The organism is Methylophilus sp., assembly GCF_052437885.1.
GTDB lineage: Bacteria > Pseudomonadota > Gammaproteobacteria > Burkholderiales > Methylophilaceae > Methylophilus.
Genome location: NZ_JBQVPB010000003.1, coordinates 171,873 through 229,543 on the forward strand (window position 1 = coordinate 171,873; position 57,671 = coordinate 229,543).

Annotated in this window: 46 protein-coding genes and 1 pseudogene (2 of these 47 cut by a window edge); 22 read left to right on the forward strand and 25 right to left on the reverse strand. The window is 54.4% G+C overall.

Annotated elements, in window-relative coordinates:
* The 3 genes in view from folP to ACT6RZ_RS04120 are tightly spaced (at most 38 nt apart) and all read left to right on the forward strand, a layout consistent with a single transcriptional unit that may run on beyond the window.
* Window positions 1–304, forward strand: partial view of a dihydropteroate synthase gene (gene folP, locus ACT6RZ_RS04110; RefSeq protein WP_444700920.1) — the 3' portion only. 521 nt of this gene lie to the left of the window's left edge; 304 of the gene's 825 nt are visible here — the last part of the coding sequence; the start codon falls outside the window, past its left edge; its stop codon occupies window positions 302–304.
* A gap of 38 nt (window positions 305–342) precedes the next feature.
* Window positions 343–1,695, forward strand: a complete 1,353-nt coding sequence (glmM, locus tag ACT6RZ_RS04115) for a phosphoglucosamine mutase (protein WP_444700921.1) — start codon at window positions 343–345, stop codon at window positions 1,693–1,695.
* A gap of 18 nt (window positions 1,696–1,713) precedes the next feature.
* Window positions 1,714–2,199, forward strand: coding sequence for a hypothetical protein (locus ACT6RZ_RS04120; protein WP_444700922.1), 486 nt, complete (start codon window positions 1,714–1,716; stop codon window positions 2,197–2,199).
* 24 nt (window positions 2,200–2,223) lie between these two features.
* Here the strand turns inward: ACT6RZ_RS04120 and ACT6RZ_RS04125 are convergent, their stop codons facing one another.
* From ACT6RZ_RS04125 to ACT6RZ_RS04160, 8 genes are all read right to left on the reverse strand, one after another.
* A complete protein-coding gene (locus ACT6RZ_RS04125; protein WP_444700923.1) occupies window positions 2,224–3,060 on the reverse strand; it encodes a mechanosensitive ion channel family protein in 837 nt (278 codons plus the stop codon).
* A 39-nt stretch (window positions 3,061–3,099) separates the two neighbouring features.
* Entirely contained in the window at window positions 3,100–5,052 is a 1,953-nt protein-coding gene (locus ACT6RZ_RS04130) for an alpha-amylase family protein (RefSeq protein WP_444700924.1), read from the reverse strand.
* An 11-nt stretch (window positions 5,053–5,063) separates the two neighbouring features.
* Window positions 5,064–7,304 (reverse strand): HAD-IIB family hydrolase, encoded by a 2,241-nt coding sequence (locus tag ACT6RZ_RS04135; RefSeq protein ID WP_444700925.1) that lies wholly within the window; start codon window positions 7,302–7,304, stop codon window positions 5,064–5,066.
* A gap of 312 nt (window positions 7,305–7,616) precedes the next feature.
* Entirely contained in the window at window positions 7,617–8,174 is a 558-nt protein-coding gene (locus ACT6RZ_RS04140; protein WP_444700926.1) for a flavin reductase family protein, read from the reverse strand.
* A gap of 53 nt (window positions 8,175–8,227) precedes the next feature.
* The gene (locus ACT6RZ_RS04145) at window positions 8,228–8,395 is read right to left on the reverse strand and encodes a hypothetical protein (protein ID WP_444700927.1); all 168 of its coding nucleotides are present in this window, start codon (window positions 8,393–8,395) and stop codon (window positions 8,228–8,230) included.
* A 106-nt stretch (window positions 8,396–8,501) separates the two neighbouring features.
* Window positions 8,502–8,792, reverse strand: coding sequence for a type II toxin-antitoxin system RelE/ParE family toxin (locus ACT6RZ_RS04150; RefSeq protein ID WP_444700928.1), 291 nt, complete (start codon window positions 8,790–8,792; stop codon window positions 8,502–8,504).
* Window positions 8,789–9,013, reverse strand: a complete 225-nt coding sequence (locus tag ACT6RZ_RS04155) for an addiction module protein (protein WP_444700929.1) — start codon at window positions 9,011–9,013, stop codon at window positions 8,789–8,791. Before ACT6RZ_RS04155 ends, ACT6RZ_RS04150 begins: the two co-directional genes overlap by 4 nt.
* A gap of 65 nt (window positions 9,014–9,078) precedes the next feature.
* Window positions 9,079–10,857 carry a glutamine--tRNA ligase/YqeY domain fusion protein gene (locus tag ACT6RZ_RS04160; protein WP_444700930.1) on the reverse strand — a complete coding sequence of 593 codons (1,779 nt, stop codon included), beginning with the start codon at window positions 10,855–10,857 and terminating at the stop codon, window positions 9,079–9,081.
* A gap of 180 nt (window positions 10,858–11,037) precedes the next feature.
* Between ACT6RZ_RS04160 and ACT6RZ_RS04165 the strand changes: the two genes are divergently transcribed.
* Genes ACT6RZ_RS04165 through ACT6RZ_RS04175 form a run of 3 tightly spaced genes read left to right on the forward strand, consistent with a single transcriptional unit; the run spans window position 11,038 to window position 13,612 of the window.
* Complete coding sequence (locus ACT6RZ_RS04165; protein ID WP_444700931.1) at window positions 11,038–12,027, forward strand: biotin--[acetyl-CoA-carboxylase] ligase; 990 nt, start codon at window positions 11,038–11,040, stop codon at window positions 12,025–12,027.
* Entirely contained in the window at window positions 12,024–12,848 is an 825-nt protein-coding gene (locus ACT6RZ_RS04170) for a type III pantothenate kinase (RefSeq protein WP_444700932.1), read from the forward strand. Before ACT6RZ_RS04165 ends, ACT6RZ_RS04170 begins: the two co-directional genes overlap by 4 nt.
* Window positions 12,849–12,850: 2 nt before the next feature.
* A complete protein-coding gene (locus tag ACT6RZ_RS04175; RefSeq protein WP_444700933.1) occupies window positions 12,851–13,612 on the forward strand; it encodes an SPOR domain-containing protein in 762 nt (253 codons plus the stop codon).
* A 93-nt stretch (window positions 13,613–13,705) separates the two neighbouring features.
* Here ACT6RZ_RS04175 and lpdA read toward each other — a convergent pair whose 3' ends face one another.
* Both lpdA and ACT6RZ_RS04185 read right to left on the reverse strand, forming a co-directional pair.
* Window positions 13,706–15,490 (reverse strand): dihydrolipoyl dehydrogenase, encoded by a 1,785-nt coding sequence (lpdA, locus tag ACT6RZ_RS04180; protein WP_444700934.1) that lies wholly within the window; start codon window positions 15,488–15,490, stop codon window positions 13,706–13,708.
* A gap of 111 nt (window positions 15,491–15,601) precedes the next feature.
* Window positions 15,602–15,937, reverse strand: coding sequence for a hypothetical protein (locus ACT6RZ_RS04185; RefSeq protein ID WP_444700935.1), 336 nt, complete (start codon window positions 15,935–15,937; stop codon window positions 15,602–15,604).
* A 361-nt stretch (window positions 15,938–16,298) separates the two neighbouring features.
* On the opposite strand from ACT6RZ_RS04185, the gene ACT6RZ_RS04190 reads away from it, so the two are divergent.
* From ACT6RZ_RS04190 to ACT6RZ_RS04205, 4 genes are all read left to right on the forward strand, one after another.
* Window positions 16,299–17,882 (forward strand): glycoside hydrolase family 17 protein, encoded by a 1,584-nt coding sequence (locus tag ACT6RZ_RS04190; protein WP_444700936.1) that lies wholly within the window; start codon window positions 16,299–16,301, stop codon window positions 17,880–17,882.
* 47 nt (window positions 17,883–17,929) lie between these two features.
* Entirely contained in the window at window positions 17,930–20,491 is a 2,562-nt protein-coding gene (locus ACT6RZ_RS04195; protein ID WP_444700937.1) for a glycosyltransferase, read from the forward strand.
* Window positions 20,492–20,638: 147 nt separating this feature from the next.
* Entirely contained in the window at window positions 20,639–21,727 is a 1,089-nt protein-coding gene (locus ACT6RZ_RS04200; protein WP_444700938.1) for a PA0069 family radical SAM protein, read from the forward strand.
* Window positions 21,728–21,736: 9 nt separating this feature from the next.
* Window positions 21,737–22,147, forward strand: a complete 411-nt coding sequence (locus ACT6RZ_RS04205; protein ID WP_444700939.1) for a gamma-glutamylcyclotransferase family protein — start codon at window positions 21,737–21,739, stop codon at window positions 22,145–22,147.
* Window positions 22,148–22,195: 48 nt separating this feature from the next.
* Here the strand turns inward: ACT6RZ_RS04205 and aceF are convergent, their stop codons facing one another.
* Window positions 22,196–23,539 carry a dihydrolipoyllysine-residue acetyltransferase gene (aceF, locus tag ACT6RZ_RS04210; RefSeq protein ID WP_444700940.1) on the reverse strand — a complete coding sequence of 448 codons (1,344 nt, stop codon included), beginning with the start codon at window positions 23,537–23,539 and terminating at the stop codon, window positions 22,196–22,198.
* A gap of 57 nt (window positions 23,540–23,596) precedes the next feature.
* A complete protein-coding gene (aceE, locus tag ACT6RZ_RS04215) occupies window positions 23,597–26,266 on the reverse strand; it encodes a pyruvate dehydrogenase (acetyl-transferring), homodimeric type (RefSeq protein ID WP_444700941.1) in 2,670 nt (889 codons plus the stop codon).
* A 304-nt stretch (window positions 26,267–26,570) separates the two neighbouring features.
* On the opposite strand from aceE, the gene ACT6RZ_RS04220 reads away from it, so the two are divergent.
* Window positions 26,571–28,076, forward strand: coding sequence for a M17 family metallopeptidase (locus ACT6RZ_RS04220; RefSeq protein WP_444700942.1), 1,506 nt, complete (start codon window positions 26,571–26,573; stop codon window positions 28,074–28,076).
* On the opposite strand, the gene ACT6RZ_RS04225 is transcribed toward ACT6RZ_RS04220, so the two are convergent.
* Genes ACT6RZ_RS04225 through ACT6RZ_RS04235 form a run of 3 tightly spaced genes read right to left on the reverse strand, consistent with a single transcriptional unit; the run spans window position 28,073 to window position 30,114 of the window.
* Window positions 28,073–29,299, reverse strand: a complete 1,227-nt coding sequence (locus ACT6RZ_RS04225; RefSeq protein WP_444700943.1) for an FAD-dependent oxidoreductase — start codon at window positions 29,297–29,299, stop codon at window positions 28,073–28,075. The genes ACT6RZ_RS04220 and ACT6RZ_RS04225 overlap by 4 nt on opposite strands.
* A gap of 38 nt (window positions 29,300–29,337) precedes the next feature.
* A complete protein-coding gene (locus tag ACT6RZ_RS04230; protein ID WP_444700944.1) occupies window positions 29,338–29,769 on the reverse strand; it encodes a TIGR01244 family sulfur transferase in 432 nt (143 codons plus the stop codon).
* Window positions 29,770–29,778: 9 nt separating this feature from the next.
* Window positions 29,779–30,114, reverse strand: a complete 336-nt coding sequence (locus ACT6RZ_RS04235; RefSeq protein ID WP_444700945.1) for a metalloregulator ArsR/SmtB family transcription factor — start codon at window positions 30,112–30,114, stop codon at window positions 29,779–29,781.
* A gap of 253 nt (window positions 30,115–30,367) precedes the next feature.
* Between ACT6RZ_RS04235 and ACT6RZ_RS04240 the strand changes: the two genes are divergently transcribed.
* Together ACT6RZ_RS04240 and ACT6RZ_RS04245 are read left to right on the forward strand one after the other, a co-directional pair.
* Window positions 30,368–31,012, forward strand: a complete 645-nt coding sequence (locus ACT6RZ_RS04240) for a Crp/Fnr family transcriptional regulator (protein ID WP_444700946.1) — start codon at window positions 30,368–30,370, stop codon at window positions 31,010–31,012.
* A 126-nt stretch (window positions 31,013–31,138) separates the two neighbouring features.
* On the forward strand, window positions 31,139–31,783 hold the full coding sequence (locus ACT6RZ_RS04245; protein ID WP_444700947.1) for a glycine zipper 2TM domain-containing protein: 645 nt from the start codon (window positions 31,139–31,141) through the stop codon (window positions 31,781–31,783).
* A 64-nt stretch (window positions 31,784–31,847) separates the two neighbouring features.
* Here the strand turns inward: ACT6RZ_RS04245 and ACT6RZ_RS04250 are convergent, their stop codons facing one another.
* The 3 genes from ACT6RZ_RS04250 to ACT6RZ_RS04260 form a co-directional block, all read right to left on the reverse strand.
* Window positions 31,848–32,396 (reverse strand): Smr/MutS family protein, encoded by a 549-nt coding sequence (locus ACT6RZ_RS04250; protein ID WP_444700948.1) that lies wholly within the window; start codon window positions 32,394–32,396, stop codon window positions 31,848–31,850.
* 92 nt (window positions 32,397–32,488) lie between these two features.
* On the reverse strand, window positions 32,489–33,439 hold the full coding sequence (trxB, locus tag ACT6RZ_RS04255; protein WP_444700949.1) for a thioredoxin-disulfide reductase: 951 nt from the start codon (window positions 33,437–33,439) through the stop codon (window positions 32,489–32,491).
* A gap of 212 nt (window positions 33,440–33,651) precedes the next feature.
* The gene (locus ACT6RZ_RS04260) at window positions 33,652–34,116 is read right to left on the reverse strand and encodes a Dps family protein (protein ID WP_444700950.1); all 465 of its coding nucleotides are present in this window, start codon (window positions 34,114–34,116) and stop codon (window positions 33,652–33,654) included.
* 109 nt (window positions 34,117–34,225) lie between these two features.
* Between ACT6RZ_RS04260 and ACT6RZ_RS04265 the strand changes: the two genes are divergently transcribed.
* From ACT6RZ_RS04265 to serS, 4 genes are all read left to right on the forward strand, one after another.
* A complete protein-coding gene (locus ACT6RZ_RS04265) occupies window positions 34,226–36,538 on the forward strand; it encodes a DNA translocase FtsK (protein WP_444700951.1) in 2,313 nt (770 codons plus the stop codon).
* The gene (gene lolA, locus ACT6RZ_RS04270; protein WP_444700952.1) at window positions 36,531–37,214 is read left to right on the forward strand and encodes an outer membrane lipoprotein chaperone LolA; all 684 of its coding nucleotides are present in this window, start codon (window positions 36,531–36,533) and stop codon (window positions 37,212–37,214) included. The genes ACT6RZ_RS04265 and lolA overlap by 8 nt, the downstream gene beginning before the upstream one ends.
* Before the next feature lie 23 nt (window positions 37,215–37,237).
* Window positions 37,238–38,548, forward strand: a complete 1,311-nt coding sequence (locus ACT6RZ_RS04275; RefSeq protein WP_444700953.1) for a replication-associated recombination protein A — start codon at window positions 37,238–37,240, stop codon at window positions 38,546–38,548.
* A gap of 113 nt (window positions 38,549–38,661) precedes the next feature.
* Window positions 38,662–39,936: a serine--tRNA ligase gene (gene serS, locus ACT6RZ_RS04280; protein WP_444700954.1), complete on the forward strand. Its 1,275-nt coding sequence runs from the start codon at window positions 38,662–38,664 to the stop codon at window positions 39,934–39,936.
* Window positions 39,937–39,957: 21 nt separating this feature from the next.
* Here the strand turns inward: serS and mltF are convergent, their stop codons facing one another.
* A complete protein-coding gene (gene mltF, locus ACT6RZ_RS04285) occupies window positions 39,958–41,427 on the reverse strand; it encodes a membrane-bound lytic murein transglycosylase MltF (RefSeq protein ID WP_444700955.1) in 1,470 nt (489 codons plus the stop codon).
* Between the two features lie 20 nt (window positions 41,428–41,447).
* Window positions 41,448–42,122, reverse strand: coding sequence for a ribose-5-phosphate isomerase RpiA (rpiA, locus tag ACT6RZ_RS04290; protein WP_444700956.1), 675 nt, complete (start codon window positions 42,120–42,122; stop codon window positions 41,448–41,450).
* Window positions 42,123–42,294: 172 nt separating this feature from the next.
* Here rpiA and mfd point away from each other — a divergent pair, with 172 nt between their 5' ends.
* Together mfd and ACT6RZ_RS04300 are read left to right on the forward strand one after the other, a co-directional pair.
* Complete coding sequence (gene mfd / locus ACT6RZ_RS04295) at window positions 42,295–45,687, forward strand: transcription-repair coupling factor (RefSeq protein WP_444700957.1); 3,393 nt, start codon at window positions 42,295–42,297, stop codon at window positions 45,685–45,687.
* A 209-nt stretch (window positions 45,688–45,896) separates the two neighbouring features.
* Window positions 45,897–46,517 carry a DedA family protein gene (locus ACT6RZ_RS04300; protein WP_444700958.1) on the forward strand — a complete coding sequence of 207 codons (621 nt, stop codon included), beginning with the start codon at window positions 45,897–45,899 and terminating at the stop codon, window positions 46,515–46,517.
* Between the two features lie 81 nt (window positions 46,518–46,598).
* Here the strand turns inward: ACT6RZ_RS04300 and ACT6RZ_RS04305 are convergent, their stop codons facing one another.
* The 4 genes from ACT6RZ_RS04305 to ACT6RZ_RS04320 are packed head-to-tail and all read right to left on the reverse strand — an operon-like array spanning window position 46,599 to window position 53,632.
* Window positions 46,599–47,258, reverse strand: a complete 660-nt coding sequence (locus ACT6RZ_RS04305) for an NAD(P)H-dependent oxidoreductase (protein WP_444700959.1) — start codon at window positions 47,256–47,258, stop codon at window positions 46,599–46,601.
* Window positions 47,255–50,686, reverse strand: a complete 3,432-nt coding sequence (locus tag ACT6RZ_RS04310) for a UvrD-helicase domain-containing protein (protein ID WP_444701053.1) — start codon at window positions 50,684–50,686, stop codon at window positions 47,255–47,257. Before ACT6RZ_RS04310 ends, ACT6RZ_RS04305 begins: the two co-directional genes overlap by 4 nt.
* 2 nt (window positions 50,687–50,688) lie before the next feature.
* On the reverse strand, window positions 50,689–53,448 hold the full coding sequence (locus ACT6RZ_RS04315) for a PD-(D/E)XK nuclease family protein (protein WP_444700960.1): 2,760 nt from the start codon (window positions 53,446–53,448) through the stop codon (window positions 50,689–50,691).
* Between the two features lie 58 nt (window positions 53,449–53,506).
* Complete coding sequence (locus ACT6RZ_RS04320) at window positions 53,507–53,632, reverse strand: hypothetical protein (RefSeq protein ID WP_444700961.1); 126 nt, start codon at window positions 53,630–53,632, stop codon at window positions 53,507–53,509.
* Window positions 53,633–53,713: 81 nt separating this feature from the next.
* Here ACT6RZ_RS04320 and ACT6RZ_RS04325 point away from each other — a divergent pair, with 81 nt between their 5' ends.
* Window positions 53,714–54,085, forward strand: a complete 372-nt coding sequence (locus ACT6RZ_RS04325; protein WP_444700962.1) for a hypothetical protein — start codon at window positions 53,714–53,716, stop codon at window positions 54,083–54,085.
* A gap of 83 nt (window positions 54,086–54,168) precedes the next feature.
* Here ACT6RZ_RS04325 and ACT6RZ_RS04330 read toward each other — a convergent pair whose 3' ends face one another.
* Complete coding sequence (locus tag ACT6RZ_RS04330) at window positions 54,169–56,694, reverse strand: methyl-accepting chemotaxis protein (protein ID WP_444700963.1); 2,526 nt, start codon at window positions 56,692–56,694, stop codon at window positions 54,169–54,171.
* Window positions 56,695–56,978: 284 nt separating this feature from the next.
* On the opposite strand from ACT6RZ_RS04330, the pseudogene ACT6RZ_RS04335 reads away from it, so the two are divergent.
* Together ACT6RZ_RS04335 and ACT6RZ_RS04340 are read left to right on the forward strand one after the other, a co-directional pair.
* Window positions 56,979–57,125 (forward strand): annotated as a pseudogene (locus tag ACT6RZ_RS04335) (transcription elongation factor GreB); the annotation flags it as partial.
* Between the two features lie 101 nt (window positions 57,126–57,226).
* Window positions 57,227–57,671, forward strand: partial view of a hypothetical protein gene (locus ACT6RZ_RS04340; protein ID WP_444700964.1) — the 5' portion only. Its footprint extends 458 nt past the window's final position; only the first 445 of its 903 coding nucleotides appear in the window; it begins with the start codon at window positions 57,227–57,229; its stop codon lies off the right edge, out of view.

Below are 57,671 nucleotides of genomic sequence, written 5' to 3' on the forward strand. Positions count from 1 at the left end.
GGCTGCAGGCATAGCCGCAGACCGCATCATGCTGGATCCGGGATTTGGTTTTGGCAAAACACGCGCGCATAATATCGCTTTGGCCAGATCACTGGCTGAGTTGCTAGACCTGGGCAGCCCGCTGTTAGTGGGGCTGTCGCGTAAATCGGTATTAGGGCAGGTAACAGGCAACGATGTCGCTGCCCGCTTGTATGCCAGTGTGGCTGCTGCCGTGGTGAGTGCCATGCAGGGTGCGCATCTGCTGCGGGTGCATGATGTCAAAGCTACCGTAGAAGCATTAAAAGTCGTCACCGCACTCAAATAAATCAGGCAAGTATAATAAATCAGGAAAGTATAATCAGTATGGGTAAACAATATTTTGGCACTGATGGCATCCGCGGACGTGTGGGTGAGTCAGTTATCAATCCCGAATTCGTCATGAAACTGGGCTACGCTGCCGGGCGTGTCCTGGCCAGCCAGGAGCAATTACCCAAAGGCCAGCGGCCTACGGTGTTGATCGGTAAAGACACGCGCATCTCCGGCTATATGCTGGAAGCCGCGCTGGAGGCAGGCCTGTCAGCCGCAGGTGTGGATGTGTTGCTGACCGGCCCCATGCCTACGCCGGCAGTCGCCTATCTGACCCGTGCGCTGCGTGCGCAGGCCGGCATCGTGATCTCGGCTTCACATAACCCGTATTACGACAACGGTATCAAATTCTTTTCTGCCCAGGGCACCAAACTGGCTGACGATGTCGAATTTGCCATTGAGGCAGCGATCGCCCAGCCTATGCAGGTGATGGAATCGGCCAGCCTGGGCAAAGCCAGGCGTGTGGATGATGCTGCCGGGCGCTATATCGAGTTCTGTAAAAGTACTTTCCCCAGCCATCTGGACTTGCGTGGCCTGAAGATCGTTCTCGATTGTGCGCATGGCGCCACCTATCATGTCGCCCCGGATGTGTTTCATGAACTGGGCGCTGAAGTGATCGCCATAGGCAACCAGCCTGACGGCCTCAATATCAATGAGCAGGTAGGCTCTACCCATCCTCAAGCCCTGCAAAAGGCCGTGCTGGCGCAGCAGGCTGACCTGGGGATCGCATTTGATGGCGATGGTGACCGTGTCATGATGGTCGATGGCAGCGGACAACTGCTGGATGGTGACCAGTTGCTGTATATCATCGCCATGGGCCTGTATGCCAAAGGCAAGCTCAAGGGTGGCGTAGCGGGTACGCTGATGACCAACCTGGCGCTGGAACATGCGCTGCAAAAACACCAGATCCCGTTTGGCCGTGCCAAAGTAGGTGACCGTTACGTGCTTGAATTATTGCAGAGCAAGAACTGGAAACTGGGCGGCGAAAACTCAGGCCATATCCTGACCCTGGATAAACATAGCAGCGGTGACGCCATTATTGCGGCGCTACAGGTGTTACATTCACTGCGCGAGAGCGGCAAGACCCTGCAGCAACTGGGTGCAGACCTGGCGCTGTATCCGCAGGTGCTGATCAATGTGACCACCAAACATAAGCTGGATCTGGAACAGGACGCGGTGCAACATGCTGTAAAACAGGCCGAGACTGCACTCAATGGTGAAGGCCGTGTCTTGCTGCGCGCATCCGGCACTGAACCAAAGATACGTGTCATGGTAGAAGGCCTGAACCAGTCGCTGGTGCAATCGCAGGCAGAAGCGCTGGCGGCGGTGATACGCCAGCTGGCCGCTTAATCAAACAGGGAGCACTGCATGGATACCTTTAGTCACGCACTGTGGGGGTATGGCCTGTTCGGCATACGCAAATACCCGAAATTTGCAGCCCTGATGGGTGCCATGCCAGACCTGATCTCGTTCGGCGCGCTCATGCTCGCGCGCGTGATCGATGGTACTTATCGCTGGGGTAAGCCGGCACTGGCTACCTTGCCAGACTGGATCTATCCGGCCTATACCGTGGGCCACAGTTTCGTGATCGCCTTTGCCGTGATCGGCCTGGTCGCCATCTGGCGTAAGGATATCGCCTTCGCCATGCTGGGCTGGCCGTTTCATATCACGCTGGATTTTCCGTTCCACAGCCTGCAATATTTCCCTACGCCCATGTTTTGGCCGGTCTCGGATTACAAGATCGACGGTATCCCGTGGTCAAACTGGTATATCTGGTTGCCGAATGTGGCAGGCATCATTCTGTTGCTGGCTTATCGGCAACGCCAAAAGAGAAAGCGCCAGCAAGGGCTTTAAATCAGGCAGGCATCAGCCAGCGGATCAGGCTTGCAGATGAAAAACGACCTTTTGCTGCGCGAATGCCTGTTTGATGCGTTTGAAGTATTCGCGCTTTACCGCAGCCTGTTCCAACGGCAATACCTTGAAACGGCAGCGTATGACCAATGAATCGTCGGTCAGCTTGCCGATATCAGTCACTTCGGCCGGCGCCAGTATCTTGTTCTTAAACGCAGCGTCTTGCGCCAGCTGGTCGGCTGTTTGCTGCACCACTGCAATCACTTTGCTGCTGTTCTCCTGATCGGGGAGGGTGATCTCTATGCCCGCATAAGAAAAATCGCGCGAGCGGTTGGTGACGGTGAGGATCTGGCCGTTAGGCACATAGTGCACATTGCCGTCATCGTCGCGCATTTTGATATAGCGTAGCGTGATCTCTTCCACCAGGCCGGATTTGCCGGCCACTTCTATCACATCGTCTTTGCGGATCTGGTTCTCCAGCAGCAGAAAGAAGCCGGTGAAGTAATCCTTGACCAGACTCTGTGCGCCAAAACCGATGGCCAGGCCGACCACACCGGCAGCAGCCAGTACCGGGGCGATAGAGATGCCCAGTTCATGCAGCACTTCAACGATGGTGATGGCAATGATGACGGTGGTGATAATGTAGCGCAGCACCATGGTCACGGTATTGATACGTTTGGTCTCTTCCAGATGACTGCTGGCTTGATTGCTCAGGCTGTCACGCAAGGCGTTCAGCGCCCGTTTGCTTAAACGGTTAAGCAGGTAGGCGATGACCACGATGACAAAAATACGCAGCAGGGTCTTGGTCAGCGCCAGTGCCTCGGCCGGGTTGGCGATGCCAAAATAGGTAAACCATTCAGTCATGCAGGGGTTCCTTTTGAAATATTAAGCGACCTTAAAAAGTTAAGCAGCTAGCCAGTAAGCGGTGAGTTTAGGCAGGATGATGGCATCATCTTCGATCTGCACGGTCTGGCCGCTGCACAGGTCTATCAGGGTGCCTTCGGCTTTTTGCAGATTTTTTTGTTTGAATAGATGCAGGGCCGCCCGCTGCGGGTGTACGTCAAAGTTGGCTATCACCACCACTTTTGGGTGCATGCCGGTTTGCACATAGCGATGGAAAGCAAACAGATGCGGATTGACCATATCTATCAATTCCCTATTATTCAGGTCGGCAAACGCTGAGATCTCCTTGCGGATGGCGATCATCTGCTTGATCTGGCTGAACAGGCGTTGCTGCACGGTGCCGGGCTCGTTCCTCAGCGCCATCTCATCCCAATCCAGGGTCGGCCTGTGCACCCAGCGGTTATCATGCATTTTGGAGGAATCCTGCAAATAACCGTCATTGTTCAGCGTGCCTACCGAATCACCGTAATAAAGCAGCGGGATGCCGCCAAACGACATGATCAGGTTATGCAGCAGCAGTATGGTGAGGATGGCATTATCGATGGCCGGCAGGTCATTGTTTGCCAGCGCGGTCTCCAGTCCGGCCAGCGAGGCCAGCGCCCCGGAGATGCGGGCATCGCCGGTTTTACGGTTGACACCAAAGGCAAAACCGCGGGCATTGGAATCAGGGTACTGGCCGGTGTAGTAATCGACCAGGAAACGCCTGTGCGAGACTGGCTCGAAGCCGGAAGCGATGATGGCCTGGTCACTAAAACCAAGGCCGATATCGTCGTGGCAACGCACATAATTCAGCCAGGTGGCGCGGTCTAGTTTTTCCGGCAGGTCTCTGACGCCATTGGTCAGCAACACCGTGTTCTTGGTGGCGACCGCATCCCATAACAGGGCCATAAAAGTGGCGTTATAGGCGATCTCGCATTCCTTGGCATTCACCGCATCTTCACCAAAATACTTAATGATCTCCAGCGGTGCGACGATCGCTTCGGCAATAAAGATCACGCCTGGCGCCGTCACCTGGCAACAGTCCTTGAGCAATTGCAGGATCAGGTGGGCTTCGCGCTCGTTCTGGCTGGCGCTGCCTATCTTTTTCCACAAAAAGGCCACCGCATCCAGCCGCAGGATATCCACGCCTTTATTGGCCCAGAACAGGATGATATCGACGATCTCTATCAATACCGCCGGGTTGCTGTAGTTCAGGTCCCACTGGTAGTTGTTGAAAACTGTCATCACCCATTTGCCGGTTTCAGCATTAAAGGTGAAACTACCTGGCGCATGCTCGGGAAACACTTCCGGCATAGAGGCTTCAAACATGTCAGGCACCGTGCGGTCAGGGTACATATAGTAATAGTCCTGGTAACGCTGCTCGCCATTTTTGGCATTGATGGCCCAGGCATGCTCGTCCGAGGTGTGATTGACAACCACATCCAGCGTCAACAGCAGGTCGCATTGCTGCATGGCGGCGATCAATTGCTCCAGGTCTTGCATAGAGCCATAGCGCGGATCGACTTTGCGAAAATCGCGTACCGCATAGCCGCCATCATTGGCCTGCTCCGGGCAGTCACAGATGGGCAGGATGTGCACCAGGTTGACCCCCAGCTCTTGCAGATAAGCCAGCTTGTCTTTCATATTGGCCAGGTTGCCGGCAAAACCCTCGCAATAGAGCGCCATGCCTACCAGCTTCTGTTGCATGAACCAGTCGTGGTTCTTTTCACGTTCCAGGTCTTTCAGCCTTAAATGCGGTGCCCGCTGCGCATATTGCCTGGAAAGCACAGACACCAGGCTGGCAAGCTGCGGCTTGAAGTCTTCACGCTGCCCGTACAAATGCTGGAACAGCGAATAGATCGCATAAAAATTGGCGCCCAGCCGGGTATAAAAATGCTGCCAGTCTTCACCCTTGGGTTGTTTAACTTCTGTCAGGATGTCATTCAATAAAGAATGCGAGATTTGTTCGTACATGGTCAGTGCTCCTAAATCACTTTTTCATCTGCAGTTTCGTGCGTTTTTTTCTTTGTTGCCCTGGCCGGCGGCTGGTCACTGGTTTTGCCGGTTTGCGCAGGCGCGCCGAATTTGTAATGCTGCATGCCTTCCAGAATGCCGTGCGCATAACTTGCCTCGGCAAAATAAATGCGGTTGACGCCTTTGAGGTGGCTGAGTTCTTCACTATGGTTACCCACCACTACCGCCATGGTATCGCCCATCAGCATCTCGATATCGTTGCCGGAATCGCCGGACACCAGGAAGTTAGCCAACGGCAGCCCCCATTTGTAAGACAGGTAGCGGATGGCGTGCCCTTTGGAGGCGCGCATGGGTAACAAATCCAGAAATTCGCCATGCGAATAAATCAATTGCGCATGCAGGTGCTCTTTACGCAGATGCGCATGGATCTCGTCCAGGGCCGGCATTTTTTTGGGGTCTACGATATAAGAGATCTTGAATTCGCGTTGATTCTCCGCCGACTGCAATTTGAGACCAGGGATCTTCTTCATGGCTTCAAGCAGGTATTCCCTGCGCCATAGATGCCGGATATGGTTGGCCCAGCCTACATCAGGGATGCTGCGCAAACCATAGTGGATCTCGGAGCCGACCGAGGTGATCAGCACATCCGGGATAGGAATACGGTTTTTACGCAAAATATCAATGGCACTTTCCAGCGGCCTGCCGGTGGCGATGCCGAAAATATTGTAGCCGGAGTTGTTTCGCAGCCAATCGACCAGAGCTTCGTGCCCCTCGCGGTTACCCAGTAAGGTGTTGTCGATATCGGTGATAAAAGCATGTTGTGCCAGCGGGATATGTGACTTGCCGTTATGAGAGGCGATCTGCTGCCTGCGCAGGTTCTTGCGCTGCTTGCGCAACAGGTTGCGCACTTCCTTGACATATTTATTCACATGGCCGGCCCAGGTGTAATGGCGTTTGACATTCAACACGCCACTCTTGGACCATTTGTGCCAGCGCGGGCTGTCAGTTAAAGCCGAGAGCAGGGTATCGCCGATTGCAGCACTATCCAGGGTATCTACCAGCAAGCCGTGGTGGCAGTTACCCAGGATATCGCGCGGGCCGCCATCGTCGGGTGCGATCACAGGCAGGCCGCAGGCTGCGGCTTCCAGCAGCGTCAGCCCGAACGGCTCGGTGAACGCCGCATTGATAAATACGCCACGGCTTTTAGCGGCCATGCGGTACATTTCAGGCACATCTTCCTGGGCATGGTTTTTAGGGATAGAGACTTTGCCCCACAGATCATAGCTATCAATATCCAGCAGCAAGTCTGTGAGTACTGTGGCCTGTGATTTTTCCAGATCACGGATATTCTCGCGGCTGCCGGCCACCAGCACCAGGTTGGCGCGCCGCTGCAAGGCCGGGTTATTGCCATAGGCGGTGATCAGGCCTTTGATATTCTTACGCAGCTCTGGCCTGCAGATGCATAAGATCATCGGCTTCTTCGGGTTATCCAGAAAGCGATTGATGCTTTGTTCAACCGTGGCCGAGATCGGCCGTCTGCCCGGCGGTAAAAAACGCGAGGTGTCGGTGCCCGGCGGGATCACGCGAAAACGCTTGGGGTCGGGGCGGGTATACATACCATATTGCAGTTCGACTTCCTGGCGGGTGCTGGTGACTATCAGCGAAGCATGTTGCACCAGAGCTTCTTCTTCGGTGATGCGGCGTTCAAAATTAAACTGCTTTTCGATTTTCTCTGCTTTACGGCCACTGGAAAGCAGGCGTTCCTGCTTGGGTTTGCCCAGAGAGTGCCCGGTATGTATCTGCGGAATGCCCAGCAACATTGAAAGCTGACGCCCTACATAACCGGCATCGGCATAGTGGGAATGGATCACATCCGGCAGCCGGCCCTGCTGGCGCAGATAATGCAGGCAGCGGTCCACCATCTGGTCCAGGTGCGGCCACAATACTTCCTTACGCAGGTAACGTTTAGGCCCGCAAGGCACGCGTATGATGCGTGCTTTATCACTGATCTTTTCTTCAGGTTGTGCATAGTCAGCGCCTACGTCGGGGTCCTGGATCAGGCGGGTGAGCAGGTCAACCTTGCTCACCTGCGGGTGGTCAGCCAGAGCCTTGGCCAGGTCGAGTACATAAGTGCACTGCCCGCCGGTATCCGCGTCTACGCCCAGCTCCAGCTCTTCGCCGCGGATCAAGCCATGAACACTGATGAGCAATACATATAAGGGGTCATTCTTTTGTTGATGTGGCGCACGCATACATTCCTAACAGCAATTTATAAAACTGGGCGGCATATCAGTCCATGTCTGGCTGATGTCTATGCCTATAGCTGGCTAGTGATGTATAGGGGAGAGGGCGATGCAAGTATATTTGCTTGTTTGAATGCATCGGCATCCGTTTCGTCGCTTTCCGTGGGAAAGCACGGTGTCACTAACCAGCAAAATTGATATATAAAGTGACACTAGCGTACAACAGAAGTTTAGTAGCGGTCTGTAGGAATCGTCTGAAAATAAAAAGCCCTGCGGGGATGCGCAGGGCTTGTGTACTAGTGATACGGGCCTATTCGGCCATCAACATTGCTGACCAGTTGCAAAAAATACGCCACCTGCAATGTGGTGTACGGTGCGTAAATCATCATGGCCGTCAAAATGCCAGCGGCCATCGCTGAATACCCGTTCATCGGCATAAGCGGCCACCACTTCAGCAATAAACAGATCGTAACTCTGCTGGTTATGCGGTTCAGGGATGATCCTGCATTCCAGCCATGCCACACAATCTTTGACCAGAGGCGCGCTGATCTCCTGTGCGGCAAACGTTTCTATGCCGTATTCAGCAAACTTGTCCGTCTCGGAAAAATCCCTGCCGCTGATACTGCCGACTTTCTTCACCATCTCGATCTGCTTTACACAAGGCAGGTTGATGGCAAACGTACCTTCCGCTTCCATCAGCTCACGCGTATAAGTTTTGCTATCGATGACCACAGTCACTTTTGGCGGTTTGAAATCCAGAGCGCATGCCCATGCCGCGGCCATGATATTGCGTTTGCCGGCATGCGCGGCCGTGATGATAGTGGTAGGGCCGTGGTTCAACAGGCGGGTGGCTTGAGAGAGTGGAATAGATTTAATCATGTCTGTACACATCTTCTTCTGTGAGACTGCAAATGCCCTTGGTGCGGACATTTTTACTTGATAGGTGACTGAGGGGCTTTAAGGTTTTGTTCGCTGGCCTGGCTAACTATGTATGGGGTGCCAAGCCTTTCGGCCTCTTGCTTGGCCTTTAATGCCGCTCGACGCAAAGCCTGATCTACATCTTGCAGTTCTTTATTAGCAGGTATTTTTTTGCTAACCATTACTTTTCCCCTGTTTCTAGCAAATTCGGTTGCGAAAATGAATTGTCATACAAGGACCAGGAGTCTGCCAGGGAAATGATATCTTAAAAATCATCTCCCTGATAACTCATATACGATTTTTCCAATAATTCGGCTCGCGATTCAAATGCATGACGGCGAGTATATAAATCTCATCATTCACGACGGAATACAGCACCCCATAAGGAAAACGGCGTACCAAGATACGCCGAATATTGTGCTCAATCATTGTCCACGCTTGTGAATGCGCTGTTATTAACTGAACTGTAGATTTGATTTCCAGATTCAGCTGTTTGCCCAGCCCTTTTTGACGTTCTTCATAATAAAAAATAGCTTCTTCAAGCTCTACAGCTGCTTCCGGGTGAAAGCGTAACTTCATGCGCCCAAGCGATGATCAATTTTTTCAAATACCGCTTCTGCTGCTAAGGTTTGCACTTTGCCAGTGCTGATCTCAGTCAAACGTTGTTGCGCTAACTTTAACCAGGCTTGTTCTATTTCAGGTTGCGTTGCATTGAGTGTTTGCAACAGGCTGTCTGCAATTATCGCGCGCTCATCAACCGGCAAGTTGGCCAACTCGGAAATAATCTCTGAGGTTTTCATCTGATAGCTCCATCCAATCGGTTGACTAACATCATGGCACCTATGTTTATTTCTGCCAAGTGTGTTTATTTCTGCCAAGTGTCCTTTAACGTCACCGTTCTATTAAAAACTGGTTTACCTGGCACGCTGTCTTTGCGGTCGGCGACAAAGTAACCGTGGCGCTCAAACTGGTAAATATCGCCGGCCTGAGCCTCTTGCGCACCTTGTTCCAGTTGCGCCGTGATCGTGGTCACTGAATCCGGGTTGATGTCATCCAGAAAGTCGCGGTCTCCGCTACCCGGATGCGCGTCTTTAAACAGGCGGTCATACAGGCGGATTTCAGCTTCATACGCATGCGCTGCGCTGACCCAGTGTATATTGCCTTTGACTTTGACGCTGTCTGAACCCGGGGTGCCGGATTTGGTGTCTGGCAGGTATTCGCAATGCACCACGGTCACATTGCCGGCAGCGTCTTTCTCGCAACCCAGGCATTTGACGACGTAGCCGTAGCGCAGGCGCACCATATTACCGGGGAACAGGCGGAAATAGCCTTTGGCAGGCTCTTCCATAAAGTCTTCGCGCTCTATCCACAGTTCTTTGGAGAGTTTGACTACGCGTTTGCCGAGATCTGGTTTTTGCGGATGGTTAGGCGCGTAGCAATCTTCTGCCTGAGCGTCCGGGTAGTTATCAATGACCAGTTTGATCGGGTCGAGTACGCCTATCTTGCGTGGTGCGGATTCGTTGAGCACTTCGCGCATGCAGTCTTCGAGTATGCTGTAATCTATCCATGAATCGGCTTTGGAAACACCGATGCGGTCGGTAAACAGTTTAAAGCCTTCCGGCGTGTAGCCGCGACGGCGCGCACCAGCCAGGGTAGGCAAGCGCGGGTCATCCCAGCCGCTAACGTGTTTTTCTTCTACCAGCTGTATCAGTTTGCGTTTGGAAAGCACGACATAAGTCAGGTTCAAACGCGCAAATTCATACTGGTAAGGCACCGGGTTGGCCAGCAAGCCGGCTTCAACCAGGCGTGCCATCAGCCAGTCATAGAACGGGCGCTGGTCTTCAAATTCCAGTGTACAGATGGAGTGGGTGATCTGCTCCAGCGCATCTTCGATCGGGTGGGCGAAGGTGTACATCGGGTAGATGCACCATAGGTCACCTGTGTTGTGGTGATGCGCGCGGCGTATGCGGTAGATGGCCGGGTCGCGCATATTGATATTAGGCGAGGCCATATCGATCTTGGCACGTAACAGCATGCTGCCGTCGGCGTGTTTGCCATCGCGCATCTCGCGGAAGATACGTAAGTTGTCCTCTGCGCTGCGGTTGCGGAAAGGCGAGTCTTTCCCTGGCTCGGTCAGCGTGCCACGGTTGATACGCACTTCTTCGGCGGTTTGTTCATCGACATAGGCATGACCATGCGTGATCAGCGCTTCTGCAGCCTGATACATCACATCGAAATAATCCGAGGCAAAATACAGGTTGGTTTCGGCACCCGTGGGGGTGCTGTTGTTCCAGCCGAAGCCCAGCCATTGCACCATGTCAGAGATGCTGTCTACGTACTCCTGGCTTTCTTTCTCCGGGTTGGTGTCGTCAAAACGCATATGGCAGACGCCGTTGTAATCACGCGCCAGGCCAAAGTTGAGGAAAATGGATTTGGCATGACCGATATGCAGATAGCCATTCGGCTCGGGCGGAAAGCGGGTGCGTATCCTGGCAAAGTCTACCTGGCCGCTGGATTGATGTGCGGCATCGCCCGGGGAGCCCGCCCAATGTTTGCTGGCATATTTGTTTTCGGCCAGGTCTTTTTCGATGATGGCACGAATAAAGTTAGAGGCGGCTGGGATCGGTTCTTTTTCTGTAGACATGGCAAATCTTGAAGTTTCTGAAGTGTGTTTATTTTACACGCTTCATCCCCTGACCCAAAACCCTTAATAGACAACGGTGATAGGCTTAGTAGCGGGCGTTAAGCCACAGGCTGTGCAAGGCGTCTATGCTAAACTGCAGGCTGTGATGAACGTCCCGGATCTAGCGCATAAAGTAACACTATGAATAAACTGGCATTTCCCATACTGGCGGTGTTGGCCGATGGCAAGTTTCACTCAGGTGAGGCACTGGCACAGCGCTTCGGCGTGACACGCGCCACGGTGTATAACGCCATCCAGGCCGCGCAGGCGATAGGCATCACGGTTTTTTCTGTGCGTGGGCGTGGTTACCGTTTACCCAAGCCGGTGACGCTGCTGGATGCCGAAACCATTTTCCAGGCTTGCGGCGAATACGCTTCATGGTTTCATTTACAGGTGCTGGCACAGGTCGATTCCACCAATCGCTATCTGATGCAGGAAAGCGCGCGTGGCGTGGCTCACGGCACCTGTGCTGTGGCGCAGGTGCAAACGGCAGGCCGCGGTCGCAGAGGCCGCAGCTGGCTTTCACAGTTGGGCGGTAGCCTGACTTTTTCATTATTGTGGCGCTTTCAGTGCGGCGCGGCGGGGCTGTCTGGCCTGAGCCTGGTGATAGGCCTGGCACTGTTGCGTGCCTTGCATGAGAGTGGCCTGACTGAGGTGCAGCTGAAATGGCCGAACGACCTGGTGGTCATGTATCAGGGGCAATGGCATAAGCTGGGTGGCATCCTGATCGAACTGCAAGGCGATATGGAAGGGCCAAGCGCGGCGGTGATAGGCATAGGCATCAACCTGGATATTGAACAGGCCATGCGCGAGCAGATAGAGCAGCCAGTGCTGGGCCTGAACCAGTTATCTGGAGAAACCTTGAATGCCAACACATTGCTGGGCCGTTGCCTGGCCGCCCTGGCTTTGCATTTGAACCAGTTCAGCGAGCACGGTTTTAGCTATTTCCAGCAATCGTGGATGGCGCACCACGCCTTTCATCAGCAGCCGGTGAATCTGTTAATGGCGAACGGGCAGGTGGTGGCCGGGCAAGTCACAGGTGTGGCAGAAGAAGGTAGCCTGCTGGTTGAGACCGCCGGTGGCCAGCAACGCTTTAATGCAGGAGAGATCAGCGTGCGGAGTGCAGCATGAAGCTATTGATAGATGCCGGCAACACGCGTACCAAGTGGGCATGGTGCCCTGAACCGCCACTGACGCTGGAAATGCATATGCAGGTGGTCGCGCTGGAAAACCAGTTATGGTTGCACGACAGCGAGTGCGCAGATAGCCAGGCCCTGCATGCCGCACTGGCGCAAGCCAGGGAGATCCTGGTCAGCAATGTTGCCGGTGCTGACTGGCTGCGATCGCTGGATGCAGTCAAAGAAAAAGTGATCCTGGTCAAGGCAAGCTCCACGCTACTGGGTCTGCAAAATAGTTACAGCCTGCCGGCCCAGTTAGGCAGCGACCGCTGGTGCAGCGTGCTGGCGGTGTGGCGATTACATCAGCAGGATGCCCTGGTGGTGACCGCTGGCACGGCGATGACCATGGATGCACTGATTCGGGATGCGCTGATTACTGATGCCCCGGTCACGCAAACTGTGGCGGCAGAGGCCAGCGCTACTTTTGCCGGCGGCAGCATACAGCCCGGCCTGCGCCTGATGTGGCAGAGCCTGCAACAGGGTACGGCGCAGCTGGATCACGACTATCCGCACAATACCGCACTCGCCTCTGGTTTTGCGCGCAATAGCCAGCAGGCGATGTGGACAGGCTGCGTGCAGGCGCTGATCGCGCCTATGGCCAGCCAGTACACGCAGTTGCAGTCATTGCTGGGCGGGCGTCAGCCGGCGTTGGTATTGAGCGGTGGTGATGCGATGATTTTGCAGAGATATTTGCCAGATGCATTGTCATTGAACGCGATTATTGTGGATAATCTGGTATTAAAGGGGCTGGCCTGTTTGGCTGAAAGTACATAACAATGAAAAGATTATTCTGGATACTGCTATTGCTGAATATAGTCGTGTTTGCCTATTTTAAACGCGACGCTTTGTCGCCCGCAGTGAGCAGCCTCAAACCCGAAGTCCATCCCGAAAGAATCAAGTTACTCAGCGCCAGTGCGCTGGAAACTTACCCCAAACGCACGGTTGCACCGGCGCAAGACACTGCATTGCTCGCCAGCCCGCCAGCGCAGGAGGTAACCCCAGCTATCGCTGAAAGCAAACCCGCCAACAAAAAGGAAACGCTCAAGACCGCCGAATCACGTCCGGCGACGGCAGGTGTGTGTTATGAGTGGAGCAGTTTTAATACCGCCAGGGTTAACGAGGCGGTCAATCTGGCACAACAATTAAACATCAAGACCCAGGTCGGCCAGCCAGTGTTCGGCCAGGAGAATATCCGTTACTGGATCTATAAACCGCCTATGGCATCCGCCGAAGCAGCGCAGACCAAAGCGGATGAGTTGCGTAAATTGGGGGTGGAAGACTTTTTTATCGTCCAGGATGACCCCAAGTGGCGCAATGCCATCTCGTTCGGCGTGTTCCGCGATGAAAAACTGGCAGATAAATTGATGGAAGACCTGAAAGCCAAAGGCGTGCGTCTGCTGATCAAGTCTACCCGCAATGGTGGCCAGGGCCAGTCGGTGATCAAACTGTTCAGTGTCTCTGCGCAACAGTTTGCAGGCTTGCAAAAGTCGCAGTCGCAATTCCCGGATGCGGTGCTTAAAGAAATCGCTTGCCAGTGATATCCCTTTATAAGTGACCATGGGCTGAGCCAAACAAAAAGCCCGCTATTTGCGGGCTTTTTGCTGTTAATAAACGTTTGAACTTAGCGTTATTTAGGCGCGTTTTTTAGGCGGCAACATATCGGTGATAGTGCCTTCCTTGAGTTCGGCGGCAAAGCATACGGTTTCCGACAACGTCGGGTGCGCATGTATGGTCAGACCCAGATCATGTGCATCCGCACCCATTTCAATGGCAAGTACCGCTTCTGCCAGCAATTCACCGGCATTGATACCAACAATACCGGCACCGATCACTCTATGGGTCTCTTTATCAAAGATCAGCTTGGTGGCGCCTTCAGTGCGTGCGATAGACAGCGCACGGCCACTGGCAGCCCAGGGGAAGCTGGCTTTATCGATCTCTATGCCTTTGGCCTTGGCTTCGGTTTCTGTGAGGCCTACCCATGCGATCTCAGGGTCGGTATAAGCGACTGATGGGATCACCGTGGCGACAAATTCGACCTTGTGGCCGGCGATCACTTCGGCAGCGACTTTGGCTTCATGCGTGGCTTTGTGTGCCAGCATAGGCTGGCCGACGATATCGCCAATGGCGAAGATATGCGGGACATTGGTACGCATCTGTTTATCAACGGCAATAAAACCTCTGTCGTCGACGGCGACGCCGGCATTTTCGGCACCTATGTTTTTACCGTTAGGACGGCGGCCGATAGAGACCAGCACGCGGTCATAGATCTGGGTTTCCTTGGGAGCGTTCGCGCCTTCAAAATCGACATGAATGCCGTCAGCTTTGGCTTCAAGTTTTGCCACCTTGGTTGAGACCATGATGCTCTCGAAGCGCTTTTCCATACGTTTCTGCAACGGACGGATCAGGTCGCGGTCAGCACCGGGGATCAAGCCATCCATAAATTCGACCACGCTGACCTTGCTGCCCAGTGCGTCATATACGGTGCCCATCTCCAGGCCTATGATACCGCCGCCGACCACCAGCATGCGGCCAGGAATATCTGCCAGTGCCAGTGCGCCGGTGGAATCCATGATACGGTCATCATCCGGTGCGCCTGGGAATTTGGTCGCCTGCGAGCCTGCGGCAATAATGGCATTGTCAAAGCCGACCAGGGTGGTTTTGCCATCGGCAGCGGTCACTGCGATCTGATTGGGGCTGGTGAATTTACCCAGGCCAGTCACCACGGTGACGCCTCTGGCCTTGGCCATTTGCGCCAGGCCGCCAGTCAATTTGTTGACCACGTCATTGGATTTCCAGTTGCGCAGCTTCTCCAGATCGATGGCCGGTTTGCCGAAACTCAGGCCATGACTTTCGGTCTCTTCAGCTTCGGTGATGACTTTAGCAGTATGCAACAGCGCTTTGGAAGGGATACAGCCGACGTTCAGGCAGACACCACCCAGGGTAGGGTAGCGCTCGACCAGCACCACTTTCAGGCCGAGGTCAGCAGCGCGGAAAGCGGCAGTGTAGCCGCCAGGGCCTGAGCCCAGTACCATCACCTGGCAAGTCACATCGTGATTGCCGGTAGCCACTGCAGCTTGCGGTGCTGTGGTCTTGTTTTCGGAGTTGGGCGCAGCAACTGGTGCAGTGGCCGCTGCTGGCGCAGGCTGGTCCGGTTTGGTTTCCGGGCTTGCAGTGGCTGCGCTTTCCAGCAGCAGGATCAGGCTGCCTTTGGCGACCTTGTCGCCGACCGCGATCTTGAGTTCTTTCACGACACCGGCGTGAGAAGAGGGGATGTCCATGGACGCTTTATCAGATTCGACTGTCACCAGTGAATCTTCTTTGTCTATGGTGTCGCCGACCGCGACTAATACCTCGATCACATCGACGCTGTCAAAATTGCCGATATCCGGCACCAATACTTCAACCATTTGACTCATGAAAACCTTACGTTCAGAAGAATTCTGCTATTTTAACACCAAAAAAACGATATCAGTTTTAGCGTGTTCAGCTGTCCTAGCGGCTAGACTTTCTTATCTGCTAGACTTTACTTATCTGTTAGTCACCGGGATTTTTCCATTGGCGGGTGCCGAAAGCAGGATAGGTTTTTGCGTGCAGGTTTCGTGGCCGTAATTGCCGCCGGTATCATCAGGCTCATAATAGTCATTCTTGAAAGACCACAGCTTGCCTGCTTTGGTGAACTGGCCCAGGCCGGTAGAAAACTCTGCAAATTTGGCATCAGACAATTTAAATGTCATGGCCAGTTGTTTGCCGCGGGTTATGGTCTGGCCGGTATAGCTTTGCTTGTTCTCGGTATGCGTCGCCAGGTCGTACACGGCGATCTGTGAGGTGCTGTTACGACGGTTCTTCTTCAGGTAGATCGTCACTTCATAATCACCTACAGCGATGTTGTTGCCTTTGCACAGGTACTCACCGCTGTAATCAGTACTAACAACAGCAGGGGCTGCGGAGGCAGAAAGGGAGAAAGCGGATAGCAAACAAATTGCTGTTAAACTGGATTTAACGTTCATATGACTTCTGAGATAGTTATTTGGGCGAGATAGGGTTAAAAGCAAGCAGTTTGAGCCATGCTTTTTGAATATCGTTTCATCATAATTCCATTTACTTAAATCACCAAGTCTCTTTTAGCAATCTGGCGTTTGCGCTTAATCGCTTGTAGGACGCAAGCCGCGGCTATTTGTGAGAGAATACCAGCTCTTTATACAGAGTCGGTTGTCAAATCCCATCATGGTACAACGTTCGTTTTTTCGTATTCCAGCGTTATTCTGGGCCAGCCTGTTTCTGATAGGCACAGTGTTTTATGTGTGGCGCCTGCAACAACCCCAGCCATTGATAGAGGTGCCTTCTGACGTCCTGCCGCTGCAATGCGTTTCGTATGCACCTTATTACAAGCCAGGCATGAACCCTACACTCAAGGATACTTTTGTCGACCCGCTGCAGATAGAGCAGGATCTGCAGGCGCTGTCCAAAGTGACTAAATGTCTGCGTACCTATTCTGTGTCGCAAGGGCTGGATCATGTACCCAAGGCGGCGCAAAAATTCGGCATGCAGGTGATACTCGGCGCCTGGATAGGCTGGGTCGATGCCGATAACCGCAAAGAGCTGGAACTGGCGGTGCAGCAGGCTAACCAGTACCCTGACACCGTGCGTGGCCTGGTAGTGGGCAATGAAGTGTTGCTGCGCGGCGAGCAGAGCGAAGCCAAGATGCATGAATATCTGCAATGGGCAAAACAGCATACCAAAGTGCCATTGACCTATGCCGATGTCTGGGAGTTTTGGCTGAAGTACCCGACGCTGGAGCAAGAGGTAGATTTCGTCACTGTGCATATCCTGCCTTACTGGGAGGATAAACCCGTGGCGATAGACGAGGCTGTGGCACACACGGCGTCGGTGATGGGGCATCTGGGCACCGTGTTCAAAAAACCATTGCTGATAGGTGAGACCGGCTGGCCGTCGCAAGGGCGCCAGCGTTTCCGTGCCAAACCCAGCGTGGTGAACCAGGTGCTGTATGTACGCGGCTTTTTGCAGGCCGCCAAGCAGACCGGCTGGCAATACAACATCATAGAAGCCATGGATCAGCCGTGGAAGCGCGAGCTGGAAGGCACGGTAGGCGGCTTCTGGGGTATTTTTAACGATCAGCTGCAACCAAAATTCAATTTGCAGGGTCCAGTATCAGAACGCTCCGACGGTTGGCTGCCTTATATTATCGCCCTGGTGCTGGCAGCCGGTGCGGTCGCTTACGGCATACATAAAAAGTTACCCGCCAGCCAGAAAGTGCTGCTGGGCGTAGTGGCTGCTACTCTCGCCCTGCATGGCTATCTGCAAGTGGATTATGTGCAGCTGGCCGCCCGTAACCCGCTGGAGTTTGCCGCGCTGGGCGGTTTTGTCCTGCTAGGCTGGGGTCTGCTGCTGTTGCAATTGCGACACTGGTTAGGCCTGGCACCCAGGTCATGTGTCGAGCAGTGCCTGCTGCGCTTGTTCGCCATAGGCCTGTTTGTCACCAGTGCCGGACTGGCTTTTAATGGACGTTACCTCGATTTCCCGCTGATCCTGTCATGGTTGCCTTTGGTAGGTCTGCTGATCTCTGTGCTGTCTATCCGGCAGCCTGAGGCGGCATCAGCCCAGCTGCAACAGACCGGCATCTGGTTCACGGTGGTGATGGTATTGCTGGCAGCCAATCTGTCTGTCGCAGTGGCCATGATGGAACCCGGAAACCTGACCGCCTGGTGGTGGACCCTGGTCTGCGGCCTGGCATTATTTGTATTGCCGGCCAAAAGCATGCAAGTGGCGCACAAAGCCACTTGTGACTGATCGCCGGCATCGTTAAAGAATACGCATCGTTTAAGAAAGTGTGAGAAGTGATACTGTCCTGGTTTAAAAAACTGATCCCTGGCCTGGTGTTTGCCATTTTGTTTTCTGCATTGCACTTCGGGGTCTGGGCGCTGGCAAACCGCGCTTTGCCGCTGATCAGTGTAAAACCTGCCGTAAACGGGTTTGCCTACAGTGGTTACCGGGGTGACCAGAGCCCGCTGGATGGGCAACATCCGAGCACGGCAGAACTGGCGGAAGACCTGGACCTGATGTCCAAGCATACCAAGCATATCCGTATGTATTCTTCCCTGGACCTGAACGAGACCATTCCGCTGGCAGCCAGACGCAATATGAAGGTGATCGCCGGGGCGTGGATAGATACCGATGGTGCAAAAAACACCCGCGAAGTTTCCGCCTTGCTTGAAAAGATCGAGAACTACAGCAATATCGATCGCGTCATTGTCGGTAACGAGTCATTGCTGCGTAATGATCTGCCGACCGAAGCACTGATCAAATACCTGGATTTTGTCCGCGAACACAGTACGGTGCCGGTCTCCACGGCCGAGCCATGGCACGTATGGCTCAAGCACCCTGAACTGGTCAAGCATGTGGATTACATCGCCGTACATCTGCTGCCATACCACGAAGGTGTGCCGGTTGAAGGCGCGGTGCAATACACCATAGAGCGTTACAACCAGCTGATGAAGGCTTTCCCGCGTAAAAAGATCGTCATCACCGAGGTGGGCTGGCCTAGCCGTGGGCCTTCCATAGGCGCCTCTGTCGCCAGTGAAGTCAACCAGGCACGCTTTATCCGCGAATTCCTGGCGCGTAATTCTATCGAGGACCTCGATTTCTACCTGATGGAAGCCTTTGACCAGCCATGGAAAGTAGCGCTGGAAGGCTGGGCGGGTGCCTATTGGGGCATGTACAACGCTGACCGTCACCAGAAATACTCTTTACAGGGCGCAGTGCCGCCAAATACGCGCTGGATAGCCAAAGCCACCTGGTCTACGGTGCTGGCGTTCATCCCCATGATGTTTATCGCCTGGCGCTTCAAGCATTGGGGTATAGGCGGTGTGCTGTCTATGGCCATATTGTTCCAGGCGTGTATCACCACGCTGACCATCGCCTGGAACCTGCCTGGGGATTACTACTACACCTTGCGCGATTTCGTGGTGCTGATAGGCCTGATCCTGGCCATCGCCCTCACTTCCATGGTGTTGATGATTTACGCCGCAGAGTTCAGCGAGGTGATGTTCAAACCACAATGGCGGCGCTTATTCAAACGTGCCACCCCGGTGCCTGCCGATGAAGAACTGTTTGTTTCCATCCACCTGGCCTGTTATAACGAGCCGCCGGATATGGTGATCGCGACCATAGATAGCCTGCTGAATTTGAACTATACGCACTATGAAGTGATCGTGGTCGATAACAACACCAAAGACGAAGCCAAGTGGAAGCCTATCGAAGCCTATATGGCGACCTTGCCGGACAACTTCCATTTTTATCACTTGCCTTCGTGGCCTGGCTTTAAGGCCGGTGCGCTGAATTTCGCGCTGGATAAGACCCACCCGGACGCCCAGGTGGTCGGTGTGGTCGATGCCGACTACGTAGTGACTACAGACTGGCTGTCTGACCTGGTGCCGCATTTCCGCGAGACTCAGGTGGCCGTGGTGCAGGCACCGCAGGCGCACCGTGAATGGGAGAACCAGTTCTTCCACCGCATGTGTAACTGGGAGTTCGAAGGCTTTTTCCGCATAGGCATGCATCACCGCCACGAACGCAACGCCCTGATCCAGCATGGCACCATGACACTGATACGACGCGATTCGCTGCAGACTCTGGGTGGCTGGTCTGAGTGGTGCATCTGTGAAGACACCGAACTCGGCTTGCGCCTGCTCGAAAACAAAATGGAGCTGCGCTATATCGACGAAACCTTTGGCCGTGGCCTGACACCGGCCAACTTCAAGGCACTCAAGTCGCAGCGCAATCGCTGGGCGTTCGGCGCCATGCAGATCCTCAAACACCATATGCCTAAACTGCTGGGTAAATCAACGCTGGATTTCAGCCAGCGCTACCATTTCCTCACTGGCTGGTTCGGCTGGTTCGGTGAAGCGCTGCAACTGATATTCACGCTGGGTTCGGTGTTATGGACCATAGCCATGCTGGTATTCCCCAAACACTTCAGTTTGCCGGTAGTGGTGATGATAGTACCTATCTTATGCTTCCTGGCGATCAAGGCCATTTTGGGGCCGGTGCTCTACCGCAAAACCATGCATTGCAGCTGGACTGATATTTTCGGCGCCTCGCTGGCCAGTCTGGGCCTGTCGCATGCGATTGCCAGAGGCATCATAGGCGGCCTGACCCACAAAGCCGGCGTGTTCGTGGTGACTAACAAAACCAAGGCCAAACTCAGCAACTGGCAATTGATAGACCCGATCAAAGAAGAGCTGATGATACTTATCCTGCTGGTGTTAAGCGGTTCTGCCATGCTGTACGCGCGTGGTTTCAGCAATCTGGACGCACAATTATGGGTCTCCATGCTGGCTTTGCAATCGCTGCCGTACTGGAGTGCAGTGGCTTGTCAGTGGATCTCTGAAAAGCGCTGATCAGTTTCTAAAATAATTAGTGACTTCATAAAAAACGTTAATCGATTTGACCATCGATTAACGTTCTTTTTAACTTAAGGTTTTGGCAGGTTAAAAACAACAACGAATAGCATTTTGTCAGAGGCCTTTTTTCAGGAATGATGTTCTATGAATGAAAAACCTCTTATCTACAAGGGCAGGGCGGCCAGCAGCAACCAGGCCAGCCGCTTTGACCCTTACAGCCGCGAGTCGCTGGACGATGGCTGGGGCAGCCTGGATGAAGCAGCCCCGCCGTTACGCACAGAGGTGAGGCTGGACGCCAGCAAGTCAGTCATCAACTATATCCAGTCACCAGACCTGCCTTTTGACCGCACCCTGAACCCTTACCGGGGTTGCGAGCATGGCTGCATCTATTGTTATGCGCGTCCTACCCATGCTTTTTTAGGCATGTCACCCGGCCTCGATTTCGAATCAAAGTTACTGATGAAACCGGATGTAGTCGAGTTGCTCAAAAAGGAACTGGCGCATCCGAAATACAAATGCGCGCCAATAGCGCTAGCGATGAATACCGATGGCTACCAGCCGATAGAACGCGAATACCAGCTTACGCGCAAGGTGATAGCGGTGCTTAGTGCAGCCAATCATCCTTTTAGCCTGGTCACCAAATCATCGTTAGTTGAACGTGATATTGATCTGATCGCACCCATGGCCGCCAAAGGGCTGGCCAGCATATACCTGAGCATCACCACCCTGGACAGACAAATTGCACGCCGCCTGGAACCACGCGCCGCTGCACCTGAACGGCGCTTTGAGACCCTGCGCAAACTGAGCGAGGCAGGCATTCCTACCGGCGTCATGGTGGCGCCTGTGATTCCGGCATTGACCGACAATCATCTGGAACAGATACTGGAAAAAGCCTATCAGGCAGGCGCACGCAAGGCAGGCTATGTTTTTCTGCGTTTACCGCATGAACTGACCAGCTTGTTTGAAGAATGGTTGCAGCAGTACTTCCCGTTAAAAGCGGCACATGTCATGAGCCTGGTGAAACAAAGCCGGGGTGGCAAGAGCTATCAAAGTGACTTTGGCAAACGTATGCGAGGAGAGGGTATTTTTGCGGAGTTGCTAGCGAGCCGTTTCAAGTTAAGTTGCCACAAGCTGGGAATGTCTGGTGAGCGTACTGGTTTCCGTACCGATTTGTTTGCGGTACCACACGCATGGCGGCAAAATCCCCTAGACCCTCAGTTGGCCTTGTTTTAATTGACTATTATGTCTGATCTGCTATTCGTGTATGGCACTCTGCGTAAAGGCAATTCAAACAGTATGGCCGAGTATCTGTCCACGCAGGCTGAGTTTTTGACGCAAGGCCGGTTTCAGGGTCGTATGTACCAGATCAGCTATTATCCTGGCGTGCTGGCTTCTGGCAACGCGAATGAGCAGGTATGTGGTGAGGTTTATCGCTTGCATGATGCGCAAGCTACACTGAGCATACTGGATGAATATGAAGAATGCAGCTCGCAAGACGTGCAGACTGCTGAATATAAACGGGTGACGACGCGCATAGATGGACTGGACGGGAATGTATTCGAACAGGTCTGGATCTATCTTTATCAATGGCCGGTCACTGAACAGCGGGTGATCAAAACCGGTGATTTTATGCAGATGCTGCAGAAAGCCTGATAAAAACAAAGGCGCTTGAAGCGCCTTTGTTTTTATCTGTAGCAAGAATTACAGCAACAACCTTCTCACATCGCTCAGCATCACACGCAGGTGGCTGGTGAATCTTGCGCCATCGGCACCATCGATCACACGGTGATCATATGACAGAGATAGTGGCATGATCAGGCGGGCATCAAAGCCGCCGGAGTCTTTGTTAAACACAGGCTGCATGGCTGCACGCGAAACACCCAGGATAGCGACTTCTGGGCAGTTGATGATTGGTGTGAACATGGTGCCGCCTATACCGCCCAGGCTGGAGATGGTAAAGCAGCCGCCCTGCATCTCTTCGACCTTCAGTTTGCGCTCGCGCGCTTTGGCCGACAGGTCAGCCAGGTCACGGGCAATGTCCATCACGTCTTTCTGGTTGACGTCGCGCACCACTGGCACGACCAGGCCATCCGGCGTGTCGCAGGCAAAACCGATGTTGTAGTATTGCTTGAGGATCAGGCTATCACCTTCTGGTGACAGTGAAGCATTGAAGTTAGGGTAAGTGCGCAATGCATTGACCACCGCCTTCATCAGGAAAGCCAGCAATGTCAGTTTCACGCCGCGTTTTTCCGCTTCAGCCAGCATGGACTTGCGGAAATCTTCCAGGTCGGTAATGTCGGCTTCATCAAATTGAGTGACGTGCGGTGCAGTCACCCAGTTGCGGTGCAGGTTGGCACCAGACAGCTTTTTGATACGTGACAGCGGCTTGCTCTCAATCGCACCAAACTGGCTGAAATCGATCACCGGCATAGGCAGAGTGCTCAGGCCTGTGCCCACGCCCATATTTTCGCTGCGTGGCTTGGATAGCTCGCCTTTGACATAGGCTTGCACGTCGCTTTGTACGATGCGGTTCTTAGGGCCCGTGGCTTTCACCAGTGACAGATTCACGCCCAGCTCACGCGCGAATTTGCGTACTGAAGGGCTGGCGTGAGCCAGTTTGCCAGAGCTGGCTACGCTGGATTCTGCCACCGGGTTGGGGGTAGCTTGCGGTTGTACCACTTTTGGCGCTTCAGCCACCGGGCGGCTAGGCTCGGGGATGGCGACGGTTTTTTCATCCACTTTCACCGTTGCCACCACCGGTGTTGCGGTCGGTTGCGGGGCAGGCTTCTCGGCAGGTGCTGCTTCGCCGGCAGTATCCAGGGTGATGATCAGGGCACCCTGCTTGGTCTTGTCACCCACGCTGATGTGGATCTCCTTGACCACGCCCGCCAGAGAGGAGGGGATATCCATCGAAGCTTTGTCAGATTCAACGGTAATCAAAGAATCTTCTTTGGCGACCGTGTCACCTACGCTGACCAGGACTTCAATGACGTCTACTGTGTCAAAGTTGCCGATATCTGGTACGAGAACTTCTTTTAAGCTCATGTATTAAACCTTTATAAAAACGCGGTACCGCACAACAAGCAGTACCGGTGTCACTTGTTAAATCGTTGTCGGGTTGGCGCGGCTGATATCGATATTGTATTTCTTGATCGCTTCAACTGCTTTGCTGGCTGGTAATTTGCCATCGTCAGCCAGAGCTTTCAGCGCGGCCAATACCACGTAGTAACGGTCCACTTCAAAGAAGCTACGCAATGCTTCGCGCGAGTCAGAGCGGCCGTAACCGTCGGTACCCAGAGCCACAAAGCGGTTGGGTACAAAGTTGCGGATCTGGTCAGCGAATGAGCGCATGTAATCGGTAGATGCGATCACCGGGCCTTCTGCTTTGGCCAGCGACTGGGCCACGTAGCTCAGGGTCGGTTTGGCTTCAGGGTTGAGCAGGTTCTTACGCTCGGCATCTATGCCTTCCCTACGCAATTCGGTAAAGCTGGTCACGCTCCAGATATCGGCAGACACGCCCCAGTCTTTTTCCAGCAACTCGGCCGCCGCAATCACTTCGCGCAGGATCACGCCTGAACCCATCAATTGCACTTTCGGGCCTTTGGCTTTCGATTTGCTAAAGCTGTACATGCCTTTGAGTATGCCTTCGGCACTGCCTTCCGGCATGGCCGGGTGGGTGTAGTTCTCGTTCATCAGGGTGATGTAGTAATACACATCTTCCTGGTTCTGCACCATGCGGCGCATACCTTCCTGAATGATCACGGCCAGCTCGTAAGAGAAAGTCGGGTCGTAGCTCACGCAGTTAGGGATAGTGGCAGACATCAGGTGGCTGTGGCCATCTTCGTGCTGCAAGCCTTCACCGTTGAGGGTGGTACGGCCAGCAGTCGCTCCCAGCAGGAAACCACGCGCACGGCTGTCACCAGCAGCCCAGGCAAAGTCGCCTATGCGCTGGAAACCAAACATGGAGTAGTAGATGTAGAACGGGATCATTTGTGTGCCGGTCACGCTGTAAGACGTGGCGGCAGCCAGCCAGCTGGCGAATGAACCGGCTTCGTTGATGCCTTCTTCCAGGATCTGGCCGCTTTGTGATTCTTTATAGAACATCACCTGGTCGGAATCCTGTGGCTCATACAACTGGCCGACAGATGAGTAAATGCCTAATTGACGGAACATGCCTTCCATACCAAAGGTACGCGCTTCATCCGGCACGATAGGCACTACATATTTACCGATCTGCTTGTCGCGCACCAGGGTAGACAGGATACGCACGAACGCCATGGTGGTAGAGATCTCACGCTCGCCAGTTGCGCCCAGCATGTTTTCAAAGGCGGACAACTCAGGCACGGTCAGCTCGTTACCTTTGCGTCTACGGGCCGGCACAAAGCCGCCCAAAGCCGCACGACGTTCCATCATGTATTTGATTTCCGGGCTATCTGCGCCAGGATGGTAGTAAGACAGGCTTTCTACCTGCTCATCAGTCAATGCCAGGTCAAAGCGGTCACGGAAAGCTTTCAGTGAAGAAATATCCATGCTCTTTTGCTGGTGAGTGGTGTTCTGACCTTCACCGGCGTCGCCCATGCCGTAACCTTTAACGGTCTTGGCCAGAATCACGGTAGGCTGGCCTTTGTGGTTGACTGCTGCATGGTAAGCTGAGTAGACCTTGTGCGGGTCATGACCACCACGGTTCAGGCGCCAGATATCGGCGTCGGACATGGCAGCCACCATTTCGCGCAGTTCAGGATATTTGCCAAAGAAGTGCTCACGCGTGTACGCGCCACCTTTTTGCTTGAAGTTCTGATATTCGCCATCCACGCACTCTTCCATGCGTTTGCGCAGCAGGCCGTCTTTATCCATAGCCAGCAACGGATCCCAGTAAGAACCCCAGATGACTTTGATCGCGTTCCAGCCGGCACCACGGAAGTTGGATTCCAGTTCCTGGATGATCTTGCCGTTACCACGTACCGGGCCATCCAGGCGTTGCAGGTTACAGTTGATGACGAAGATCAGGTTGTCCAGGCCTTCGCGCGCGGCCAGAGAGATAGCGCCTTGTGATTCCGGCTCATCCATCTCGCCATCGCCGCAGAATACCCATACTTTGCGGTCAGCGGTGTCTGCGATACCGCGGTTATGCAGGTATTTGAGGAAACGTGCTTGATAGATGCCCGCCAATGGGCCCAGACCCATGGATACGGTAGGGAACTGCCAGAAATCCGGCATCAGCCATGGATGAGGGTAGCTGGAGAGGCCATTGCCGGCGGTCTCCTGGCGGAAATTATCCATTTGCTCTGCGGTGATGCGGCCTTCAAGGAAAGCACGCGCGTAAACGCCTGGTGATGAGTGGCCCTGGAAATAGACGCAGTCACCGCCGAAGCTTTCATTCGCCGCGCGGAAAAAGTGGTTAAAGGCAACGTCATACAAAGTCGCTGCTGACTGGAAGCTGGCAATGTGACCACCTATGCCTGGCGATTTTTCGTTCGCGCGCAGCACGGTCATGATGGAGTTCCAGCGGATCAGTGCGCGTATGCGGCGCTCCATTTCAGGGTCACCAGGCAGTTTGCTTTGCTGGTGCGTTGGAATGGTGTTGACGTAGGAGGTAGTTGCTTTGTACGGCAAATGGCCGCCGGAACGGCGGGCCTGATCTATCATTGCTTCCAGCAGGAAGTGGGCACGTTCCGGCCCTTCATTCTCAATTACTGCACTGAGTGCGTCTAACCATTCCTGGGTTTCTTGAGCATCAGTTTCATTGAGGTGTGCTTGCGAATGCGTTGCCATGCGTGAGGATTCTCCGAGTTTTAAGTCGCTGTGCGTATAATCCAGGTCTGTACTTAAGCAAGTATCAGTGCCTGGAGTTGAGCAATTGTTGATTACCAAGAAGGGGTTCCGAAATCGGATACTTGTTATTTTAATGGTATCACGTTGCGCGTCCCCATAGTGATGCGGGAGGCCAACCTTTCAATCAGCCGTAAGTGTCTCTTTTTTGGTGCTTTTGGTCAAGTTTTGCATGAATTAACAATGGCTAACTACAGGTATTTGCTACGTTTATTTGATATTTTATATAAGAGTGTTTTCTGACTGTATGCCGATCAACTGGACCCAAGATTTTGAGATAAACGAAACCGCCATGCTGGATTTTTCACAGCATCTGCTGCTGGTGTTTGTCGATGCCCTGCCTGAAACCATGCCGTTCCAACTGGCAATAACGCATAAACTCAAGCGCAGCCAGCAGTCTTTAGCGGATATGGCTAAAAAGCCTGTCAGCCTGGAGCTGGCGAACGGAGCACTGGTCAGCGCAGTGCAGATAGCCACTGCGCTATCGGTATTTGAGCAGCAGACCTTGCTCAGGCAGGCGGTCCAACCCTTGCTGGCTGAACGTCCGCATAGCCTTGCCATCGCGGTAATCGCGAACCACAGCAGCCAGCAGCATAGCAGCCGTATCGCCCGCCACGCGGCGTATGTGGCGGTGGTGAATGCGCAGAAGCTGCCAGTGCTCAAGCGCGAGTCCAAATCCGATTCACAGTCCGATTTAAAGTCTGGCGAGCTGCGGGATATCCGTGTCTTTGGTGTCCAGGCACTGCCCTGGGTTGCCGAAGTCGAGGCGACGGTGGCTGGCAATACTTTGTGCCGCACACTCACGCTCACGCCGCCCAATCAGCAAACGCCGCAGCTCTATCGCGAACGTTTGCAGGCGATGGCGGCCAGCCAGCACTGGCAATATGCAGAGTGGGGCTACCAGCAGCTGGCAGCCATGGGGGCGGGCGCATTCGTGGCCGTGGCACAAGGCTCTGCGGCGCAAGATGCCGCTATCGTCAAACTATCCTACCGGCATGCGCAGGCGCAAAAAACCATCGCCCTGGTCGGCAAAGGCATTTGCTTTGATACTGGTGGCCATAACCTGAAGTCGGCCAAATACATGCAGGGCATGCACCAGGATATGAATGGCAGTGCGGTGGCGGTGGGCGTGCTGCAGGCCATCAGCGCGCAACAGCTGGCGGTGAATGTCGATTGCTGGCTGGCGATCGCGCAGAACCATATCGGTCCGCATGCCTACAAGCAGAATGATGTAGTCACCGCGCTGAATGGCATGAGCATAGAGATCGTGCATACCGATGCCGAGGGGCGTATGGTGCTGGCCGATACCCTGACCCTGGCCAGTCGTGAGCAGCCGGATGTGATGCTGGATTACGCCACGCTCACCGGCAGCATGCAGACGGCACTGGGCTCACGCATGAGTGGCATAGTCGCCAATCGCGCTGAATTGAGTGAGCAGATGGTGGCGGCCGGCATGGCCAGTGGCGAGCGCGTGGTGGCTTTCCCCTATCCGCAGGATTATGACAGTGAACTGGATAGCGAGATCGCCGATATCAAGCAATGCACCATGGAAAGCGATGCAGACCATATCATCGCTGCGCGCTTTCTAGGCAAGTTTATTGAGCAGGATATCGCATGGTGCCATGTCGACCTGTCTGCTTATGCGCACAAAGACGGGCTGGGCGCGGTCGCCAGCGAGGTCAATGGTTTCGGCGTCGCCTTGACCTTGCGCTGGCTAGAGGGGCTGCTGGCTGCAGAGAGTGCGCAGGCCTAACCGCAGGCGCCGCAGCGTGCCAGCCACTCACGGCCTTTGAGCATCAGGTTCCAGTACAGCCAGGGTAAAACATACTTCTTCAACAGCCAGGCAGAGCGGCGTGGTTTGGTCGAATCCCAGGGGAAAGTCGGCACTATCTTGCCGCCATAGCCAAACTCGGCAAGTATGATCCTGCCTTTTTCTACCGTCAGCGGGCAGGAGCCATAACCATCATAACGCGATGGCAAGGCCAGACCTTGCCGCTGTGCCAGCAGGTTTTCGGCGGCGATCACCACCTGCTTGCGTGCGGCAGCCGCTGTTTTGGCGTTAGGGGTATTGGTGCAATCACCTACACCAAAGATCTCGGGGTACTTCACGTGCTGCAAGCTGTGCTGATCGACTTCCACCCAGCCGTCTGCATTGGCGAGCGGGCTTTGCCTGATGAAATCCAGCGCTGTTTGTGGCGGCACCACATGCAGTAAATCAAAAGTTTTGCTGATGCGGCTGACATTGCCGTCTGCATCCTTGACATTGAACCAGGCAGTTTTAGTCTGGCCATCCACTTCCACCAGGGTGCTATTCAGGTTGAGGTCCACCTGATAACGGCGGATATACTGCATCAACGGCTCTACGTATTCCTTCACGCCAAACAAGGCTGGGGTAGAGGTGTAAAACGAGGCTTTGATGTTAGCCAGGCGGCCCTTGCCCAGCCATTCGGCGCAGGAAAGATAAAGGGCTTTTTGCGGTGCGCCTGCGCATTTGATAGGCATGGCTGGTTGCGTGAAGATCGCGACGCCGGATTGCAACTCCTGCACCAGTTTCCAGGTATACGGCGCGAGGTCAAAGCGGTAATTGGAAGTGACCCCATGTTGACCCAGGGTCGCGCTGAGGCCCTTAATGCCTTCCCAGTCCAGTTTCAGTCCGGCGGCCACCACTAGTTGTTCATATTGAATATCGCCCAGCGTGGCGGTGCTGACTGTTTTGTCAGCCGGATTGAAGGCAGTCACCGCGCTCTGCAACCAGGTCACTCCGTCAGGAATGGCCTGCGCCATGGGCCTGACGGTTTTATTCACATCAAACTCACCGGCACCCACCAGGGTCCATGCCGGTTGGTAATAATGCTGGGCAGAAGGCTCAATGATGGCGATCTTCAGCGCCGGTGCGCGTTTTTTCAGGCTGGCGGCGATGGCACAGCCTGCGCTGCCGCCGCCGACGATGACTACTTCAAATACACGGTTGCTCATAGGTCTGCTTGCTCATATTAAGATCGATAGTGCCAATCTTACCGCTTAATCCAGCCCAATACACGTGAAGACAGGTTTTCAGTGGTGGTTTGAGACTGGCAACAGGCGGGTTTGCTAGCGTCGTGTGCCGGATCGCCGGATTGCAACACCTGCTGGTAAACATTGCTGGCACGGTTGCCGGTCCGGCAAAAACCCAAAGCCTGACCTGGGTGTTGCGTCAGAAGATCGCGTAACTGGGCGACATCGCTAGCCTGGATCTGGTTGGGGATGACTGGAATATAGGCATAGTGCAAGCCTAGTGCCTGCGCCTGTTCTGCCAGTATGGCATTGGCGGGTTGCGCTTCACCGCCTTCACCATCTGGTCTGAAGTTGATCACCAGTTTAAAACCCTGGTCGGCTATTTCCTGCATATCAGCGGCAGTTAACTGACCGGCGACACTGAAGCGCTGGTCTATTTGTTTGAATTGCATACTTGACTCCTAAGCACTTTCGAAACGGACAGCCTGCTGGCAGAACTCGCGGTGTAACACCTGTATCACTGCCAGTGCGGCCGGGCTGCTGATACGGTAAAACACATTTTTGCCTTCGCGGCGGGTGATCACCAGCTGCGCTTCACGCAGGACTGTTAATTGTTGTGACAGGCTGGGTTGTCGTAAATTCAAATTGCTTTCCAGGGCGCTGACGGATTTTTCTCCTTGCGAGAGCTGGCATAACAACATCAGTCTGTCGCTATTGGCCATCACCTTCAACAGGCTGCTGGCCTGGTCGGCCGATGCTCTTAACTGTTCAAAAATATTGGTTGTGATCTCAGACATTGCATACTACCCCTATGAAGAACATTATTTTTATATTGTATGAATTGGTGTTTTCGAATCATCTGACAGTGACTGCGTGTCACTGCCATGACGGCTGATGATCCAATTATGATAAAGTTTATCGCATAAAAGTCTGTCGTGGTTCTTTCTGCGTGACTTCATGTGCACAGAAGTTCATGTGTATAGACACGCTGACTCAGACATCAACAAAAACAATTCGGGGCAAAAATACATTATGCAATCACTATCATGGATGAGTCTTTTTCCGCAGCTGGAAGCGCTGGAAGAGTCAGGCAAAAAATTATTGTTACAGTACGCGCGTATCGTTGAAGCGCCGGTAGGCACCATAGGTTATCAGGAGGGTGATCACTGCAGTGGCTATGTGTTACGCCTTAAAGGCCGTTCGCGTGTCTACAAGATGTCAGCCAGCGGACGCGAGATCCTGCTCTACCGCGTGGGTGCCGGTGAGACCTGCGTCATTACCACCACCTGCCTGCTGGGCAATAGCCAGTACCCGGCTTCTACCATAGTCGAAGAGGCGATCGAAGATGTGGTGGTGCCGGATGCGATCTTTCAGCGGCTGATGATAGATTCGCCGGTATTCAGGCAATACGTGATGCAGAATTACGGTGCGCTGATCAGCGACCTGATCGTGTTGCTGGACGAAGTGGCTTTCCAGACGCTGGACGCACGGCTGGCCAAATGTCTGCTCGATATAGGCAACAACACCATACAGCGCACACACCAGCAGATCGCCGATGAACTGGGCACTGCGCGCGAAGTCATCAGCCGCCAGTTAAAACGCCTGGAGCAAAAGGGCTGGCTGAGCATGGGCCGTGGCGTGATCGAGATCCAGCAGCGTGGCGAGTTACTCAAGCTGGCCAACAGCAGCCAGTAACATGCGCGCTGTATCTTGCGCGATACAAATCCTCCACACACCGATACATACCGCAGTCCTCCACCGTGATTGAATGCACGTTATGCAAATAACTGCATCAAGCAGGCTGTTGAGAGGAGAAAGAGTATGCGTAAACTGATAGGTTTAAGTGTGGTATTGATGGCAAGTAGCCAGATAGCGCTGGCTGATGCGCAATTTATAGACCGGGCGAGAGTGCTGTCTGTCAGCCCGCAAGTGAAGCAGATCAACCAGCCCCGCCAGGAATGCCATACCGGCTATGTCAGGGAAAGTGTCTATGAGCAACCGGCACGTTCTAACACCGGTGCCATTATCGGTGGCGTGGCCGGTGGTTTGCTGGGCAGCACCATAGGTAAAGGCGGTGGCCGTGTCGCCGCCGCCGCGGTAGGTGCCGGCGTGGGGGCCATCGTCGGTGACCGCGTGGGTAATCAGAATGTATACACCCGTGAGCGGGTGGTGACGCGCCCGGTAGAGCAGTGTGTGGTGGTTGACCAGTGGCAGACCGTGACCACCGGCTATGTCGTTAACTACGAATATCAGGGTCGCCAGTACAGCACAGTGATGGACAGAGACCCGGGCCCGGTGATGGATGTGAGCGTGTTGATGAGGCCGCAATACACCCAGATCCAGCCTGCGCCTGTGATTTACCGTCCGGCGGCTTACCGTGCATCTGACTATCGTGTGTCAGATCACCGCCCTAAAGCCAATAAAGGGCACGCCGGGCACAACAAGCCACGTCGTTACTGGGAATAAAGGCTGGCAGCGCCTGAATTAAGCTGCTGAAGTAAAAAACGCGATACCTGTAAAGGTGTCGCGTTTATGCTTTGAGTAGCACGATCACGGCGCCGCTGCCGCCATCTGTCTGCCTGGCCTGGGCATAGGCGATCACTTCATCTTTTTGCATCAGCCAGTTGCGCAATTTGTGCTTGAGTACCGGCTCCTTATTCCTTGAACCCAGGCCTTTGCCATGCACGATGCGTACGCAACGCAGGCCGCGCTTTTTGCAACCGGCGATAAACTCGGACACATACAGCCTGGCCTCATCACTGATCAGCCCATGCAGATCAATATGCGCCTGCACCACCCAGTGGCCGCGGCGCAGTTTGCTCAATACCAGGGGCGACTGGCCGTCACGCAGGTAGAGCAGTTCTTCGCCGCTTTCCAGTTCATAAGCGGGGATATAGTGGTCACTCAAAGAATCGATCAGCGCCTGCTGTTCGTCGCGTATCAGTTGCCGCGGGATAGGTTTGGGCTTTTTCGGGCTGTGGAGTATGCGCTTGGGAGCGACCGGGCGCGCGCCTTTGACAGCTTCGTGGAACAGCTGAATGTCGTCGTCATCCTCAGTGTTGGTCGCATCCTTGGTCATGGCGATAGTTTATTAGCTCGTGTCAGCTTTTAAAAGAAAAAAAGCGCAGTCAGCTTGATTTGCCTGACTGCGCTTTTGATTTAGCTGGCTATTTATTCCAGGCTGGTCAGATAACGCTCTGCATCCAATGCGGCCATACAACCGGTGCCGGCACTGGTCACCGCCTGGCGGTAAATATGGTCCTGCACATCACCGGCAGCAAATACACCTGGGATATTGGTCGCGGTAAAGTTACCCTGGCGGCCGGCCTGGGTGACGATATAACCGCCTTCCATCTCCAGCTGGCCTTCAAAGATCTGCGTATTCGGCTGGTGGCCGATGGCGATGAACACGCCTTTCAATGGCACGTCCTTGCTGGTGCCGGAGTTGACGTCTTTCACGCGCATGCCGGTGACGCCAGTGTTGTCGCCCAGCACTTCATCCAGAGTGTGGAAAGTCTCCAGCACTACTTTGCCTTCTTTCACGCGTTCCATCAGCTTGTCTACCAGTATGGCCTCTGCCTTGAACTTGTCGCGTCTGTGCACCAGCGTCACCTTGCTGGCGATGTTGGACAGATACAGGGTTTCTTCCACCGCCGTATTGCCGCCGCCTATCACCGCTACTTCCTGGTTGCGGTAGAAAAAGCCATCGCAGGTGGCACAAGCGGAAACGCCTTTGCCGGCAAAAGCTTCTTCGCTGGGCAGGCCCAGGTATTTGGCTGAGGCACCAGTGGCAATGATCAGGGCATCGCAGGTGTATTCACCGTTATCGCCCACCAGGCGTATCGGTTTTTCTTTCAGGTGCGTGGTGTGGATATGGTCAAAGATCATTTCGGTATTGAAACGCTCGGCGTGTTTTTGAAAACGCTCCATCAATTCCGGTCCCATCACGCCGTCAGCATCCGCAGGCCAGTTATCTACTTCAGTCGTCGTCATTAATTGACCACCTTGCGCCAGGCCGGTAATGAGCACCGGACTTAAATTGGCACGGGCCGCATAAACGGCTGCACTGTAACCGGCAGGGCCAGAGCCCAGGATCAATAAACGCGCATGCTTGGTCGCCATACTTTTCTTTCTTTTTGCTAAGGGATATTTTCAATAAAATGGGGATGAAATCACCTGTTGCAAGGTGTCATCCCCAAGTTCAGGTGCTAAATATTGCTTTATGGAAAAGAATTACTTTTCCAACAAGCTACGCATAGGGTTTTTTGGCTACGGCCGTTTCACTTAACATCGGCTGCGCCAAGTTAGCCTTCGCCGAAAAACCGCATCGTAGTTTATTTTTCTAATAAGCTACGTAACATCCATGCGGTTTTTTCATGTAGTTGCAAACGCTGGGTCAGCAAATCAGCGGTGGCTTCATCAGCGGCTTTTTCAGCGGCAGGGAACACGCTACGGGCGGTCCTACAGACCGCTTCGTGACCAGCGACCAGTTCGCTGATCATATCCTGTGCTTTAGGCACATCGATGGTTTCTTCAATAGAAGTCAGTTTGGAAAATTGCGCGTAAGTGCCCGGGGCATATACACCCAGTGAACGGATACGCTCGGCGATCAGGTCGACTGCCAATGCCAGCTCGGTATATTGTGTCTCAAACATCAGGTGCAGGGTATTGAACATCGGGCCAGTGACATTCCAGTGGAAGTAATGGGTTTTCAGATACAGGGTATAAGTATCTGCCAACAGTTTTGATACGCCCTCAGCAATTTCGTGCCTGTCTTTATTATTAATACCGATATCCATGATGTCTCCTTGTTGTCGTTGAATGTATTTTAAAAGCTAGAGTGCCTGTGTGCAATTTGATTTTGTTATAATCATTTAAGTTCACTTGCGTAAAGAAAGAGATAACGCATTGTTTTTTAATAAAAAAAATGTATCCAACGCACGTTTGGAAAAAGTATCGACAGAAAAACAACTGCGCGATGCCAAACTGCTGCGCGAAGTCGGCTGGATCGCATTGGCCGCCCTGGGGGTATTTCTGGCCGTCATCCTTGCATCATACTCGCATGAGGACCCGGGATGGACACACGCCATAGGCGAGAATGACATTATTCACAATGCCGGTGGCACGGTAGGCGCCTGGATCGCCGATGTATTACTTTCGCTGTTCGGTTTTTCGTCATGGTGGTTCGTGGTATTGGCGTTTTATGTGGTGTGGCTGATGTATCAGCGCCTGCATCTGGATGCCATGGAAAGACAGGACTGGTGGCTGAACGGCGTCGGCTTTGCCTTGTTACTACTGGCTTCGGCGGCACTTGAGTCCGGCCACCTGGTCAGTTTTCCTGCCGATTTTCCGCTGAAACAGGGCGGCGTGATAGGCAGCGGTATCGATCATCTGCTGCGCAATATGTTCGGCTTTGCCGGTTCTACCATGCTGTTGCTGGTGCTGTTCGCCACTGCTTTCAGCCTGTTCACCGGCTGGTCGCTGATCAGTATGAGCGAGCGTCTGGGCGAGTGGGTGATACAGTTTCACCAGTGGAGCACGCTCAAGTTTCAGGACTGGCAAGACCGCAAAGTCGGGCGCCAGGCCCTGCAGGCGCGTGAAGAGTTTGTCGAGGCTGAGCGCAAGCGGGTGGAAGACCGCAAGCCGGTGGAGATCAGTGTGCCTGAAGTGCTGGTGGTGCCCAGTGAGCGTGTGGTCAAGGAAAAACAGGCAGTATTGTTTGAAAGCATAGGCCAGGAAGGCCTGCCCGCGCTGCATCTGCTGGATGCGCCTAATCAGTCGGTGGAACTGCAATCGGCAGAGACGCTGGATTTCACTTCGCGCCTGATAGAACGCAAACTGATGGACTTTGGCATAGAAGTCAAAGTAGTGATCGCCCAGCCTGGCCCGGTCATCACGCGCTATGAGCTGGATCCGGCGCCCGGGGTAAAAGGCAGCCAGATCACCAATCTTTCCAAAGACCTGGCGCGGGCATTATCCGTGATCAGCGTGCGTGTGGTCGAGACCATCCCCGGCAAAAGCTATATGGGCCTGGAGATCCCCAACCCCAAACGCCAGATCGTGTCCCTGTCGGAAATCATGGGCAGCCAGGCCTATGCCGACATGAATTCACCGATCGCCATCGCCATGGGTAAGGATATCGCCGGCAAGCCTATCGTGGCTGATCTGGCAAAAATGCCGCATGTACTGGTGGCGGGTACTACCGGCTCGGGTAAATCGGTGGCGATCAATGCGCTGATCCTGAGTCTGCTCTACAAATCTGAAGCCAATCGTGTGCGCATGATACTGATAGACCCGAAAATGCTGGAGTTGTCAGTCTATGAAGGCATCCCGCACCTGCTGGCACCAGTGGTGACAGATATGCGCCAGGCAGCCAATGCGCTGAACTGGTGTGTGGCCGAGATGGAGCGCCGCTATAAACTGATGTCCACCCTAGGTGTACGTAACCTGGCAGGTTATAACCAGAAGATACAGGAAGCCAAAAAACAGGGTAATTCTATTCCGCACCCGTTCAGCCTGACACCAGATGAGCCGGAGCCACTGGACGAAATGCCATTGATCGTCGTCGTCATCGACGAACTGGCCGACCTGATGATGGTGGTCGGCAAGAAAGTGGAAGAGCTGATCGCGCGCCTGGCGCAAAAAGCGCGGGCGTCGGGTATCCACCTGGTGCTGGCGACACAAAGGCCTTCAGTCGATGTGATCACCGGCCTGATCAAGGCCAACGTGCCGACGCGGGTAGCTTTCCAGGTATCCAGCAAGATAGACTCACGCACCATCCTCGACCAGATGGGTGCCGAGACCCTGCTCGGTCAGGGCGATATGCTCTACCTGCCGCCAGGCAGCGGCTATCCGCAACGTATCCATGGCGCCTTCGTCAGCGATGGCGAAGTGCACAATGTAGTCAATTTCCTCAAGGCGCAGGGTGAACCTAATTATATAGAAGGCATTCTGACCAATGAGACCGAAGGTGGTGACATCGATGGTGTGTCCGGCGGCGATGATGCCGGTGGCGAAAAAGACCCGCTGTATGATGAAGCGGTGGCAATCGTGCTGAAAACCCGCCGTGCGTCTATCTCCTCAGTGCAGCGTCAGCTGCGCATAGGCTATAACCGTGCGGCAAGATTGATAGAAGATATGGAGCGTGCAGGTTTGGTATCCGCGATGCAAAGTAATGGTAACCGTGAAGTCTTAGTGAAAGCAGGTGGCGACCATGAGTAAACAGTCATTCAACTACAAAGGCCTGGCCGTGTTTTTTTCCCACGCGGCTAGCGCCGGCGCACGCAGAGTAGCTGCGGTTATAGTGCTCAGCACTTTATTCTCCCCCTGGTTCGCCCACGCCGATGGCGTCGATGATTTAAAGCAGTTCTACCAGTCTACTCAATCGATGCGTGCGCAGTTCAAGCAGACCGTGTTCGACCAGAAGGGCCGCAAGCTGCAAGAGGTCAATGGCAATATGCTGTTGCAGCGGCCCAACAAGTTCCGCTGGGATTACCAGAAGCCCTACGAGCAGCAGATCATCAGCGATGGCCAGCAGGTATTCTTGTTTGATATCGATCTGCAACAGGTCAGCGTGCGTACGCTGGACAAGGTGCTAGGCACCAGCCCGGCCGCTTTACTGGCAGGCGGGCCCAATGTGGAGGAGAGTTTCCGTCTCACGCGCCTGGTCGATTATGAAGGTCTGCAACGCGTGCAAGCCAAGCCCAAACAAAAAGACAGCGGCTTTCAGGTGGTGATCATTTCCTTTAATCATGGCAAGCTGGCCGAGATGCGCCTGGTGGATGCCTTCAATCAAAGCACACATATCGTGTTCTCTGCGGTAGAGGTGAACCCGTCGCTCAACACCACACAGTTCCTGTTTACTGTTCCCAAAGGGGTGGATGTGGTCGGTGAATAAACATTCACCGGCACCCAGGCACTATGGCATCCCTGTTTGAACCACAAACACCTTCTTCTGTCCCGCTCGCCGAGCAACTGCGCCCGAAAACTCTGAATGAGGTGGTAGGGCAAACGCATCTGCTGGGCGAGGGTAAGCCGTTACGGCGCGCGTTTGAATCCGGCAAGTTGCCTTCCATGATACTGTGGGGGCCACCTGGTGTGGGTAAAACCACCCTGGCGCGCCTGATCGCGCAAACCGCAGAGGCCGAGTTTGTGCCTTTGTCCGCGGTATTGTCCGGCATCAAGGATATCCGCGAAGCGGTAGAACGCGCCGAGCTGACCCTGCAGCAGACCGGCCGCAACACCATATTGTTCGTCGATGAAGTGCACAGATTCAACAAAGGCCAGCAGGATGCTTTCCTGCCGTTTGTCGAGAGTGGGCTGATCACCTTTATCGGTGCGACGACCGAGAACCCTTCATTTGAAGTCAACAGCGCCTTACTGAGCCGGTCGCAAGTATTCGTGCTGACCGCGTTGACTGAAGATGAGCTGGCGGAGTTACTTGAACGCGCACGTCTGAAAATGGCGCCAGACATCAGTGTGAATGATAAAGTCAAAGAGCAGATACTGGATTATGCCGATGGCGATGCCAGGCGCTTGCTGAATTTTGCAGAAGGCTTGTTTAACGGCGCTCTGGTGGCGAAGATCAGTACCATTGATGATGCATTCCTGCAATCCAGCATGGCCAGCAAGCTGCGCCGCTTTGACAAAGGCGGCGAGGCATTTTATGACCAGATTTCGGCCCTGCATAAATCAGTACGTGGTTCCAACCCGAATGCCGCCCTGTACTGGTTCATGCGCATGCTGGATGGCGGTGCAGACCCGCTTTACCTGGCACGCCGCATCGTACGCATGGCGGTAGAAGATATAGGCCTGGCTGACCCAAAAGCGCAAACCATCGCGCTGGAGGCTATCCAGATCTACGAGCGTTTAGGCTCGCCGGAAGGTGAGCTGGCCCTGAGCAATGCTGTGATCTACCTGGCAGTAGCGGCTAAAAGCAATGCTGCCTATATGGCCTATAATCAGGCCAAAGCATTTGTCGCGCAGGATAAATCGCGCATGGTGCCCTTGCATCTGCGCAACGCGCCGACCAAACTCATGAAGGCGCTGGATTATGGCAAAGAATATCGCTACGCACACAATGAGCCTGACGCTTATGCTGCCGGTGAACAGTATTTCCCCGATGATTTACCGGCACAGGAGTTTTACCAGCCCACCTCGCGTGGATTGGAAGGTAAAATAAGCGAAAAACTGAATCACCTGAAAGACCTGGATAGAAAAGCTAAGAAATAACTCAGCCACAGAGGTCACAGAGCTCACAGAGAAAACCACGCTTAGTCAGTGTCATAAAAAGAATTTCTCTGTGAACTCTGTGTTCTCTGTGGCTAATAAAAATTAAGGTAATTATGCTAGATATACAACAACTTAGAAACGACCTGGACAATGTCACTGCGCGGCTGAAAGCGCGCAAGTTTGATTTTCCGGCCGATGTGTTTAAAGCGCTGGAAGCCGAGCGTAAAACCATACAGACCAATACCGAAAACCTGCAGGCGAAACGCAACACTGCTTCCAAGCAGATAGGCATAGCCAAATCCAAAGGTGAAGATGCCAGCGCCATTCTCGCAGAAGTGGCTGGCCTGGGTGATGAGCTCAAGGCCGCCGAAGCGCAGTTGAGCGAAGTGCAGGCCAAGCTGCAGGCATTGATGCTGAATGTGCCTAACTTGCCGCACGAAAGCGTGCCAGCCGGTGCGGATGAAAGCCAGAATATAGAGGTTCGCCGCTGGGGCACACCGCGCAGTTTCGATTTTCAGGTGAAAGACCACGCCGATGTCGGGGCGCCACTGGGTTTGGATTTCGATACCGGGGCCAAGTTGTCTGGTGCGCGTTTTACCCTGATGAAAGGCCAGATCGCCAGGTTGCACCGTGCCATCGCCCAGTTCATGCTGGATACGCAAACCGAGAAACATGGTTACACCGAGTGCTATACGCCGTATATGGTCAACCGCGAGACGCTGGTAGGCACCGGGCAATTACCCAAGTTTGAGGAAGACTTGTTTGTCACGCCGCATAACGATAGCAAGCTGTACCTGATCCCGACTTCAGAAGTGACGTTGACCAATACCGTGCGTGACGAGATCGTGGCACTGGAATCACTGCCGATCAAGCTGACCGCGCATACGCCTTGCTTCCGCTCCGAAGCCGGTTCTTATGGCCGCGATACCAAGGGCATGATACGCCAGCACCAGTTCGATAAAGTCGAGATGGTGCAGATCGTGCACCCTGAAAACAGTTACCAGGCGCTGGAAGACATGGTCACCCATGCCGAAAACGTGTTGCAGGCGCTGGAATTACCTTATCGCGTGGTTGCATTGTGTACTGGCGATATGGGCTTTGGCGCTGCCAAGACCTATGACCTGGAAGTCTGGTTGCCGGCGCAGGATACCTACCGTGAGATCTCTTCTGTGTCCAACTGCGAAGCTTTCCAGGCACGCAGGTTGCAGGCCAGGTTCAGGAATGCCAATGGCAAGCCTGAGTTGCTGCATACCCTGAACGGGTCTGGCCTGGCAGTAGGGCGTACGCTGGTGGCCGTGCTGGAGAATAACCAGAATGCGGATGGCAGTGTGACTATCCCCAAAGCGTTACAGCCGTATATGGGTGGCAAGACCGCCATCACGCTTTAAGCGCCAACCTTTACTGGTGTTTCACTCTGCCCTGGCTAGCAACCAGGGCATTTTGTTATCTGCGATCTTGTATGGGTCCAGGCCAGGTTCGTAGACCGGGTAGTATTTCTGCATGATCTGGTAATAGCTGCGCACCAGCTCGGTGTAGATCACCGGCGCGCCACAGCTGCAGTAACCATGCTTGGCATTCACATAATGTTCAGGGTCATTCAGCAGCTGGTAGCCGCGTTTCACATCCGCCCAGCTATCCGGGTTAAGGCCCAGCCGTTGTGCGATGATGCGCGCATCTTCAAGGTGGCCGACCCCATTGTTGTAGGCGGCCAGGGTCATAAAGGTGCGGTCCGGCTCGGGAATACGCGCCGGCAGCCTGTCCTTGAGCCACAGCATGAATTTGGCTCCGGCCATGATGCTTTGCTGCGGGTCCAGCCGGTTGGTGACATTCATCATGTTGGAGGTTTGTTCGGTGAGCATCATCAGGCCACGCACATTGGTCGGCGAGGTGCTGTAGTTGTCCCAGTGCGATTCCTGGTAACTCAAGGCCGCCAGCAGACGCCAGTCTATATCAGTCACTTCCTGCGCGCCTTTGAACAGCCGCGTATATCTTGGCAATAAAGTGTTGGATTTGCTCAGGAAAGTCGCCACATCCACCTGTTTCAGGCGCTTGGTATGGCCATAATAGCGGTCCAGCAGATTGCGCAGGGTGCCGTCTTTTTCTATCTTCTTGAAAAACGCCTGTACCTGTTTCAGTCTTTCCTCGCCGGAAAACTTGTTCAGTGCCCAGGCGATCTTGTCGACCGGGCCCAGCATCAAGCCGGCATCCAGTTGAGGGTACAGGTATTGCATGATGGCCAGCAGATGGTTATCTGCCACGGTAAAATCTATTTCATTGCGCGCGACTGCTTCTATCAACTGCTCGGAACTGAGTTTTTCGGTTTCGCGCCAGGTCAGTTGCGGATGCTGTGATTGCAGTTCACGCATGCGTTCGACAAAACTGGTGCTTTTGGGCAGCACTATTCTTTTGTTAAGTAAGGCCTCTGGCTTGGCTGGCTCGCCGTTCTGGTCGCGGTTATACACCACCATGGACTGCACCTGGTTAAAAGCCGGCCCAAACAGGAACTGGCGTTTGCGAGAGGCAGTGATGCTGATATCCGCCGCCGCAATATCGGCATCGCCACGCATCAGGGCAGGAAACACCTTGTCAAAGCTTTCCACCACGATGAATTCAAGCTTGTAGGGCGGCCCCAGAAAATCGACAAAGCGTTTGGCCAGGTCATATTCCAGCCCGGCATAATTGTTCTGGCTATCTATGAAATAGGTATCCGGGCTGTTAATAGTGACAAAGCGGATAGTGTAGGGGTCTGGTTTCGGTTTTGGCTGCGCCGCCTGCCTGGGGCTGGCCGGCTCGTTACAGGCGAGCAACCCGCCGCACAAACAGATGATGCACAGCCATTGCCAGGCGTGACGCGTGGAAATACAGGTTAAGAAACGCATAGGTCAGGGACGAAAAGCGATCAAGCCCGCGTTTCGATCTTGCCCTGGTCTGCGATCAGTATCCTGCTGGCCAGTTTGGCAAACACGCCATGTTCGACCACACCGGGGATATTGTTGAGCAAAGTATTCAATTGATGGCTGTCTATGCTGGCGTCAAAGCGCATGTCCAGCACCAGGCTGCCATGGCTGGTGATACACAGGCCATCTTTGGCTGCATTGGGGCGCAGATCGCCGCTAGCACCCAGCGCTTCTATGCTGCGCTTGGCCGCTTGCCAGGCGAATGGCATCACTTCTACCGGGATAGGATAGTTTTCGCCTATGCGGCTGACCAGCTTGCTTTTATCGGCCACTACAATGAATTCTTTTGCCGCCTTGGCCAGCAACTTTTCCATCACCAGGTCGTAACCACGGCCCTTGAGCAGGCTGTTGTCGGCAGTGATCTCGTCAGCACCATCCACGTAGAGGTCGATCTGGCTCAACTGTGCCAGACTCAATACCGTCAATCCGGCAGACTGCGCTTTGATCATGCTGATGTTGGAGCTGGCAACTGTGGTGATACGCAGGTTCTCCTGCTGCTGGCGGGTGGCTAATGCCTCAATAAAATAATTAGCGGTGGAACCTGTGCCCAATCCCACAATCATATCGTTCTTGACGTAGCTGGCTGCTTCCAGCGCAACGGCCTGTTTATCGTTCATATGCTTTCTCCGTGCCGGATTTACTCACAAACCTGTGTCTGTGTACCGTAATCGCTCAGGCGTCTCATTATAATGCCGGTACAGCCAGCGGACGCTTGCAGTTATAATAGCAAACTCGGCAGATTCGCCAAGAACTACTCACCTAACCTGAGCAATAAGATTTTATTCCTTTATGGCAGTTTCTCTTCCCGTCATCGGACATCCGCAGCGTTTTTCTTTTCACAGTCAGGGATTGGACAGTAAAGCGCTGGCCGAACTGGCCTGTGGTTTAAAAGCAACACAATCGCCGCTGGTGATACTCACCGCCAATGCGTTTGAAGCGCAGCGCCTGATGGATGAGATCCCTTATTTCGCCAAAGGGGTAGAGGTGCATCTGCTGCCGGACTGGGAGACACTGCCTTACGATGTGTTCTCGCCGCATCCTGACCTGATCTCCGAACGTTTGTCCACGCTATACCAGTTGAGCCAGAACAAAAGCGACGTGGTGATCGTGCCTATCGCCACCGCCTTGCTGCGCCTGCCGCCGGTGGCATACCTGTCGGCGCATACCTTCATGCTGAAAAAAGGCCAGAAGCTGGATGTGGATGCCTTGCGTAGCCAGTGTGCACAGGCCGGTTACCACCATGTCAGCCAGGTGATGAGCCCGGGCGAGTTCAGTGTGCGCGGCGGGCTGGTAGATCTGTACCCCATGGGCAGTACGCTGCCTTACCGTATAGACCTGTTCGATGACGAGATCGAAACCATACGCACTTTTGACATCGATACCCAGCGCAGCGTGTACCCGGTCACCGAGATACGCATGCTGCCGGCGCGTGAGTTCCCTATGGATGAAGCCGGTATCAGCTTGTTCCGCAGCCAGTTTCGCGAATACTTTGAAGGTGACCCGCAACGCGCAAAGATCTACAAGGATGTGAGCAAAGGCACGGCCAGTGGTGGTGTTGAATGGTATCTGCCATTGTTCTTTGAGCAAACCGCCAGCCTGTTCGATTACCTGCCCAAACAAACCGTGTTGTGCCTGCATGGTGACCTGGATAAAGCAGCGCAAACTTTCTGGGCCGATGCCAACAGCCGGCACAGGCTGATGGCTTACGATGCCGAAAAACCTATTTTGCGGCCAGAGAGCCTGCTGCAAAAAACCGATGAGTTTTTCAGGCAGACGCATGCATTCGCGCTGGTGCATCAGCAGATACAAAACGTGACCACGCTGTCGCCGGTAGAAGTAGACCGCCGTGCTGAACAGCCCCTGCATAAACTGCAGGGTTTTATCCAGCAGTTTGCCGGCCGAGTGCTGATCGCGGCAGAAAGCCTGGGCCGCCGCGAAACCATCGCGCAATTGTTCAGCGAGCATGGCATCACTTTCTCACTGGCCGAAGACTGGGCCGGGTTTGAGCATAGCCAGTTCGACGTCATGCTCGGCGTCTCGCCCTTGCACCAGGGCTTTGTTGACGGCGAGCTGGCGGTCATCACTGAAGCCGAGCTGTATGCCAGCACCGTGCGCCAGCAACGCCGCCGCAACCAGGAGAAAGCGCGGAATGCCGAGGGCATGCTCAAAGACCTTTCCGAATTGCGGCTGGATGACCCGGTGGTGCACGAGCAGCATGGGGTAGGGCGTTACAAAGGCCTGGTCAACATCGATTTTGGTGAAGGCGAGACTGAATTACTGCTGATCGAGTATTTCGGCGAAGATAAATTATATGTGCCGGTCTCACAACTGTTCCTGATCTCGCGCTATTCAGGTGGCCCGCCGGAAAGCGCGCCCCTGCATAGACTGGGTAGCGGCCAGTGGGAAAAAGCCAAGAAAAAAGCACTCAAGCAGATCCGCGATACTGCGGCTGAATTGCTTAATCTATACGCACAACGCGCCGCGCGCCGGGGCCATGCCTTTACCCTGAGCCTGCAAGATTACGAAGCTTTCTGTGAGGGGTTCCCGTTTGAAGAAACACCAGACCAGCTGGAAGCGATAGAGAATGTCATTAAAGACATGCAATCAGGCCGCCCCATGGACAGGCTGGTGTGTGGCGATGTCGGCTTTGGCAAGACCGAAGTCGCCTTGCGGGCTGCCTTTGTGGCCGTGATGGGTGGCCGCCAGGTCTCTGTGCTGGTGCCTACCACTTTGCTGGCAGAACAGCACTACCAGAATTTTGTCGACCGCTTTGCCGAATGGCCGATCAAGATCGCCGAGATCTCGCGTTTCCGCACTGCCAAAGAGCAGGCAGAAGCGCTCAAGGGCCTGGAGAATGGCAGCATAGATATCATCATCGGTACCCACAGGCTGATCCAGAAAGACGTGAAATTCAAGAACCTGGGGCTGGCTATCCTCGATGAAGAACACAGGTTCGGCGTGCGCCAGAAAGAGCAGATGAAAGCCCTGCGTGCCGAGGTGGATGTGCTCACCCTGACCGCGACGCCTATCCCGCGTACCCTGAGCATGGCCATGGAGGGCCTGCGCGAGTTTTCTGTCATCTCCACACCACCGCAAAAACGGCTGGCGATCAAAACCTTCCATACCGAATATTCAGAAGGCATCATCCGCGAAGCGGTGATGCGCGAATTCAAACGTGGCGGCCAGGTGTATTTTCTGCATAACGAGGTCGATACCATTTATGTGATGAAGGAAAAACTGGAGAAGTTCTTACCCGAAGCGCGTATCGCCATCGGCCATGGCCAATTGCGTGAACGCGAGCTGGAATACGTCATGCGCGATTTCTACCAGCAACGCAGCAATTTGTTGCTGTGTACTACCATCGTTGAGACCGGCATCGATGTGCCCACCGCCAACACCATGATCATCAACCGGGCCGATATGTTCGGCCTGGCGCAGTTACACCAGTTGCGTGGCCGCGTCGGCCGCAGCCATCACCAGGCTTATGCCTATCTGCTGACAGACCCGCACCGTACTATCACGCCACAAGCACAGAAACGGCTGGATGCGATACAGCTGCTGGAAGACCTGGGTGCCGGTTTCCACCTGGCCATGCATGACTTGGAGATACGCGGCGCAGGCGAACTGCTGGGCGATAGCCAGAGCGGGGAGATGCAGGAGATAGGCTTCACTTTGTATTCCGATATGCTCAACCATGCCGTGAAACAGCTGAAAGCGGGTAAAGAACCTGACCTGGATTCGCCGCTGGGGGTGACCACAGAGATCAACCTGCATACGCCAGCCTTGCTGCCCAACAACTATTGCCCGGATGTGCATGAGCGACTGGTGCTGTATAAACGCCTGGCCAACTGTGAGGACGACGAAGCCCTGGATGTGATGCAGGAGGAGCTGATAGACCGCTTCGGCTTGCTGCCAGAGCCAGGTGAAGCCCTGATCGCCTGCCACCGCCTGCGCATCGCCGCAAAACCGCTGGGCATCATCAAGGTGGATGCCTCGGATGCGGCCATACAGTTGCAGTTCAATGTCAAAGCCGATCTAGACCCGATGAAACTGGTCAGTCTGCTGCAACGCGACAAGCGCTGCCGTATGAACGGCCCGGATAAATTGCGCGTCACCGTGCAGCTGGGCAACCTGAATCACCGGGTAGAGCTGGTTAAAACGCTATTGAAAGAATTCAGTTAGCGCGCTTTTACAATGATGGTGCACGCGAGCAATAAATCGGCGTCACCGTAAGGTTATCTCAGCTTATTGAGGTGGTTACACAGTCACAATGACAGGCATGGACGCGTGATCGCTTTGACCGTATGATTGTGACGCACGCGGCCATAGCAGAAAAAAACGAGCGAGCAAAAAAGCTCACAACAGACAATGACATTATTTGGTAGAACAATATGCTGGAAAAAATCTTAGCCGCAGTCGCCACCTGGATCATGGCCGTCATCTCCACCATGGGCTATGGCGGTATCGTATTATTAATGGCGATCGAATCTGCCTGTATCCCTTTGCCTTCAGAGATCATCATGCCGTTTGCCGGTTTCCTGGTCACCAAAGGGGAGATGACCTTGTGGGGCATCGCCCTGGCCGGGGCGATAGGCTGTGTGGTGGGGTCTATCCCCGCCTATTACCTGGGCATGTACGGCGGCCGGCCGCTGGTTGAAAAATACGGTAAATATGTACTGATCAGCAAAAAAGACCTGGATATGGCAGACCGCTGGTTTGCCGAGCATGGCGAGATCATTATTTTTATTGCCCGACTGTTACCCGCCGTGCGCACTTTTATCGCGTTTCCGGCCGGTGTGGCACGCATGAACATGACACGCTTTATCGCCTATACTTTTGTCGGCTCACTGCTCTGGTGCTGGGCGCTGGGGTATATCGGCATGAAAGCCGGCCAGCACTGGGAAGATCTGAAAGTCTATTTCCATGAATCGCATTACGTGATCGCCGCACTGGGTGTGATATTCATCGTCTGGTATGTGCGCAGGCATTTTAAGAACGAGCACGACGCATAAACAAACGCCATGCATAAACAAAAAGCTGCCAAAAGCAGCTTTTTTTTATTAGGTTCAGCTTTATTTATCAGGCGTAGCCGTTTATTTCCAGCTCACCAGCTGATCTAACTCGCGGCGTGTTTTCGGCCGGGGTTCATGTTTGCGGTAACCAAACGCCACCATATACGCCAGCCCGTACTGTGCCAGATCGACGCCGAACTGCTCGGCCAGCAGTGCATCGGTCTCCTTCTGCTTGAAACCTTCGATAGGGCACGAGTCTATGCCGCGCATGGCTGCCACTGACATCATGTTGGCGAGCGGGATATAGCATTGCTTGCTGGCCCAGTCGAACAGCTTGCGTTCGTCGGTCAGATCAAAATCAGATTGCTGGAACTGGGTATAAAAGCCTAAACGCATATCTGCTACTTCCTGCGGATGATGTTGAACTTCACGCATAAACTTTGGCAGGTAAGGACCTTTAGGATCCAGGAATGGTGATTTCATTGCCAGGCACAAGACAAAGTGGCTGGCAGTATCCAGTTTCAGCGGTGCGCCCCAGGCATGCTGCTTCAGGCTTTCACGCAAAGCCTTGTCATGCACGACGATAAAGTGCCACGGCTCAAAACCGAACGAGCTGGGTGACAGGCGCGCAGATTCCAGTATCAACTCGAATTCTGCAGCGGGGATCTGCCTGCCGGCATCAAACTCCTTGCAGGCATGGCGAAACTGGAAAGCGTCCAGTATGGCTTGTTGTTCTATCATGGATGTTCCTCATCTAGCGTGATTAATTTACCTGCACTCAAAAACAGGATGGCGGTTTTAACCGGCAGGCCGGCTTGCCGGAATAGCTGGGCATAGGCGGCCAGCTGCGGCCTGAACTGCGCAGCCACCAGCTGCAGGTCTTGCTGCGGGCTCACCGGCATGGATTTATAGTCTATGATCCAGCGTACGCCGTCTGCCACAAACGTGCGGTCTATGACTTTTTTGCTATCGGCCAGTTGTTCTATGGCCAGCTCGGAGGCGGCCTGGTCGTGTGCTTGCAACACCCACTGCCCATGGTCGGAGCGCAGGGTGGTGGTCAATAGTGCAGCTGCTTTTGCTGCGCTGAGGCTGGCCTCGCTGTCGCTGTAAGCACGCTGTTTGAACCAGCGTTGCATGGCCGGTGCCTGTAGCAGGAACTGGTTTTTGACACTCTCCTGCCAGCGGGCTAGGCCTTGCCCGGCGATCAGTTGCAGGTAAAGGTGGGCCAGGGTGCCTATGTCGGCTTCCAGTGCGGCGATGGTCGCATCCTGTTTAGCCTGTATATAGCTTGCTGTGGCCTCACTGCCTGAGTCTTGCAAGGCAGCCGGGGTCTCCGCTTGCCGTACGCGTATCAGTTTAGGGATGAATTGCCTGAGATCGGCATCGGTTTGCGCCAATGGCGCGCGGGCTACCAGGTCGTGCTCGGCGGTGAACCAGCTACTCACCGCCGGCCACAACAGGTGCAGAAAAGTATTTTTACGCGGTTGCGGATCGCCGTTCTTATCCGGCCTGGCGGCGCCCAGTAAATGCAGCTGGCGCTCGGCCCTGGTCGCCGCCACATATAACACGCGCGCGTCTTCATAGGCGGCGCGGGTCTTGTCCAGGTCATTCAGATAGTCATAGGCGGTGACCAGGCCAGTGCCGTTTTGGGCAGTGTTGCCTTGCGCAGCCAGCTGGCGTTTTCTGGCGGTGGGCACAAAGGGTGCTGCGACCAGTTCGCTGTCGCCGTTGTCCAGGGTCACTTCTTCCCAGATCACCAGCTTGGCATCATCCGGCGGGTTGCCGCCATCCAGGCCAGGCAGGATCACGGTATCGAACTCCAGGCCCTTGGATTTATGGATAGTCATGAACTGCAGACTGGCATCGGCTTTGGCATCCGGGGCGGCATAGAGTTTTTTCACATCTTCAGCCAGGGCTTGCGGGCTGAACTGCTTGTGTTGTTCCAGTGCGGCGATACGGGCAAAAAAAGCCTGCACGTCCTGCACGTCGTTTTCATCCCACAGGCAATGCGCGCCTCCCAGCCGTAACCAGGTGTTATGCACCCAGCGGCTGACGCTTGCCCGGCCGCGCCAGTCCAGCGCAGACTGCATGACTGCATAGACATGGCGGGCACGCTGCCGGCCATCGGCACTGAGCCTGGCCAGTACTGCTTCGTCGCCCAGCAGATGCATCACGCTGCGATGGCTGTCCTGGCCGATCAGGGCATGCAGGTCAGCCAGCGTCAAGCCGCACCAGGGCGCACGCAACAACGCCAGCCAATGCACGCGGTCAGCACGCTGATGCAGGGCATAGGTCAGGGTCAGCAAGTCCTGCACGATCTGGCGATTGGCCAGCTCTTCGATCTCGACCGCCTGAAAGTTCAGCTCACTATGCTTGCGCCGCATCTCGCTGACCAGGGCGTGCAGATGCCGGCGGGCGCGTACCAGTACGGCGATGGTGGCCTGCGGTTTATGCGCGCGCGTGTCGCGTATGATGCGTATGATCTGCTCGGCTTCCAGATGACGCAAATCAGCAGGCTCTTCGTCTGTCTCGGTCACCGGCATCAATAGCGGGTGCACGAACACCCCGGCGCCTTCGGTATTTTCCCTGGTCGCCACAAATGGCCGGTAAGCGATGGCGCCTTGCTGCGGTGCGTCCCTGGCGGGCAGCATGCCTTTAAAGGTCTGGTTGATCCAGTCCACCACCGGCGGGCGCGAACGGTTGTTGCGCCACAGTTTGAGCGGGGTCAGCAGGATATCGCCTATGCCATGCACAGCCACATTGAGGAACAGGCCGACATTGGCTTTGCGGAAGCGGTAGATAGACTGCATGGGGTCGCCCACGGCAAACAGGGTGCGGCCATCGCCAGGCAGCCAGCCGCGCGTGAGTGCCTTGAGCAGGTCTATCTGCATGGGGCTGGTATCCTGAAACTCATCAACCAGCAGATGCTGGATACGGTAATCCAGGCGCATGGCCAGTTCGCTGGCAACCCCGCCTTCTACCAGTGCAGCCAGGGCACGCTGGGCGATCTCGACAAAGTCCACTTCATTTTGTGCCTGAAAGCATAGCCATAACTGTGCAGCGGCGATATTCAGTAACTGGCTGAGCGCCTGGATGATGGCATCGTCTTCGCTGTCGGGGTCAGGCAGCATGCGTATGCGGGCTATGCTGGCCTCACTGTCGCTGTGTTGCGCCAGCCCATCCAGCAGCTCGGTCAATGCCTGCTTGTAGGGTTTGGCTTCGTCGGTGGCGGGCAAGCCCATATTCTTATCCAGCCGTTTGCGCAGGCCACCGCTGCTGGTCAGCAATAACTCGGCCAGCGCGCGCCAGCCGGGTAGGTCTTCAATATCGGCGCTGAATGGCTGCTGCCAGTCTCTTAATGCAGAGAGCGGGTGATCAGGCGCAAGCTGGCTGGCGGCATAACGCGCGATAGGCATCAGCGCAGACTGGGTACGGCCTGGCAATGCCTGCGCGGCCTGATGCAGCTCGCTTTCTATCAGGTGTAGCAATGCCAGCCTGGCAGCATCCGTTTGCCGGCCGCTAGTGTCATTGTCAGCCTGGCTCAGATGCAGCCATTGCTCGCGTTTGGACAGCATAGACATCAGCAGGCCTTCCAGCCGTGACTGGTCATTATCCATGTAGCGCAGCACCAGCCGTACCGGCGCACCCAGTGCCGCGTCATCCATGGTTTGCAGTGCCTGCCCGGCGGCTTCGCGGTAATAGGCCCAGGCGTCTTCAGTCACCGCCGGTTGCGTACCAAAACGGCTTAATAACGGCATTTGCCGTGCCAGGTTGGCACACAGTGAATCTATGGTGTAGATACGCAACCTGGCAGGCGTTTCCAGCAAATGCCAGTCGAGTTCGGCAGAGCGGCGTAAGGCCTGCTGGCCTAAGGCAAAAGTGACCTGTTTGTGCGGGGCTTCGGGCAGTACGCCTGCCGCGGCCAGTTGCAGGCTATCCAGGATACGCGCACGCATTTCAGATGCTGCCTTGTTGGTGAAAGTGATGGCAATGATCTCTTCCGGCGCCTGCACCGTTTGCAACAGCTTGAGCACGCGCTGCGTCAGCAGCTCGGTCTTGCCGGCGCCAGCGGGCGCTTCCACAATAAAGGATTCTATCTGCAGCGCGCGCTGGCGGTTGGCCGTATCGTTGGCCAGCGCTTGCTGCAAGTCAGCGTCAGGCATGCTCATACTCATGCCTGCTCACCATGCTGGTTAGGCTGGTTAGGCTGGTTAGGCTGCCTGTGCTCGAACTGCAGTTGCCGCTCGGGCAGCCGCAACAATGGCAGCACATCGCAATAATCCAGATCCTGCTCAGACTCAAACACCACTGCGGCGTCGCCGGCCTTCAAGGCCTGTGCGGTGCGGGTGATCTGGCTGCGCCAGTGTTGCAGTATGGATGGCCAGTCGGGGAAGGCTTGCGGGTCGAACAATTTGTTTTTTTCGTGGTTGAAGGCCTTGATGCCAGTGACGATGTCATCTTCAGCCGCCACGCCGGTAAAGCCGCCATCCGTCAGCCGCAGTTTGCCAAAGCAGACAGCGGCGATGTCTGCGTCCTGCAGGATAAAAGCGGCATAGATAGGCAGTTGCGGCTCGGTGATCTTGTCGCTGGCCCAGTTTTTATAATCCGGGGCGCTACCGGTTTTATAGTCGATCACCACCAGCCTGCCATCCGCCAGCGTATCTACGCGGTCTATGATCAGGGTGACCTGTATGCCTTCTATCAGTGGCGTGAATTTTTCTTCGGTCAGCGTCACCTCAAAGGCTTGCGGGCGTTCGCGTTCGACTTCCCATAGCCAGGTCAGGGCCAGCTTGCCCAGGCGCTCACTTTCGAGCTGGCAGAACACTTCGGAGAACGGTTGCGAATAAGCCTGGTTGAATTCTGCGATCACGGCAGTGGCGATCTGCTCCAGCTGTGTTTTGAGCGCCTCTGCCTGCACCGCTGACCAATCCACAGCCGGTTGCTGGGCCCAGAAAGCCGCCATCACACGGTGTATCAGGTCGCCACGCTGCATGGCGTCCAGGCCATTGTGCGGCGTTTCCAGTTTGCGTGCTTTCAGGCGGTACTGGTAAAACGCCCAGGCCGGGCACAGTGCCTGCGCACGCAACAAACCGGTGCCGCCACTGACATGCTCGCCGTCTTCTACCGCGGGTGCCTGCTGGTCATCCAGCCATTGCCAGTCTTGCGTGGCTGACTGTGCCAGCGTCTCGGCCAGGGTGGCTGCGCCCGGGCTGGCGTCGGTTTGCGGGATAGACTGTATCAGCGGGCTGATGCGCAACAGCCTGTCACCTTCGCGGTCTGCATACGAGAAGATCACCTGCCTGGCCGAACGCAGCAGGCGCTGGTGTATCTGGCTGGCAAAGGCTATCTGCACCTCACTGCTGGCATTCGGCGTCGCCGCCTGGCGCTGCAGCTCGGCGGGGATCAGGGCATTGGTGCGCGACAGCGGTGGCCATACATGATCATTCATGCCCATCACCCACACTGCATCCAGCGTCTGGGCCGAAGCTTCCAGCATGCCCATCAGCGTGATATTCGGCACACGCACTGTTTGCGGCTGGAAGATCTGTGCCTGACACAATTGCGATAAACGCTGCAGGGCAGTCATGGCATCTATGGCGCCTAACCAGGCATCCAGCGCCGCCAGCTGGCCGAGTACACGCTGGAAAGATTGCTGGCACTGATATTCATGGCTGGACAAGCTGCGTTCACCCGGCCAATGGGTGGCTTCCAGCAATTGATTAAAACTTTGCACCCAGGCTGAAGGGGCTTGTTTACGCGGTGTTTGTCTTGCCAGCGTGAGCAGCGCCTGCAGGTCGGCGTATAGCGCCGGGCTGAGCACCGGGTGTATATCCTGCTGTTTACGTTCGATAAAGCGCAAAAAAGTCGCTGCTTTTACCTGCAAAGGCAGTTGCCTGCGCATGTCGGCATCCAGGGTCGCACGCGGATCAGCTTCATATTGTGCTTGTGACCAGTAGATATTGCCCAGCAAGGCAGACAGCTCGGTTTGCGAGAAAGGCGATTGTTGAAAAGCCAGCCTGAGCAAACTGAGTGCGCTATCCACCAGCGGCCAGCGGCTGAGTGGCAGACCGAGCGAGAACTCATAGCAACGCGGCGTTTCGGCATGTGCCGGGTGCAGTGCCTGGTGGTGGAACACATCGTCCAGCAGGTGGGCCAGGGTGTCACGCAGGCTATCCAGTTCAGGCACCACGATTGCCAGCCTGGCCTGCGGGTCATTTGCCAGGTGCTGCTGGGCCCAGTGTACTGCGGCGCGGCATTCGTCCATGGTTTCGGCAAACAGCATGCGTTTGACTTCATCCGCGCTGACACCCATGTCAAATGTGCTGACGCTGACCCCTTGCGCCTGCAGCTCGTTGATCAATGCCTGCAGATGCGGGTTGATACGGTCAAAGCCGGCCAGTTGTATCTGGGCCGGCAGCGTGCACGGGTGTTGCTGCAACTGCTCCAGTTGCCAGGTCTGGTAACGCACGCTTTCCAGGTAGCCACTCTGTTTGCACAAGGCCTGAAACTGCTGGCGCCATTGCATGAACTGGCGCGTCTCTTCAGTGGCGGTGTCCATATCCACGCTGATATTCCACTCTATCAGGTAACGGTTGGCCTCCATGGCGGCGCTGGCCAGGCCATTGGTATTGAACAGTCCCGCCGCTTCGTGGCGGCTGAGGCTGGCCTGTATGGCCTGTTCCCACAACAAGGCTTCCTGTGTGGCTGAAAGCATGCCCAGTGGCGCCGCAGACACCGCTATCTGTCCGCACAGAATGGCATGCTCGGTCAGCTGGTTCAGCCAGTCCTGCACCGGGTAGACCTCGACTGCCTGCCACTGTGACAGACCTTGTTGCTGGAATTGTTGTTGCAGGGTCAGGCGGATGCCCTGGGCCAGGCGCGCGGAGGCGCATAAAATGATGCGCTGGTTTTCTATGGGCTGGGAATGCATCCGGTGCAGAATCTGGTGTTTAATGAATTAAAGTGTAATGAATTTAAAGTACAGTGAATTAAGTTTCAAGCATGCCTAACCGTTTGCTCGCATCAGCCAGGGCCTGTTGCTGCGCTAAAACCGGGCCAGGCAAACCAGCATCAGGCAAACCGGCGCGGTGCTGCAGTTGCGTGGTGAATATCATTTTTCATCCGGGTATCTTCTCAGGTAATATCAGGCCTGACGCTAGCTGATTCTAACAACTTTTATTGGGTGCATATCAAATATGGGGAAATTTATAAAAATAATATTCTGGCTGATCCTGTTCCCGCTGGTTTTTTTCACGCTGTATACCTGGGCATCGCTGAACTGGGTGTATTCCTATGGCGAGCGCATAGGTTATGTGCAAAAACTGTCGAATAAAGGCTGGGTATGCAAAACCTGGGAAGGCGAGCTGGTGCTGGTCACCATCCCCGGCACCCAGGCCGAAAAATTCTACTTCACCGTGCGCGATCCCGCAGTGGTGCTGAAGGTCAACAGGCTGGCGGGTGAGCGGGCGAGGCTGTTATACAAAGAGCACAAGGGCGTACCCTCCAGCTGTTTTGGTGAGACCAGCCATTATGTCTATGATGCACAAGAGATAGAAGACGAAAAATAGCCTGCTTCGCCTGCAAAAAAAATGCTCCCGACCGGGAGCATTTTTATTTGTCTGACTAGTCGCGTGATCAGTCGAGCCTTTGATCAAGCAATCAGGCGCAAGTCTGGCCTGCTGTCTGTTTCATAGCCATCAGTTTTAAACTGGTTCACCGACTCTACCAGGGTATGCACCTGCTCCAGCATGCTTTCTGCCGCAGCGGCTGCCTGTTCTACCAGCGCTGCATTCTGCTGGGTGGTCTCATCGATGGAAGTCATGGATTCATAGATCTGCTCCAGGCCGCTACTTTGCTGCATGGAAGCCTCGGAGATCGCCTGTATGCTGTGCGACACCTGTTGTACGGCACCGACGATCTCCTGCATGGTGTGGCCAGCGCGGTTGACCTGTCTGGCGCTGTCACTGGTTTGCGAGACAGAGGCGGCGATCAGCTCCTTGATCTCTTTGGCAGAGGCGGCAGAGCGTTTGGCCAGGTTGCGCACTTCGCCGGCGACGACGGCAAAGCCACGGCCTTCTTCGCCGGCACGCGCGGCTTCGACGGCGGCATTCAGCGCCAGGATATTGGTCTGGAAAGCGATACTGTCTATCACGCCGGTGATCTGCTCTATCTGTGCCGAGGTGTGATTGATGGCCTGCATGGTGGTGGTCAGGGCAGTGAACGCCTCGCCGCCTGCCAAAGCCAGCTGGTTGGCCTGATTAGCCTGCAGGTTGGCTTGCTGGGCATGGTCAGCGGTCTGCTTGATATTGCTGGTCAGGGTTTCCAGATTGGTGGCCGTTTCCTGCAGGGCATTGGCCTGGGTCTCGGTGCGGCGGGAGAGGTCGTTATTGCCTTTCTCGATCTCGGCCGCAGCGACCTGTATGGTCTCGGCCGCGACTTTGACTGTCTGTATAGGCGCCACCATGCGTTGCAATATATCTTGCGAACCCTGCAGCGCTTCCCTGAAATCACCAGAGTGGGCGTTGACATCGACCAGGCTGTAAAGCTGGCCTTGCTGCGCCTCGCCTGCAATCTGGCGGGTGTCTGCCACCAGGTGGTTAACGGCGGCTATGCAGGTATTGAGGTTGTTGATCAACACCTTGAAATCACCATGGTACTGGTTATGGATAGGCGCAGGGATATCACCGGCAGCAATGCGTTTCACGCAATCGGCGGCCACGTTCAAAGGTGAGACCACCGCATCCAGCGTCTGGTTGATACCGTGGATGATCTTGCGGAAATCACCGGCATGCGCTTCGATATCGACACGGGTATGCAACTGGCCCTGCTGTGCGTCAGAAGCCAGGTGGTGTACATCGGCGATCAATTGATGGATGGCGCCCGCGCAATGCTGCAGGCTGGTCTGCACCAGGTTGAAATCACCGACAAAATGTTCTTCTATGCGGGTAGGGATATGGCCGGCCGCCATTTCATCCAGATAACGGGCTGTGGTTTTCAACGGGTCTACCACTGCGTTCAGCGTCTGGTTAAAGCCGGCGACTATCTGTTTGAAATCGCCGTGGTGGCGAGACACATCGGCGCGTATATTCAGTTGTCCGTTTTCTGCCGCCTGCGACAAGGTCTGCACATCTTCTATCAGCAGTTTAAAATTCTGGCGCACTTGTTCTATGCTCTGGTTGATATAGCTGCGCTGACCGGCAAACGCTTCCAGCGGCTGGTTGAAATCGCCTTCGCCAAAGGCAGTCACTATCTGTAATGACTTGGTTTGCGCCACGATATGTTCTTCTACCATGCGGTTGATGCCTTCGGTCAGCTGCTGGTAGGCACCATTGAATTGCTGGCTGTCTATACGGTGGTCTATCAGGCCGACGCTATGTTTGCTGGACATCTCATTCAGCGATGCAACGATGCGTTGTATGGTCGCTTGCATGCGTTGCATCTCGTTGAGCAACCTGCCGGTCTCGTCATCGCGGGTGGGCGTATCATGGGTGATGAATTCGCCGTTGGCGATCTGGTGCGATAAATGCAAAGCCTGATTTAACGGGCGGGTGATAGAACGTGTCATTTTCCAGGCGATGCCTATCGCCATGATCACCGCGACCAGCAAAGCGGTTTCTATCTGCTTGTTGGCGGCAGCGATGGTGGTGGCGAATTGGCCGGAAGCCTCGCTGACGCCGGCAATATTCATATCCATCAGCAACCTGAGCGAGTGGTTAAGTGGTTTGTCTGCGCCTTTCACGGTCGCGTCTATCTCGGTGACACTCATGCCACCATTTTTAAGCTCCTCGCAACGGGCGATCGCTGCGCGGTAAGTGGAAAGGCCGAGCGCGATATTGCCGAGGATCTCCTCTTCCTGCTGGTTGATCTCGCCGGTCGCCTGGTAAGCCGCCATCGCCTGTTCAATGTCCTGCATGCTGTGCTGGAACTTGGTGGCTTCGCGGCCGCCACGCAACACATAATTCTTAAAGTGGTGCACCCCTTCGCTCAAGCCTTTGCTGGCATTCTCGATTTGTGTCCGTTTGACCAGATTGGTGTTCTCAAAATGCTGCCAGGTCTGGTGGATCTGGTTGAAGCCACGCCAGGCAATGGCGAAAATTAAAGCGGTGAACAGGATCAGTAATGCGTACCCCAAGAACAAGCGGGTTCCCACGTTGAGGTGAGCGATGGATTTTTTCATGAATTCCTCTAGATAATGCTGAATGACTAATAATGCGTGAATGACTAAGAGTATTAGTCCAACTGGCGTTGCCTGGTGTGACGTTTGCGCAGCTCACATGTGAATTACGCAAGAAAAACCCGAAACTGAAGGCAAAATTAAAAGCTTCACAAAAGCTTCATATACGGCGCTGGCTGTGAATGCGCCGGCAGGCCAAAGCGCCAATACAAACCGCAATACGTTGTATCATGTGCAGGGCTGGAATCAACAACAGCAGGGCAGACCCTGGATAGAACTGGTAATCAATGGCAGAGTACAAGAATTACATCACGCCGGAAGGCTACGCCGCGATGGAAAAAGAGTTTCAATTTCTGATCAAGGTCGATAGACCTGAAGTGGTGCGCGTAGTGAGCTGGGCGGCTGGCAATGGTGACCGTAGCGAGAACGGTGACAATAAAAAATGACCCCTATTTTCATACTAAATTAGTTTTTTCCCAGCATAATTATTAGCTTATAAATAGTACATATACTTTTTCAGGATAATATTTTGATTATGAACATTAATGATCTTGAAGAAATCTTAAATCAAATAGATGGGATAGGAACGCACTGCGAGTTGGATATTAAAGCTTTGAATTACTCGGAATTACTATGCTTGCACTTTCTACTCGAAACGAATCAATCTTTTGGAGTCATTAAACTGGACGAAGAGAAATTTCCATTTCAATTTAGTCAGTCAATCATGGATGGTCTGATCGAAAAAAAATATTTATCTATATTCAAAATAGATGTAGCCAGCATATATGCATTTTTAAACGAGAATCTTCAGAATTTGGAATCCGTGCAAAAGAGCTATTTAGAGTTACTAATTAAATATAGTTCTGAAGAGGCCATTAAACTAACTCAACAGAAAATAGAATTTTTAGAATTTCGTGACTTAGTAAGTTTGGAGCTTAAAAATTGCCTAACTATGAAATACGAAGATATTGTAGCTATGG

Coding starts and splice junctions, on each gene's coding strand:
- ACT6RZ_RS04230 (WP_444700944.1), bottom strand. CDS start 29,769: ATGCAATTCAAACAAATAGACCAGCGCTTCAGTGTCGCCGGTCAGTTA.
- serS (WP_444700954.1), top strand. CDS start 38,662: ATGCTAGATATACAACAACTTAGAAACGACCTGGACAATGTCACTGCG.
- ACT6RZ_RS04120 (WP_444700922.1), top strand. CDS start 1,714: ATGGATACCTTTAGTCACGCACTGTGGGGGTATGGCCTGTTCGGCATA.
- lpdA (WP_444700934.1), bottom strand. CDS start 15,490: ATGAGTCAAATGGTTGAAGTATTGGTGCCGGATATCGGCAATTTTGAC.
- ACT6RZ_RS04305 (WP_444700959.1), bottom strand. CDS start 47,258: ATGATAGAACAACAAGCCATACTGGACGCTTTCCAGTTTCGCCATGCC.
- ACT6RZ_RS04315 (WP_444700960.1), bottom strand. CDS start 53,448: ATGCATTCCCAGCCCATAGAAAACCAGCGCATCATTTTATGCGCCTCC.
- ACT6RZ_RS04155 (WP_444700929.1), bottom strand. CDS start 9,013: ATGAAAACCTCAGAGATTATTTCCGAGTTGGCCAACTTGCCGGTTGAT.
- ACT6RZ_RS04320 (WP_444700961.1), bottom strand. CDS start 53,632: ATGATATTCACCACGCAACTGCAGCACCGCGCCGGTTTGCCTGATGCT.
- ACT6RZ_RS04130 (WP_444700924.1), bottom strand. CDS start 5,052: ATGTACGAACAAATCTCGCATTCTTTATTGAATGACATCCTGACAGAA.
- ACT6RZ_RS04145 (WP_444700927.1), bottom strand. CDS start 8,395: ATGGTTAGCAAAAAAATACCTGCTAATAAAGAACTGCAAGATGTAGAT.
- ACT6RZ_RS04250 (WP_444700948.1), bottom strand. CDS start 32,396: ATGACCAAGGATGCGACCAACACTGAGGATGACGACGACATTCAGCTG.
- ACT6RZ_RS04240 (WP_444700946.1), top strand. CDS start 30,368: ATGAGTCTTTTTCCGCAGCTGGAAGCGCTGGAAGAGTCAGGCAAAAAA.
- ACT6RZ_RS04325 (WP_444700962.1), top strand. CDS start 53,714: ATGGGGAAATTTATAAAAATAATATTCTGGCTGATCCTGTTCCCGCTG.
- ACT6RZ_RS04200 (WP_444700938.1), top strand. CDS start 20,639: ATGAATGAAAAACCTCTTATCTACAAGGGCAGGGCGGCCAGCAGCAAC.
- glmM (WP_444700921.1), top strand. CDS start 343: ATGGGTAAACAATATTTTGGCACTGATGGCATCCGCGGACGTGTGGGT.
- ACT6RZ_RS04275 (WP_444700953.1), top strand. CDS start 37,238: ATGGCATCCCTGTTTGAACCACAAACACCTTCTTCTGTCCCGCTCGCC.
- ACT6RZ_RS04125 (WP_444700923.1), bottom strand. CDS start 3,060: ATGACTGAATGGTTTACCTATTTTGGCATCGCCAACCCGGCCGAGGCA.
- mfd (WP_444700957.1), top strand. CDS start 42,295: ATGGCAGTTTCTCTTCCCGTCATCGGACATCCGCAGCGTTTTTCTTTT.
- rpiA (WP_444700956.1), bottom strand. CDS start 42,122: ATGAACGATAAACAGGCCGTTGCGCTGGAAGCAGCCAGCTACGTCAAG.
- ACT6RZ_RS04165 (WP_444700931.1), top strand. CDS start 11,038: ATGAATAAACTGGCATTTCCCATACTGGCGGTGTTGGCCGATGGCAAG.
- ACT6RZ_RS04205 (WP_444700939.1), top strand. CDS start 21,737: ATGTCTGATCTGCTATTCGTGTATGGCACTCTGCGTAAAGGCAATTCA.
- ACT6RZ_RS04225 (WP_444700943.1), bottom strand. CDS start 29,299: ATGAGCAACCGTGTATTTGAAGTAGTCATCGTCGGCGGCGGCAGCGCA.
- ACT6RZ_RS04190 (WP_444700936.1), top strand. CDS start 16,299: ATGGTACAACGTTCGTTTTTTCGTATTCCAGCGTTATTCTGGGCCAGC.
- ACT6RZ_RS04220 (WP_444700942.1), top strand. CDS start 26,571: ATGCCGATCAACTGGACCCAAGATTTTGAGATAAACGAAACCGCCATG.
- ACT6RZ_RS04170 (WP_444700932.1), top strand. CDS start 12,024: ATGAAGCTATTGATAGATGCCGGCAACACGCGTACCAAGTGGGCATGG.
- ACT6RZ_RS04260 (WP_444700950.1), bottom strand. CDS start 34,116: ATGGATATCGGTATTAATAATAAAGACAGGCACGAAATTGCTGAGGGC.
- ACT6RZ_RS04235 (WP_444700945.1), bottom strand. CDS start 30,114: ATGTCTGAGATCACAACCAATATTTTTGAACAGTTAAGAGCATCGGCC.
- ACT6RZ_RS04150 (WP_444700928.1), bottom strand. CDS start 8,792: ATGAAGTTACGCTTTCACCCGGAAGCAGCTGTAGAGCTTGAAGAAGCT.
- ACT6RZ_RS04300 (WP_444700958.1), top strand. CDS start 45,897: ATGCTGGAAAAAATCTTAGCCGCAGTCGCCACCTGGATCATGGCCGTC.
- ACT6RZ_RS04245 (WP_444700947.1), top strand. CDS start 31,139: ATGCGTAAACTGATAGGTTTAAGTGTGGTATTGATGGCAAGTAGCCAG.
- ACT6RZ_RS04135 (WP_444700925.1), bottom strand. CDS start 7,304: ATGCGTGCGCCACATCAACAAAAGAATGACCCCTTATATGTATTGCTC.
- ACT6RZ_RS04140 (WP_444700926.1), bottom strand. CDS start 8,174: ATGATTAAATCTATTCCACTCTCTCAAGCCACCCGCCTGTTGAACCAC.
- mltF (WP_444700955.1), bottom strand. CDS start 41,427: ATGCGTTTCTTAACCTGTATTTCCACGCGTCACGCCTGGCAATGGCTG.
- lolA (WP_444700952.1), top strand. CDS start 36,531: ATGAGTAAACAGTCATTCAACTACAAAGGCCTGGCCGTGTTTTTTTCC.
- trxB (WP_444700949.1), bottom strand. CDS start 33,439: ATGGCGACCAAGCATGCGCGTTTATTGATCCTGGGCTCTGGCCCTGCC.
- ACT6RZ_RS04330 (WP_444700963.1), bottom strand. CDS start 56,694: ATGAAAAAATCCATCGCTCACCTCAACGTGGGAACCCGCTTGTTCTTG.
- ACT6RZ_RS04160 (WP_444700930.1), bottom strand. CDS start 10,857: ATGTCTACAGAAAAAGAACCGATCCCAGCCGCCTCTAACTTTATTCGT.
- ACT6RZ_RS04175 (WP_444700933.1), top strand. CDS start 12,851: ATGAAAAGATTATTCTGGATACTGCTATTGCTGAATATAGTCGTGTTT.
- aceE (WP_444700941.1), bottom strand. CDS start 26,266: ATGGCAACGCATTCGCAAGCACACCTCAATGAAACTGATGCTCAAGAA.
- ACT6RZ_RS04310 (WP_444701053.1), bottom strand. CDS start 50,686: ATGAGCATGCCTGACGCTGACTTGCAGCAAGCGCTGGCCAACGATACG.
- aceF (WP_444700940.1), bottom strand. CDS start 23,539: ATGAGCTTAAAAGAAGTTCTCGTACCAGATATCGGCAACTTTGACACA.